45 protein-coding genes and 1 tRNA gene (2 of these 46 only partly in view) are annotated in these 47,772 nt (G+C 41.4%); 23 read left to right on the top strand and 23 right to left on the bottom strand.

Annotated features, from left to right (window positions below; translation table 11 throughout):
- The 11 genes from F5613_RS03370 to metH form a co-directional block, all read left to right on the top strand.
- Positions 1-1,047, top strand: the 3' portion of a protein-coding gene (locus tag F5613_RS03370; protein WP_179398679.1) for a glycoside hydrolase family 10 protein. 435 nt of this gene lie to the left of the window's left edge; the window shows 1,047 of its 1,482 coding nt (coding positions 436-1,482); the start codon falls outside the window, past its left edge; it ends in the stop codon at positions 1,045-1,047.
- Between the two features lie 87 nt (positions 1,048-1,134).
- Positions 1,135-1,575, top strand: a complete 441-nt coding sequence (locus F5613_RS03365; protein ID WP_179398678.1) for a hypothetical protein — start codon at positions 1,135-1,137, stop codon at positions 1,573-1,575.
- Between the two features lie 140 nt (positions 1,576-1,715).
- A complete protein-coding gene (locus F5613_RS03360; protein ID WP_179398677.1) occupies positions 1,716-3,929 on the top strand; it encodes a TonB-dependent receptor in 2,214 nt (737 codons plus the stop codon).
- A 28-nt stretch (positions 3,930-3,957) separates the two neighbouring features.
- Positions 3,958-4,305 carry a cation transporter gene (locus tag F5613_RS03355; protein WP_079684612.1) on the top strand — a complete coding sequence of 116 codons (348 nt, stop codon included), beginning with the start codon at positions 3,958-3,960 and terminating at the stop codon, positions 4,303-4,305.
- A gap of 165 nt (positions 4,306-4,470) precedes the next feature.
- On the top strand, positions 4,471-5,013 hold the full coding sequence (locus F5613_RS03350) for an RNA polymerase sigma factor (RefSeq protein ID WP_068180681.1): 543 nt from the start codon (positions 4,471-4,473) through the stop codon (positions 5,011-5,013).
- Entirely contained in the window at positions 5,003-6,280 is a 1,278-nt protein-coding gene (locus F5613_RS03345; RefSeq protein ID WP_179398676.1) for a porin family protein, read from the top strand. Before F5613_RS03350 ends, F5613_RS03345 begins: the two co-directional genes overlap by 11 nt.
- A 35-nt stretch (positions 6,281-6,315) precedes the next feature.
- Entirely contained in the window at positions 6,316-7,083 is a 768-nt protein-coding gene (locus F5613_RS03340; RefSeq protein WP_179398675.1) for a BFO_2992 family lipoprotein, read from the top strand.
- Between the two features lie 165 nt (positions 7,084-7,248).
- Entirely contained in the window at positions 7,249-7,818 is a 570-nt protein-coding gene (locus tag F5613_RS03335; protein ID WP_079684615.1) for a YIP1 family protein, read from the top strand.
- A 9-nt stretch (positions 7,819-7,827) separates the two neighbouring features.
- Positions 7,828-8,289, top strand: coding sequence for an SsrA-binding protein SmpB (gene smpB, locus F5613_RS03330; RefSeq protein ID WP_079684616.1), 462 nt, complete (start codon positions 7,828-7,830; stop codon positions 8,287-8,289).
- Between the two features lie 2 nt (positions 8,290-8,291).
- The gene (locus tag F5613_RS03325) at positions 8,292-9,248 is read left to right on the top strand and encodes a nucleoside recognition domain-containing protein (protein WP_179398674.1); all 957 of its coding nucleotides are present in this window, start codon (positions 8,292-8,294) and stop codon (positions 9,246-9,248) included.
- Between the two features lie 60 nt (positions 9,249-9,308).
- A complete protein-coding gene (gene metH, locus F5613_RS03320) occupies positions 9,309-13,007 on the top strand; it encodes a methionine synthase (protein WP_179398673.1) in 3,699 nt (1,232 codons plus the stop codon).
- Between the two features lie 509 nt (positions 13,008-13,516).
- Here the strand turns inward: metH and F5613_RS03315 are convergent.
- A tRNA-Met gene (locus F5613_RS03315) sits at positions 13,517-13,588 on the bottom strand.
- 146 nt (positions 13,589-13,734) lie between these two features.
- Between F5613_RS03315 and F5613_RS03310 the strand changes: the two genes are divergently transcribed.
- Genes F5613_RS03310 through F5613_RS03295 form a run of 4 tightly spaced genes read left to right on the top strand, consistent with a single transcriptional unit; the run spans position 13,735 to position 16,729 of the window.
- Complete coding sequence (locus F5613_RS03310) at positions 13,735-14,334, top strand: TetR/AcrR family transcriptional regulator (RefSeq protein ID WP_179398672.1); 600 nt, start codon at positions 13,735-13,737, stop codon at positions 14,332-14,334.
- A 5-nt stretch (positions 14,335-14,339) separates the two neighbouring features.
- Positions 14,340-15,284 carry a 3-oxoacyl-ACP synthase III family protein gene (locus F5613_RS03305; RefSeq protein ID WP_179398671.1) on the top strand — a complete coding sequence of 315 codons (945 nt, stop codon included), beginning with the start codon at positions 14,340-14,342 and terminating at the stop codon, positions 15,282-15,284.
- A 19-nt stretch (positions 15,285-15,303) separates the two neighbouring features.
- On the top strand, positions 15,304-16,050 hold the full coding sequence (gene fabG / locus F5613_RS03300; RefSeq protein WP_179398670.1) for a 3-oxoacyl-[acyl-carrier-protein] reductase: 747 nt from the start codon (positions 15,304-15,306) through the stop codon (positions 16,048-16,050).
- 1 nt (position 16,051) lies between these two features.
- The gene (locus tag F5613_RS03295; protein WP_179398669.1) at positions 16,052-16,729 is read left to right on the top strand and encodes an RluA family pseudouridine synthase; all 678 of its coding nucleotides are present in this window, start codon (positions 16,052-16,054) and stop codon (positions 16,727-16,729) included.
- A gap of 67 nt (positions 16,730-16,796) precedes the next feature.
- Here F5613_RS03295 and F5613_RS03290 read toward each other — a convergent pair whose 3' ends face one another.
- From F5613_RS03290 to nrfH, 5 genes are read right to left on the bottom strand one after another with little or no spacing between them, the layout of a single operon-like run.
- Entirely contained in the window at positions 16,797-18,083 is a 1,287-nt protein-coding gene (locus tag F5613_RS03290) for an alginate export family protein (RefSeq protein WP_179398668.1), read from the bottom strand.
- 21 nt (positions 18,084-18,104) lie between these two features.
- Entirely contained in the window at positions 18,105-18,890 is a 786-nt protein-coding gene (locus tag F5613_RS03285) for a cytochrome c biogenesis protein (RefSeq protein WP_068180712.1), read from the bottom strand.
- Positions 18,887-20,119, bottom strand: a complete 1,233-nt coding sequence (locus F5613_RS03280) for a cytochrome c biogenesis protein ResB (RefSeq protein ID WP_079683477.1) — start codon at positions 20,117-20,119, stop codon at positions 18,887-18,889. Before F5613_RS03280 ends, F5613_RS03285 begins: the two co-directional genes overlap by 4 nt.
- A 3-nt stretch (positions 20,120-20,122) precedes the next feature.
- Positions 20,123-21,607 carry an ammonia-forming cytochrome c nitrite reductase gene (gene nrfA / locus F5613_RS03275; RefSeq protein WP_179398667.1) on the bottom strand — a complete coding sequence of 495 codons (1,485 nt, stop codon included), beginning with the start codon at positions 21,605-21,607 and terminating at the stop codon, positions 20,123-20,125.
- 23 nt (positions 21,608-21,630) lie between these two features.
- The gene (gene nrfH, locus F5613_RS03270) at positions 21,631-22,227 is read right to left on the bottom strand and encodes a cytochrome c nitrite reductase small subunit (RefSeq protein ID WP_068180721.1); all 597 of its coding nucleotides are present in this window, start codon (positions 22,225-22,227) and stop codon (positions 21,631-21,633) included.
- 177 nt (positions 22,228-22,404) lie between these two features.
- Here nrfH and F5613_RS03265 point away from each other — a divergent pair, with 177 nt between their 5' ends.
- The 5 genes from F5613_RS03265 to F5613_RS03245 all read left to right on the top strand — a co-directional run bounded on the left by F5613_RS03265 (position 22,405) and on the right by F5613_RS03245 (position 27,416).
- The gene (locus F5613_RS03265) at positions 22,405-23,073 is read left to right on the top strand and encodes a Crp/Fnr family transcriptional regulator (RefSeq protein ID WP_079683479.1); all 669 of its coding nucleotides are present in this window, start codon (positions 22,405-22,407) and stop codon (positions 23,071-23,073) included.
- 266 nt (positions 23,074-23,339) lie between these two features.
- The gene (locus tag F5613_RS03260) at positions 23,340-24,476 is read left to right on the top strand and encodes a hypothetical protein (RefSeq protein ID WP_179398666.1); all 1,137 of its coding nucleotides are present in this window, start codon (positions 23,340-23,342) and stop codon (positions 24,474-24,476) included.
- A gap of 11 nt (positions 24,477-24,487) precedes the next feature.
- Positions 24,488-25,717, top strand: coding sequence for a quaternary amine ABC transporter ATP-binding protein (locus F5613_RS03255; protein ID WP_179398665.1), 1,230 nt, complete (start codon positions 24,488-24,490; stop codon positions 25,715-25,717).
- Complete coding sequence (locus tag F5613_RS03250) at positions 25,714-26,529, top strand: ABC transporter permease (RefSeq protein ID WP_079683482.1); 816 nt, start codon at positions 25,714-25,716, stop codon at positions 26,527-26,529. The genes F5613_RS03255 and F5613_RS03250 overlap by 4 nt, the downstream gene beginning before the upstream one ends.
- Positions 26,530-26,555: 26 nt before the next feature.
- Positions 26,556-27,416, top strand: coding sequence for a glycine betaine ABC transporter substrate-binding protein (locus F5613_RS03245; RefSeq protein WP_079683554.1), 861 nt, complete (start codon positions 26,556-26,558; stop codon positions 27,414-27,416).
- Positions 27,417-27,420: 4 nt separating this feature from the next.
- Here the strand turns inward: F5613_RS03245 and F5613_RS03240 are convergent, their stop codons facing one another.
- From F5613_RS03240 to F5613_RS03195, 10 genes are all read right to left on the bottom strand, one after another.
- Positions 27,421-27,807, bottom strand: coding sequence for a hypothetical protein (locus tag F5613_RS03240; RefSeq protein WP_179398664.1), 387 nt, complete (start codon positions 27,805-27,807; stop codon positions 27,421-27,423).
- A gap of 27 nt (positions 27,808-27,834) precedes the next feature.
- Positions 27,835-28,746 (bottom strand): tRNA (adenosine(37)-N6)-dimethylallyltransferase MiaA, encoded by a 912-nt coding sequence (gene miaA, locus F5613_RS03235; protein WP_179398663.1) that lies wholly within the window; start codon positions 28,744-28,746, stop codon positions 27,835-27,837.
- On the bottom strand, positions 28,746-29,306 hold the full coding sequence (locus tag F5613_RS03230; RefSeq protein WP_079683485.1) for an IS1096 element passenger TnpR family protein: 561 nt from the start codon (positions 29,304-29,306) through the stop codon (positions 28,746-28,748). The genes miaA and F5613_RS03230 overlap by 1 nt, the downstream gene beginning before the upstream one ends.
- A gap of 121 nt (positions 29,307-29,427) precedes the next feature.
- Positions 29,428-30,210, bottom strand: coding sequence for an acyl-ACP--UDP-N-acetylglucosamine O-acyltransferase (lpxA, locus tag F5613_RS03225; RefSeq protein ID WP_179398662.1), 783 nt, complete (start codon positions 30,208-30,210; stop codon positions 29,428-29,430).
- 12 nt (positions 30,211-30,222) lie between these two features.
- Positions 30,223-31,608 carry a bifunctional UDP-3-O-[3-hydroxymyristoyl] N-acetylglucosamine deacetylase/3-hydroxyacyl-ACP dehydratase gene (locus tag F5613_RS03220; RefSeq protein ID WP_179398661.1) on the bottom strand — a complete coding sequence of 462 codons (1,386 nt, stop codon included), beginning with the start codon at positions 31,606-31,608 and terminating at the stop codon, positions 30,223-30,225.
- Positions 31,609-31,616: 8 nt separating this feature from the next.
- Positions 31,617-32,663: a UDP-3-O-(3-hydroxymyristoyl)glucosamine N-acyltransferase gene (gene lpxD, locus F5613_RS03215; RefSeq protein WP_179398660.1), complete on the bottom strand. Its 1,047-nt coding sequence runs from the start codon at positions 32,661-32,663 to the stop codon at positions 31,617-31,619.
- A gap of 107 nt (positions 32,664-32,770) precedes the next feature.
- On the bottom strand, positions 32,771-33,607 hold the full coding sequence (gene pyrF / locus F5613_RS03210; RefSeq protein WP_079683488.1) for an orotidine-5'-phosphate decarboxylase: 837 nt from the start codon (positions 33,605-33,607) through the stop codon (positions 32,771-32,773).
- Between the two features lie 21 nt (positions 33,608-33,628).
- Positions 33,629-34,714, bottom strand: coding sequence for a peptide chain release factor 1 (gene prfA, locus F5613_RS03205; RefSeq protein ID WP_079683489.1), 1,086 nt, complete (start codon positions 34,712-34,714; stop codon positions 33,629-33,631).
- Positions 34,715-34,723: 9 nt separating this feature from the next.
- A complete protein-coding gene (locus F5613_RS03200; protein WP_079683490.1) occupies positions 34,724-35,890 on the bottom strand; it encodes an AIR synthase related protein in 1,167 nt (388 codons plus the stop codon).
- A 41-nt stretch (positions 35,891-35,931) separates the two neighbouring features.
- Positions 35,932-36,843 carry a glucosaminidase domain-containing protein gene (locus tag F5613_RS03195; protein WP_179398659.1) on the bottom strand — a complete coding sequence of 304 codons (912 nt, stop codon included), beginning with the start codon at positions 36,841-36,843 and terminating at the stop codon, positions 35,932-35,934.
- Positions 36,844-36,925: 82 nt separating this feature from the next.
- Between F5613_RS03195 and cdd the strand changes: the two genes are divergently transcribed.
- Entirely contained in the window at positions 36,926-37,405 is a 480-nt protein-coding gene (cdd, locus tag F5613_RS03190) for a cytidine deaminase (RefSeq protein ID WP_079683492.1), read from the top strand.
- 20 nt (positions 37,406-37,425) lie between these two features.
- Here cdd and F5613_RS03185 read toward each other — a convergent pair whose 3' ends face one another.
- Positions 37,426-37,752 (bottom strand): GNAT family N-acetyltransferase, encoded by a 327-nt coding sequence (locus F5613_RS03185; RefSeq protein WP_179398658.1) that lies wholly within the window; start codon positions 37,750-37,752, stop codon positions 37,426-37,428.
- A gap of 165 nt (positions 37,753-37,917) precedes the next feature.
- Here F5613_RS03185 and F5613_RS03180 point away from each other — a divergent pair, with 165 nt between their 5' ends.
- The gene (locus F5613_RS03180) at positions 37,918-39,000 is read left to right on the top strand and encodes an Sb-PDE family phosphodiesterase (RefSeq protein WP_218858858.1); all 1,083 of its coding nucleotides are present in this window, start codon (positions 37,918-37,920) and stop codon (positions 38,998-39,000) included.
- 113 nt (positions 39,001-39,113) lie between these two features.
- Here F5613_RS03180 and F5613_RS03175 read toward each other — a convergent pair whose 3' ends face one another.
- The 6 genes from F5613_RS03175 to F5613_RS03150 form a co-directional block, all read right to left on the bottom strand.
- Positions 39,114-39,752, bottom strand: coding sequence for a hypothetical protein (locus F5613_RS03175; RefSeq protein ID WP_179398657.1), 639 nt, complete (start codon positions 39,750-39,752; stop codon positions 39,114-39,116).
- 152 nt (positions 39,753-39,904) lie between these two features.
- Complete coding sequence (locus tag F5613_RS03170; RefSeq protein WP_179398656.1) at positions 39,905-41,653, bottom strand: phospho-sugar mutase; 1,749 nt, start codon at positions 41,651-41,653, stop codon at positions 39,905-39,907.
- A 99-nt stretch (positions 41,654-41,752) separates the two neighbouring features.
- Positions 41,753-43,447 (bottom strand): M23 family metallopeptidase, encoded by a 1,695-nt coding sequence (locus F5613_RS03165; RefSeq protein WP_179398655.1) that lies wholly within the window; start codon positions 43,445-43,447, stop codon positions 41,753-41,755.
- Positions 43,448-43,465: 18 nt separating this feature from the next.
- Positions 43,466-44,515, bottom strand: coding sequence for an endonuclease/exonuclease/phosphatase family protein (locus tag F5613_RS03160; protein ID WP_394353429.1), 1,050 nt, complete (start codon positions 44,513-44,515; stop codon positions 43,466-43,468).
- Positions 44,508-45,968, bottom strand: coding sequence for a hypothetical protein (locus F5613_RS03155; RefSeq protein WP_179398654.1), 1,461 nt, complete (start codon positions 45,966-45,968; stop codon positions 44,508-44,510). The genes F5613_RS03160 and F5613_RS03155 overlap by 8 nt, the downstream gene beginning before the upstream one ends.
- Before the next feature lie 109 nt (positions 45,969-46,077).
- A complete protein-coding gene (locus F5613_RS03150) occupies positions 46,078-47,538 on the bottom strand; it encodes an aminoacyl-histidine dipeptidase (protein WP_079683497.1) in 1,461 nt (486 codons plus the stop codon).
- 147 nt (positions 47,539-47,685) lie between these two features.
- On the opposite strand from F5613_RS03150, the gene F5613_RS03145 reads away from it, so the two are divergent.
- On the top strand, positions 47,686-47,772 hold the beginning of the coding sequence (locus F5613_RS03145; RefSeq protein ID WP_179398653.1) for a hypothetical protein. The gene runs 132 nt beyond the window's last position; only the first 87 of its 219 coding nucleotides appear in the window; it begins with the start codon at positions 47,686-47,688; its stop codon lies beyond the right edge, outside the window.

Raw genomic sequence — 47,772 nt, 5'->3', positions numbered from 1 at the left:
TCGGTGGTTAAACGGATGCCCTCACTCTGCAAGCGATTTAACGGCGAGTGGTACCTCGATCCGGGTGTACCTGGAACAGATCAATATATTCTTTCTCTAGTAAAGGAAATAGTGAATGGATACGATGTGGATGGGATTCATTTTGATTATATACGCTATCCAGAAGAGGCTAAGAAGTTTCCCGACAGGGCAGCTTATAATAAATCAGGTAAGGGAATGCCTTTAGACGAGTGGCGCCGTTCCAATATTACCCGGATGGTATCCATGATTTATGATTGGATAAAGGGAGTGAAGCCCTGGATTCAGGTTAGCAGTTCTCCTTTAGGCAAATACAGCCGTATTCCGAAAGTACCCAATGCGGGTTGGACTGCTTACGAAAGTGTTTATCAAGATCCCGGAAAATGGTTGCAACAGGGAAAGCACGATATGGTGGTGCCAATGATGTATTATAAGTTTGATAATTTTTTCCCGTTTGTAGATAATTGGGTAGAGATTAGCAACGGGCGGATTGTTGTGCCCGGGTTAGGAGCTTACCGGATGGACAAAAAGGAAGCCGACTGGGAAAAAAATGATATTACCGATCAGATTGACTATAGCAGATATTACGGTGGAGCCGGGTGTTCGTTTTTCCGTTGTGCAAACGTGTTGGACAATACCAAGGGTATTTACGACGAACTTAAGAATGTATACTATAAGTTTCCCGCCCAGCTTCCTCCGCTCAAATGGTTGGATGATGCTGTTCCGGAGGCTCCTGCAGAGATCAAAGTTCGCAAAGAAAATAACGAGCTGGAGCTTACCTGGGATGTGCCCGAAGGTAAGAGTGATTCTTTATCTTACACTGTTTATTATGCGATTAATGATTCTGTGGACACCCAAACATCATCTCATATGCTGGCTACCGGAGTAAGAGGAAATTCCTTCCGGTTACCGCTTACAGATGAAATAGAGAGAATGTATTCATTCTGTGTTACCTCTTCTACCCGTTATCGGATAGAGAGCAAACCTTCGAAAGAAACTATTTATTATTTGCTTCCGTACGAAAAATAATAGTTAAAAATAGAATGGACTCGGTTGGAGTTTTGATTATTTTATATCTTTGTAGCAGTTATATATTCTTATTATAGCTTTAAACAGATGAAAAAGACAGTAACGGTTGTTTTAATTCTCTTTCTTGCCTGTATCGTAGGATATGGGGGAGCAGGGGTTAATTATATAAACTATTGCTGTCACGAGTGTGCTGTACAAGGAGTGGATGCTGTGGTTAACGATCTGTGTTGCGAAACACACGGACACGATTATGTTAATTTCATGAACGAGAAAGGAGAAGTTTTCCGTCATGACGGCGACTGCCTTAACTGCGGATTGAAGCGTGTTAAGTTTGAATGGACAGACGATACGGATGATATACCTGTGATACAGGTTCCTTCATTTGATCTGAGTTACTTAAATTTTGATATTGTTCAATCGTTGATTCCTGCTGTACCTGTTTACAGCCATTGTTTTGTTCCACTGGATGGGCCGCCTATACTATGCCCACGTGTTTATTTATCGCTTCTCACTACACTTCTGATTTAATTTTTAAACGATTTTGTTCCGGTTGCCTGTAGGTTGCCGGATGAAGGATTGTAGTCTTATCCCGAACAGGATATGGAATGTTTCCGTATCTAAAAATGGATAGGAAAGGCATCAGTGTATTAACGTTTAAGAATTTGAATATGTTGAAACAAGTATATTTTTTACTTTGTATGATGCTTATTCCGACAGGATTACTGGCGGATGGTGTCGTAAAAGGTCATGTTTATGATGAAAACAAACAACCTGTAATAGGAGCAAATGTTTATTGGGAAGGCACACAGGAAGGTACAACAACCGACTTACAAGGGTTCTTTACCTTAAAGAGTAAAGGACCTGAAGCCAATCTGGTAACAAGTTATATTGGTTACCAAACCGTAGCTGTTGCGGTAAAAGACAGTAAAGAACCTTTGGTTATTGTGTTAAAAGGAGAGGTCTCCTTAGACGAGGTAGTGGTAAGTGAACGCAAGGTGGCTACAATTTCAAGTAGAACAAGTGTGCTTCAAACCCAGAAAATAACTTATGATGAGTTGTGTAGAGCTGCCTGTTGTAATCTGGCCGAAAGTTTTGAAACTAATCCATCGGTAGATGTCTCTTATAGCGATGCTTCCACGGGAGCGCGTCAGATCAAATTATTAGGTTTATCCGGCACTTATGTACAGATGCTTACCGAAAATTATCCAAATTTCAGAGGAGCCTCTTCTCTTTATGGATTGGATTATGTCCCGGGCGCCTGGATGGAGAGTATCCAGGTATCTAAAGGAACCTCATCTGTAAAGAATGGTTACGAGGCATTGGCAGGGCAGATTAACGTGGAATTTAAGAAGCCGCAGACGGCCGATATTTTCTCTGCTAATCTTTTTGCCAGTGATGCCGGAAGATATGAAGCAAATACTGATGCATCCTGGCATATAAACGATAAGCTGTCCACAGGTTTGTTGGTGCATTACTCCAACGATAAAATGTCGCATGATGATAATGGGGATGGTTTTCTGGATACACCCTTAAAAGAGCAGGTAAATCTGATGAACCGGTGGAGCTATAATTCGGGCTCGTATGTGGCTCAATATGGCGGACGTTTCTTGCACGAAAGCAGAATAGGTGGTCAGGATACGCATCACGGCGGCATGGTTAATCCCTATGTAATTGATCTGAACACCAACCGGGCCGAGCTGTTTACCAAACAGGCCTATATTTTAGATAAAGAGAAGGTTGAGAGTGTAGCACTGATTCTTTCGGGCTCATATCACGAACAAAAGTCCATCTATGACATTACTCCCTATAATATTTATCAGAATAATGTGTATGCCAGCCTGATGTATGAAAAGGAATTCTCGCATGCACACAGTCTGAGCACCGGATTGAGTTTGAATTACGATGGATTTAATGAAAACCTGGTACTAAATAACAGATGGACACCCTACAACAGAAGCGAAGTGGTGTCTGGAGCATATGCACAATATACCTATAATCTGAACGATAAATTCATTCTGCTGGCAGGTATCCGCGCCGATTACAGTGAAAAATACGATTTCTTTGTAACACCCCGTGTACACATTAAGTACAATCCATTCGATTGGTTTCATGTACGCGCTTCGGTGGGAAAGGGATATCGAACGGCCAACGTGCTTGCCGAAAATAACTTTCTGTTGGCCAGCAGTCGCAAAATGCGTATTGCCGAAAACCTGGATCAGGAAGAGGCATGGAATACAGGTTTAAATCTTTCATTCTATATCCCGATTGCCGGGAAGGAACTTACATTGAATGGGGAATGGTATTACACGGATTTTAATAAACAAGTGGTAGTGGATGTGGATAGCAATCCCCACGAGGTAAGTTTTTATAATCTGGAAGGATCTTCCTATTCAAATAGTTTCCAGCTGGAAGCTACCTATCCGTTTTTCCGTGGTTTCACCCTTACGGCCGCCTATAGGTATACCGATGCCCAAACCGACTATCGCAACGAAGCTGGTTTGATTTACAGAATGAAGAAGCCTTTGGTGAGTGATTATAAGGGATTGTTAACAGCTTCGTATCAAACCCCGCTAAAAAAATGGCAGTTTGATGTTACTTCTCAATTTAACGGAGGAGGAAGAATGCCGTTACCGGATACCACCCATCCGTTGTGGGATAGTAAATTTAAGGATTACACGGTTGTAAATGCACAGGTTACCCGTTTCTTCCGCAGATGGTCCGTTTATGTGGGCAGCGAGAACCTGTTTGACTTTACACAGGATACTCCGATAATAGATGCTTCTAATCCACGAGGTGATAATTTTGATGGCTCAATGATTTACGGTCCGGTACACGGACGAAAGATCTATGCCGGAATCCGTTTTAATATTGCAAGAGATTGATTTGTGAAACAACCAATAATGTAAAAGTATGAAAAGAATTGTTTTTATTCTCGTATGTACCTTTTGTGTACTGAGTACTGTTTTTGCACAAGATGTAAAAAAGAAAAAAGAGTCGGCCACTTTCTTCATTGAAGCAATGGATTGCGATCATTGTGTAAAGAAAATAGAAAAGAACATTGCCTTCGAAAAGGGGGTGACAGATTTGAAATGCGATTTATCTACGCGTACAGTCGTTGTAACTTACAGAGCTGATAAAACATCGGCCACCCGTTTGGTATCGGCATTTAAAAAGATTGAGATGGATGCTGTTCCAGTAGATGATGGAGCCGGATGTGCTGTTCCTGTTAAAAAAGAAGACGGAAAGCATAAGCATTAACCATATCATTTTTATCTTTGCGTAGCCTCTTTTAAGCAATGGATTCTGTTCCGGTGCTAAAAGAGGCTACCTCTGTTTTTTTTATAAACAGAATGCAGCATTTATTTCAATGTTTTCATCTAATTTGTTGAACGACCTCTGCGGAGGAACTGAATATCTGACTAAATGAATGAACAACAACTGATAGAGGGTTGTAGGAAAGGAGAGAGGATGGCTCAGAAAGAGCTTTACGAAACATACTCCCGCAAAATGATGGGGGTCTGTCTACGCTACGCAAGCGATAGAGAGACAGCTCGTGATTTACTGCAGGATGGATTCGTAAAGGTTTTTACTGCCCTTGATTCTTATGCCGGTTCGGGTTCGTTCGAGGGGTGGATGAGAAAAATATTTGTAAACTCTGCGTTGGAGCATCTGCGTAAAACGGATATTCTGAGGGAAGCAGTAGATCTTGATAATACGGCGGAGCTGATGCATCCGGATAATTCGGTTATTTCTGAAATGTCTGCTGCAGATCTGCTCCAACTGGTACAGGAACTTCCTCCCGGCTTCAGGACAGTATTCAACCTGTTTGCCATAGAGGGCTATTCTCATAAAGAGATCAGTGAAATGCTGGAAATTACCGAAAGTACATCAAGGTCTCAGTTTACAAGAGCAAAACAGTTATTGCAACGGAAAGTAAAAGAATTGGATGAAAGATATGAACGATAAACAAAGAGATCAATTGGAGGATATATTCAGATCAAAGTTGCAGAACTTTGAATCGGATCCCGATCCGGCCGACCTGGATGCTATATTGCAGCGTCTGCCAGCCCGGAAGGTTGTTCCCTTAAGACGAAAATGGCAATATGTGGCTGCTGCCGCAGCTGTTGTCTTTTTGATTGCAACCGGTACGTTCTATTTCTATACGGAGGAAACATTGCAGTCTCCTTTGGTACAGCAGGCCAGACAGGAAACCGAAGTGCTGGATAACCAATTGAAACAGGAACAATTGAAAACCATTACAGAGCCTGTTCAACTGGCTGATGGCGAATCGGTACAAGAGAAGAAAGACAGAACGTATGCGAATAAAAAGGTGGACCGTATTATTAGATTGAATGCTGCAGTACAATCAGCATCCCAGAAAGTTTCTACGGTTGAAACGGAAACAGATTCGGTAGCGACCGAAGTTCCAAATAATACGGAAGGAGTACCTTCTCAACCAAGCATAGCCGCCAAACAGGATAGCGAACCTAAACCGGTTGCCGAAAAAGCTCCGGAAACACGCCGTCTTATTGCCGATGCAGGTCAACCGGATATAAAAAGGGGTGAAAAATCGGACAGAAAATGGAGTTTTGGCCTCGGAAGCGGTAGCTTTACTGCCGGATCGGGTAATACGGTTAATACGTATACTTTTAAGAATTCCATGCAGGCGGATAAAGGATTGATGTATATGAATGCACCATCCATCAACAGTGAGCTTCCGAAAACGGATATACATCATGATACCCCGATTACGTTTGGGTTGGCTGTAAGCAGACGATTGAACGATCGGTTTGCATTGCAGACGGGACTTAACTTTACCCTGCTGTCGTCTGATTGGAAAACGAACGGAACATTTCATACAAAGACGAAACAGAAACTTTATTTTCTGGGAGTACCGATGTCTGTAGTCTATAAAATTGCTGAATGGAATAATTTCCAGTTCTATACTTCAGCAGGAGCTATGGCCGAGATCAATGTAAATGGTATAGTTAAAAACACACTATTCTCCGAAGGAATTGATTTAGGTACGGAAAGTGAAAAGGTGCGGATGAAGGAGTGGTTATGGTCGGCCAACGCAAAGGCCGGAGTAAGCTATCCGGTTTATCGCTTTGTGAATGTTTTTGTTGAAGGCGGTGTGGCATACTACTTCGATAACGGAAGTTCAATTGAAACCATTCGCTCGGAAAAACCGTTTAATGCGGGATTTAATGTGGGATTAAGATTGGGATTTTAATAATAAATTAATATAATTACTAAAAAAGAATGAAGATGAAGAGACTTAGAATGACTACGCTGACGGTTTTGGCTTCGGCGATGGTACTGTTGACCTCATGTTTGGGAGAAGGCGGAAGTGAAACCAGCCTTTACGGCATAGCCGGTGTTGTGGAATCTCAACCGTTGACCTACAAAAAAGTGGTCCGGATTTCGGATGGTAGCCTTATTTATTCGCCGGGTCTGGACTCGGATGCTTCTATACAGCCGGGTGATTGTTGCCTGATTGACATGTATATAGATTATTCAGTTCAGAATGTAGAACAACTGGGTTACTATGCTGCTACGATATCAAACTATGTGGATGTGGATAAGTGGCCTACAAGCTCGTCAACCGACTCACTTAAAGTACGCCCCAACGAGCAGATGATTTACGATATTCCCTCGTTGAACTTTATCAGCAACAAGCTATTTGTTTATTCGCAGCATAAAGAACAAACAGAACAGAAAAATACGTACAGACTAACTTACAATCCGAACGAAGAGGTAAAGGAAGTAGACGGATACAGAATCTATAATTTTTACTATTCATGCCAGAAGGTGCAAGATGGTAAATCTCCCGAAATCACCCCCTATCATGTTAATGCATTTGATGTGGAGTATGTATTGAAACAGATTGCTCAAAAGGAGAAAACGTTGGGCAATGATAAATTAAGCTTTAAAATTAATTATATTAAAACAATTAATGCCGACAGCAGCTTTGTGAAAGGGGCTACTCAACGCATTACGTGGGATGTAAGCTCAATATTGGGTACATCCAATTAATTTTCAAATAAACGGTGGATTAAAGGGAATTGTCTGTGGACAGTTCCCTTTTTTTATTGTGTTCTTTTATTGGAGGTTTAATGTGATTTCAACTATAAAATACAGTAAGATAGTAGAAGTTATGTCTTATTTTTATACTTTTGTCTTTCAATTAGAAATGTGAAGATGTATAAGGAGATAATTAAATTAGTTATACTAATTATTTCTCAGCCTGCAAAGGCATGGGAGATGCTTTCCCTGAAAGAAGACAAAGAGGAAGACTTTCTATCTCGGTTTATTTATCCGTTGATTGGAATGGTAACGTTGGCTGCTTTTTTAGGAGTGTTGTTCACCCGGAAGGAATTTGACGTTGAGCTTGCATTGAAATCGTCCATTAAAACATTGGTTTCTTTTTTTGGTGGATTTTATCTGGCATCCTACCTGCTTAATGAACTTTGGGTGAGTATATTTAAACGAGTGAAAGATATGAAACGCTGGCAATGCTTTGTCGGCTATTCGTCGTCATTGGTGTATGCACTTACTATCGTACTCATGCTTTTACCCGAATTCTTTTTTCTTCGTATCTTTATTCTTTATACGGTTTACATTGTGTGGGAGGGTGCAGAATCTTACATGGGAGTAGAGGAAAATGTGAAGTTGAAATTTGTTGGTATTGTTTCGGCGGTGATATTACTTGCACCTATTATCATCGACTTTCTGCTTTCCATGTTAATGCCTGGTTTACGTTTCGAATAATTCAGAAAAATGAAAGAGAAAATTAGTAATAACATACAGATCAAAAACAAACGGGCCACATTCGATTACGAATTGCTCGACACCTTTACGGCAGGCATTGTGCTTACCGGTACGGAGATTAAATCCATCCGTTTAGGTAAAGCCAGTCTGGTGGATACCTTTTGTATCATGGAGAAAGGCGAGCTGTGGGTGAAGAATATGTATATTGCCGAGTATTTTTATGGTACCTATAACAACCATGTGGCCAGAAGAGACCGTAAAATGTTGTTGAGCCGTAAGGAATTGCGAAAAATTGAAGGAGCTTCCAAGAACAGCGGCTTTACGATTGTGCCGATTCGTTTGTTTATCAATGACAAGGGCCTGGCCAAGGTGGTTATCGCAGTTGCAAAGGGGAAGAAAGAATACGACAAGCGTCATTCCATCAAGGAAAAAGAAGACAAACGGGAGATGGACCGTTTATTCAAGAAATAGGAATGGGAACTCACTTGGAAAGGATCTGGTTGTGTATCAAGAATGCATTGCCTAAGTCTGCCAGAACTTGTATCTGGCTGTTGAAGATTATATTGCCCATCTCTTTATTGGTCAGATTGCTTGAGTATTCGGGCTGGTTGGCCGAAATATCCGGATTCCTTTCTCCGCTTTTCTCGCTTGTAGGATTACCCGGCGAGACAGCTATCATTTTTATAACAAGTACCTTTGGTCCGCTGTACGCACCCATCGCATTAATTACTTCGATGTCTTTGGGATTAAGAGAGGCGACCATCCTTGCAATAATGTGCCTGGTATCACACAACCTCATTGTGGAATCGTCCATACAGGCAAAAACAGGTTCTTCTTTCTGGGGAATGACCATCCTGCGTTTATCGATGAGCTTTCTGATTGCCTTTACCTTAAATCTGGTGCTTCCTGAATGGAGCGGACAAACAGTAGGGAAGGCATTAGCAGCAACGCAGGATACAAGTTTAAAAGAGGTGCTTATCCTTTGGATTACCGGATCCATGTCGGTAATAATCACTATTTTGCTGATTGTAACAGGCTTGATGATTCTGCATAATGTATTGGATGAATTCCGGCTTATGAAAAAACTGTCCGACCTATTTGCTCCTTTGATGAAGATTTTCGGTCTGCCCCGCGATGCCGCATTCTTGTGGCTGGTTGGGAATGTTGTAGGTCTTGCCTATGGCGGAGCGATTATGGTTGAGCAGATGCAATTAAAAAAGCTTACGCAAAAGGAGGGCCATCTGTTGAATCATCATTTAGCTGTCTCTCATTCATTACTAGAAGATACTGTTATATTTGTTGCTATTGGAATTCCCGCTCTTTGGATACTTGGAACCCGGTTGCTTTTTGCAATCGCGGTGGTCTGGGGCCGGAGGCTATACAACTTTATATACAGCCGTAATGTTATTAAAAGACCTTTGGAAGGTTGACAAGCTTTTTTGTTTCGGCTTGTAAATATTGAAACATCTCCCGATTAATTATAGCAACATATGAACAAGCAAACTTTTTTACGACTTCTCGAAGAGCGTATCCTCATTCTTGATGGAGGAATGGGTACGATGATTCAGGGATATCGTTTAGGCGAAAACGATTACCGCGGCACACGCTTTGCGGACATTCCCGGACAGGTGAAGGGAAATAACGATATGCTCTCTGTTACTCAACCGGAAATTATCAAGACAATTCATCGTCAGTATCTGGAAGCAGGTGCCGATATTTTTTCTACCAATACATTCAATGCGAACGGTATTTCCATGGCGGAATACGGTATGCAGTCGTACGTACGTGAAATTAATCTGGGTGCAGCAGGTATTGCCCGTGAGGTAGCCGATGCATTTATGAAGGAACATCCTGATAAAACTATATTTGTTGCCGGTTCTGTAGGTCCTACAAACAAAACAGCCTCAATGAGTCCGGATGTAAGTAATCCCGCCTACCGGGCCGTTTCCTACATGGATTTATATAACGTCTATAAAGAACAAGTAGAGGCGCTGGTGGATGGCGGTGTAGACATTATTTTGTTTGAAACAACATTCGATACCTTGAATGTGAAAGCCGGACTGGAAGCGGCCGAGGTTGTATTGAAAGAAAAGGGTAAAGATCTGCCTATAATGTTGTCGCTGACTTTGGCCGGACAAGGAGGACGCACGCTTTCCGGACAGACTTTAATGGCATTTCTGGCTTCTGTACAACATACCAATATTGTAAGTATCGGTCTGAACTGCTCTTTTGGAGCTGCCGATATGAAGCCATATCTGCAGGAACTTGCGAAATATGCCCCCTGTTATGTAAGTGCTTATCCTAATGCGGGTTTGCCAAATAGCTTGGGTGAATACGATGAAACTCCCGAAACGATGGCTGGACACATCAAACCCTTTGTGGATGAACAGCTAATAAATATAATTGGCGGATGCTGTGGTACTACTCCTGCGCATATCGCCCGTTATCCGGAACTGGTAAAGGGTGCCAAGCCCCGAAAACCAGCACCCAAACCGGATTGCCTGTGGTTATCCGGTTTGGAACTGTTGGAAGTAAAACCGGAGAATAATTTTGTGAATATCGGCGAACGCTGTAATGTTGCCGGCTCCCGTAAATTCTTACGTCTTATTAAAGAGGGAAACTACGAAGAGGCTCTTACTATTGCACGTAAGCAGGTAGAAGATGGCGCCCAGATAATTGACGTAAATATGGATGATGGAATGTTGGATGCCGTAAAGGAGATGACCACATTCCTGAATCTGATTGCCGCCGAACCGGATATTGCCAAAGTACCTGTAATGATAGACTCTTCTAAATGGGAGGTTTTGGAAAAAGGGTTGCAGTGTGTTCAGGGCAAGAGTATTGTTAATTCAATCAGTCTTAAGGAAGGAGAAGCCGAATTCCTTTCACATGCCCAGCGTGTTAAACAATTAGGTGCTGCCGCTGTGGTTATGGCTTTTGATGAGACCGGACAGGCAGATACTTTCGAGCGTAAAATTGAGGTATGTAACAGGGCTTACCGCCTGTTGGTGGATAAGCTTGACTTTAACCCTCATGATATAATATTTGATCCGAATGTGCTGGCTATCGCTACCGGTATGGAAGAGCACAACGGATATGGTCTTGCTTTTATTCAGGCAGTGGAGTGGATCAAGAAGAATCTGCCCGGAGCCAGAGTAAGTGGCGGTATAAGCAATTTGTCGTTTTCTTTCAGAGGAAATAATTATGTGCGAGAGGCAATGCATGCCATCTTCCTGTATCATGCCATTGGAAAAGGGATGGATATGGGTATTGTGAATGCGTCGGAGGCCGTAAGTTACGACGATATCGAACCTGGCTTCCGCACATTGGCTGAAGATGCTATTCTGAACCGCCGCCCCGAAGCCATGGAAGAGCTGATCAATTTTGTTCAGAATCTGAAGGTTGAGAAAGAGGGTGCGACGGAAGACAAACACGAAGCTTGGCGGGAGGGTACATTGGAAGACCGTCTGGTCCACGCGTTGGTTAAAGGAATTGGCGATCATCTGGAAGCCGATCTGGAAGAGGCGCTGACAGCTTATCCTAAAGCGGTCGATATCATTGACGGACCTCTTATGAAAGGGATGAATATCGTAGGAGATCTCTTTGGTGCCGGTAAAATGTTCTTGCCGCAAGTTGTGAAAACAGCCCGAACCATGAAGAAGGCTGTTGCAATCCTGCAGCCTGCCATCGAATCGGAGAAGGTGGCCGGCGGTGCTACCAAGGCCGGAAAAGTGGTGTTTGCCACGGTGAAGGGTGATGTGCATGATATTGGAAAAAATATTGTATCTATTGTACTTGCATGCAACAATTACGAAGTGATTGACCTGGGTGTGATGGTGCCTGCCGATGTTATTATAAAGAAAGCAATAGAAGAGCAGCCGGATTTTGTTTGTTTAAGCGGACTTATCACCCCTTCACTTGAAGAGATGGCTCATGTGGCTTCCGAAATGGAGAAAGCCGGTTTGTCGATCCCGATGATGGTGGGTGGTGCTACTACATCCAGACTTCACACAGCCTTGAAGATTGCGCCACATTACAGTCACCCGGTGATACATGTGTTGGATGCATCACAAAATCCCATTATTGCCTCTAAATTTACCAATAAGGATTCGAGGGACGAGTTTGTAACTCAATTATATAGTGATTACGAAGCGTTACGACAGTCTTTTGCTGCCAAAAAGGAGGTGCTTGTTCCGCTGAGAGAAGCAAGGGAAAAGCATATTCCAATTGATTGGAAATCGTATGAACCTTTTGTGCCGAATCAAAAAGGAGTACACGTATTACCCTATATTCCGGTGGAGGAGATTGTTCCATATATCCACTGGACCTTTTTCTTCAGTGCATGGAGATTGAACGGACGTTTTTCTGAAATTACGAAATTACATGGTTGTGATGCCTGCCGGGCTTCCTGGTTGGCAGATTTCCCTGAAGCCGACAGAGCCAAAGCGGCCGAAGCCATGCAGTTATATAAAGATGCTGTCCGGATGCTTGATAAGCTTGTAGAGATGAAAGCCGAGTTTGTTAAAGCGGTTTATGGATTTTTCCCGGCAAACAGCGAAGGAGATTCTGTGCTGATTGATGGTGTAAAGTTCCCGATGCTCCGTCAGCAGGTTAAACGTGAAGATGAAATATATAAATCATTGGCCGATTATATTATGCCTGCTGCCGAAGGAAGAACAGATTATATCGGAGCATTTGTAGTTACCGCCGGTGCCGGTGCCGATTATTTGCAAAATAAGTATGAAGAAGAGGGTGATACCTACAAAGCCATGCTTTTGCAGACGCTGACCGATCGTATGGCAGAAGCGGCCACCGAATACCTGCATGAAAAGGTACGCAAGGAATATTGGGGCTATGCAGCCGACGAATCATTCACAATGGCCGATTTATACAGAGTGAAGTATCAGGGCATCCGACCGGCTATCGGTTATCCGTCGTTACCGGATCAGCTGCAGAATTTCACGTTGGATGAACTTCTTAACATGTCGCAAATAGGAGTGAAGCTCACAGAAAATGGAGCCATGGCCCCTACCGCTACGGTTAGTGGATTGTTTTTTGCTCACCCGGAATCTAATTATTTCCAGATTGGAAGTATAGACAAAGAACAAGTGGACGATTACGCTGCACGAAGAGGATTAAACGAAATGGAAATTCGTAAAATGTTGGGACGTAATTTTAATCAGATGTAATAGGGTTGTAAAGACATATAACAGTAAGATTGAAAAGAATATAAGCACTGCTACCGATTTGAATAGGAAGCAGTGCTTTTTTCATTTAATACTTTTATTTTTTTCAATACGAAGAACTATTCGTTTGTCAGCTGTGTCCTTTGCGTTTGTCATATGTTGAATGCAAAGTAGACAGCTGGATACCTTGCATTCAACATATGACAAACGAATAGTGTATAACGATGAAAAAAATAGATTGTAGTTATGAAAAGAAAAGTTCACCGTAGTCTTGTAAATAGTTGGTGCTATATAACTTTTGCTGAGATCGATAATTGTTTACGCCGGATGAATGCAATAATAAATAAAAAGTGAAGGATAATTCAAAAAGTGAAATAAAAAGTGAAGGATGTGAAGGATATTTTTGTAAAATAATTAAACTGGTTGTGTTGATTATGGGCGGGGGTGAGCATAGATTTGCTATCAGATACAAAAAAAGGTTCTTCAAATTTATGAAGGACCTTTTTCTATTGTTGCGGAGGCAAGACTCGAACTTACGACCTTTGGGTTATGAGCCCAACGAGCTACCACTGCTCCACTCCGCGATATATGTTTGTTATTTGATAACGAGTGCAAAGGTAGGGAATAATCTTTATAAAACAAATTAATTGCAACTTTTTTTTAATATACTTGGTAGATACAATCTTTTTTGAGTACTTTGCGCACAGTTTCAATCAAAATGTGCAATACGATGCCTATTACAGTTTCAAAAACACGTGACATGTTAGTGGATGTGGCCAGACAATTGTTTGCTCGCTCTGGGGTGGATAATACAACCATGAATGATATTGCACAGGCTTCCCGCAAGGGAAGGCGTACGCTATACACCTATTTTAAGAGCAAAAATGAGATTTATATGGCTGTGGTTGAGTCCGAGTTGGATTCATTGTATAAAACGCTGCTTAGCGTAGCCAGTAAAGATATGCCGGCGGATGAAAAGATTATCACCTTTATTTATACACGCCTGGATGCTATTAAGGCTTTGGTATTCCGTAATGGAACGCTAAAGGCCACATTCTTTCGTGACATCTGGAGAGTGGAGAAGGTCCGGAAGAATTTTGACATCCGTGAAACAGAAATAATTGAAGGAATTCTTAACGAAGGTGTAGCTCAGGGAATTTTTGAGATGCCGGATACACATATTACTGCAGTTGTACTGCATCATGCTTTTAAAGGTCTGGAAGTACCCTATATCAGAGGATTGATGGGCGACAATGTATCACAACGTCTGCAAAGAAAAGACAATGTGATGAATTTGATATTCAACGGAATCAAGATAAAGAAAAATTAGAAAACATGTTTATTAATGCAACAGGGTTTTATGTGCCCGAAGAGAGGGTGGATAATTCATATTTTTATAAGGTTAACGGATTGACAAGTGAGTGGATATTTCAACGTACGGGTATACTAACTAGATCGAAGGCAAAACCTGAAGAGAATGTTACGACCATGGGCCTAGAAGCAATTGAAAATGCTTTGCCAAAATTACCCTATGATATCACGGAAGTCGATCTCATTATATCAGCATCCTATTCTCCCTACGATACAGTGGCAACAGCAGCTCATGTGGCACAGCAGAAATACAACATACAAAATGCGAAAGCATTGTATCTTTCGTCTGCCTGTTCTTCTTTTGTTAATGCCTTGGAAGTGGTGGAAGGATATTTCGCAATGGGAAAAGCAACGAAAGCATTGATTATATCGGGCGATAAAAATTCGGCTTACAGCAATGAGCATGATCCCAAAGCGGGACATCTGTGGGGTGATGCCGCTGCCGCTTTTTTTATTTCTAAAGAGCCTGTTACCGGTAAGGAACCAAAAATTTTGGAAATATATACCGAAGGATTGGGACATATCAGTAACGGACCCGAAGGGGTGATGCTCCGTCCCTACGATGGTGGAATCTCGATGCCCCACGGAAAGGATGTGTTCATTCAAGCCTGTACCTATATGCCTAAAAATGCGCTCTATCTTTTAGATCGGAATGGCTATACGGTGAACGATCTTACCTATTTTATAGGACATCAGGCCAATATGCGTATCATGTCTAATATAGCGCGTCAGCTGGAGATTCCGGAAGAGAAAATCCTTTCAAATATCGAAGAGTTGGGAAATACCGGTTCGGTAAGCTCTGCATTGGTGTTTGCTCAAAATGATTCAATTTATAAAGAAGGAGATCTGATTGTGCTTACTGTTTTTGGTGGAGGTTATTCTGCCGGTTCTTGTTTGATAAAGTGTTAAACATATAAATATAAATGTTATGAAATTATTGGAAGGAAAAGTAGCTATCGTAACTGGGGCTGCCCGTGGTATCGGTAAGGCGATTGCATTAAAGTTTGCAGCAGAAGGAGCTTCCGTTGCTTTTACAGATTTGGCTATTGACGACAATGCTCTGGCAACAGAAAAAGAGATAGCAGCTATGGGCGTTAAAGTGAAGGCTTATGCTTCTAACGCTGCCAATTATGAAGATACGCACAATGTGGTTGACCAGATTGTTAAAGATTTCGGACGTGTAGATGTGTTGGTTAACAATGCCGGTATTACTCGTGATGGTTTGATGATGCGTATGACAGAGCAACAATGGGATATGGTTATTAACGTAAACCTGAAGTCGGCTTTCAACTTTGTACATGCCATCACTCCTGTAATGATGAAACAAAAAAGTGGCAGCATTATTAATATGAGCTCTGTCGTGGGTGTTTCCGGAAATGCCGGACAGTGTAATTATTCGGCCTCTAAAGCCGGTATGATCGGTTTGGCCAAGAGTATTGCCAAAGAGGTAGGTTCTCGTGGAATCCGTGCCAATTGTATCGCTCCGGGATTTATCATTACAGAGATGACCGCTGTACTTACCGAAGAGGTAAAGGCCGAATGGGCAAAGAATATTCCGCTTCGTCGTGGCGGTACTCCGGAAGATGTGGCTAAAGTTGCTACCTTCCTGGCATCCGACTTATCTTCTTACGTAAGTGGTCAGGTGATCCATGTTTGTGGTGGAATGAATATGTAATATGGAAGTTATCTACGAAGATAATCATCTGATTGCTGTAAATAAGACCTGCAGGGAAATTGTTCAAGGCGATAAAACCGGTGATACTCCACTCTCGGAGATATTAAAGGCTTGGTTGAAGGAGAAGTATGCCAAACCGGGAAATGTCTTTGTTGGTGTGGCACATCGTCTGGATCGTCCGGTTTCGGGATTGGTATTGTTTGCCAAGACCAGTAAGGCGCTTGCCCGTTTAAACGAGATGTTTCGTACCGGGGATATTAAAAAGACCTATTGGGCCATTGTGAAAAATAGTCCCCCTACAGAAGAGAGTACGTTGGAACACTGGTTGGTAAGGAACGAAAAGCAAAACAAAAGCTATGCTTATACGGAAGAAAAGCCCAATTCCAAAAAGGCTATCTTACATTATAAGCTGCTCGCACGATCGGATAATTACTACTTGCTGGAAGTCGACCTTAAAACAGGCAGACATCATCAGATACGGTGTCAGCTGGCTAAAATGGGTTGTCCTATTAAAGGCGATTTAAAGTACGGATCTGAACGTTCCAATAAGGATGGCGGGATTAGTCTTCATGCACGCAAAGCCCAATTTATTCATCCGGTCTCCAAAGAGCCGGTAGAAATAGTGGCATCGGTTCCGGATGACTCTCTGTGGAAAGGAATAACAGCTTCGTTGATTTAATAAATAACGGGTATCTATAAATAGTAGATACCCGTTTTTGTTTGCTATTATGTGTTTGTTACTGTTTTTACCATTTGGATATGAATACCCTGGGGTTTACATTCAGAGATACCCATCCCCAGTCCTGCCATGAATCCTGACTGCCTCCTTTATACATCTCCATGGTAGCTGTTCCGAAATAAACCGAGTATCCTCCCGATAATTTTACATCTTTACGTATTTGCCAATCGATGGCTAAATCAAGTTCGCTGCCCAGACTTTTGCCCAGATCGCTGGTAAGCCACCTGTCTTTAGGGTCTGTTGTTGACGAAAATAGGTGATAGTTTGCCTGAAGCACCACATCTTTAGAGGCTTTGAATGAAACTCCCAGCTGGTTGTCCCATAGTCCCGGAGCCATACCGGAAAGAAATCCGGATGCATAGTAATAATCCATTGCCCCGTAAAATTTGTGATGAGTTCCGTAAAGCGGATTGAATGCTTTGTAAGTCCCCTCCGCTGGGTGGTTGTCGCCGCTAAGCCAATCGCTGCCCACGGTAAGTTTCCATGTATCGTTGAGTTTGTAGTCGGCTTTTAAAGCCCACATCCAGGCTTCAACCTTTTGTTTTTGTGCATTTTTCCCGGTCTGAAAATAAAATGTACCGTAAAGGTTCCAGTCGGATGTTACAAAATTAAGATTGGTACCCATCGTCTGCATATATTTAACATCTACAGGTGAAGAGCTTGCGCTACCCGGTACCAGCCCCAGATTAAGGAACAGGGCCGATATATTGAACTTTTTGCCAATTTGTTCCTTGTACCAAAGTCCCTGCATGGTTTTATAGGGTTGAGCATCGGTATAACTATAGTCCATTCCGGCGTATGGTTCTATTTTCTGATTATAGGCGAGAAGCAGGTGTGCAGAACGTATTTTGTTTTCGTATCCTACTTTAAGTGCATCGTGCCATCTGCCGGAAGTGTTCCAGTCCAATGTGCCTAAGATCCGGTCGTCGTCGTAAGAAAGCTGTTGCCTACCCGCTTTAACGAAAAATCCGTTGCCGAAAGGTAGCTGCAACCAAGCTTCGTTTAGCATGAACCGTCCCTCTTTTTCAATTTGCGGGTCTTGGCCCCATACGCCAACATGCTGGCCGGAAAGCTTCATGATTAGGTCGCTCCGCTTATATTCCATGGAAAGGCGAGCCCGGGTGTTGACAAAAAAAACGGCACCGTCTCCGGCATCACGGGGGAATAAGGTCCCGTTCCGGTATTCAGTCCGCGGGCGTATCTGTGTACTGATACTGAATTCTTCCTGTGCATGCAAAGCTGTGCCTGTAACTAACAGAGCACATACAACAAAGAGTTTGACCGGTGTTTTCATTTTGTGCGTCATTTAATTGTTTCACATGTTATATACATGAATGCTGTTTCCTTGCGCTGCAGGCAGGTAATTGATGCCAAACCAACACATTTGAAGCAGTAAAAAGGCAAAAATAAGTATTATCAGTGCCGGTGTATTTCGCGAGGCATGGTGACTTCGGTAATGTATGTAGATAAGGTATCCCAACCAGGTAGCGGCAGCCCATGTCTCTTTAGGATCCCAGCTCCAATAATGTCCCCATGCTTCCTTGGCCCAGATTGCTCCAAACAACATCCCGATGGTAAGAAAAGCTTCGCCAACGTACACCAGATTATCACACATTTCCATCGAAGTAGAGTCTACTGTTTTCTGTTTCCAAAGCAGATAAACAGCTACAACAAAGGCTGCTCCCAGTACAGCGTAGGCAAACATATAGACAATAACGTGTGGTGCAAACCAGGGGCTTTGTAGTGCCGGCATAAGAGTTTTGTTATGTATCTCCGGTTTAAGTAGATTTATAAAGCAAAAAACAATAGCCATCAGGGTACTAAAAGAAAGTATCCAGCGATACCTCCATCTCACAAAGGTGATTACCCCCACAACTGGCAGAAAGAAGGAATACCATAAACGGGTTTCTCCCATCGTACGTAATGGCGGACGCTCCAGGGAAATCCACATTCCCAAAATAAAAAGAAAGAAAAGGAGAATACCTCCGCAGGTAAGCAACACAGGCAACTTCCAACCTTTTTGCATCAATGCAGCAACAGCCCCGGCAATCCAGCACAGGGAGGAGGCAATCACAAACCAGACAAAATCATCCCAACTCATATATTCTTTTTCCCAATTTTAGCAAACGCAAACAGATATACCGCCCCGAGCAGCATCATTGTTATCCCTGTATAAACAACCGGCAACCACGGATCGCGCACCAGTTCGAAAGTACTTGTCCTGCTCCACTTACCCATAGTTTCGTCGTAGCTTAATTGATATATTTTCCATCCGTTCACCTTGATCGGTTTATTTACTTCGATCGTGGCCGGAATGCTTTTCCCATCTTCAGTGAAGATGGTGACTTCCGAAACATATCGTTTAGGTTCCAGGGGTGGCATTACCAGACTGTGTTGATTATCTAATTCAAGAGCCTGATGTGGAAACATAAAGCTTCCGTAGCTGATCCATCCTTCTTTTACAATACCTGTTTTTATCTGTTTTGCCTTTACGTAGACCGCAGTTGTAGCTCCTTCGTTCTGGAAGGGCACATACTTTCCCTGAACCCAGGCAGCCATAGGTAAATATTGTGTCCCTGAAAGTTGCCAGTCCATCAACCTTCCCTGAAGTGAATCATTCTCCATGGCGAGCATGGATGGATTGCCGCTTGGAAGTGTCATGCCTGTCGTATTATCTATAACCATCACTTTGGGAGGATATTCTTCGATGGAGAATTTCTCCAGCTGAATAGCCAGCGGAAGTTCGGTAATATTGCCTTTGCTATCGGTAGCCCGCCACTCCGGAGTACCCGTTTGAGTAACCATATGTAATCTTTGCAGATCGCCGCTACCCAGGATCGCACCCCATAAGGCTATGGATAAACCGGCATGGTTTAACAAAAAACCGATATTTCCTGTCTTGTATTTTAGCGTTTTACGCAGGGTAGTAAGCAACAACACCGTGAGCATATAAAGAAATATGAGTACAAACGACCAAGAGTTTGTTAGCTGTCTGAATCCTAAATTCGTGAGAAAATCCTTTTCTTCAACTGTAGCTCCTTGTGGAGTCTGGGCGGTAACTCCCATAATGAGCACCATGACCAGGAACGCTACAATAGATGTAATGCTGGCTTCCATACCCGAAAGCCATCGGATAGCGGCGCTTTTCTTTTTGTTCAAATGCAATACGATCATACAAACCATATAAAATATTCCAAACAATAGATTGATTGGATATTGAAACAGGTTTGCATTAACGGGACCGGTAGTAAACTGAAGGGCTGTACCGGTTATGAACAGTCCGGAACAAATTACAGCACCTTCAGCGTATCCCCAAGGTTGTTTCCACATAGATTAATTTTTTACAATAAGTCGGTTATTTGCTTTGGCTTTCTTAAGCCATTCGGGTACGATGGTTTTCATGAATTCATCTTTTTGTTTTCTCTCAGTAGCCATATCCAATCCAATGTAAGCTTGTGCTTTCTCTTTCGTGGATATGTCTGGCATGGGTACATCACCGCTAAATCCTAACGAGGCCAGGACTTTTGCTGTGGATAGACGGGCTTGCATTGCGTTATCTAAACCGTGACCAAGAATGCGTTGGAATTCCTGCGGAGCATGGAAAGACCCTCCGTGAGAGGCTACAGCAAAGTCCCAACGCCATTGTGCGGCACGCAGGGCCTTCATGACGGGTTTCATTTGCGTTTCACTCGCTCCCTTTTCCCATGCAAATTTGGCTTCTATGTGAGCGGTAGCTAATTCAGTCTCCAGTCGGTTTCGTATCTCGTTTGCTTTGCGCTGACGATCGTATACGTTGTTACGCAATGTTTCTTCAGATTCCCGGTGACAAACCTGACAGGTGCGGTCGATCATCGCCAACGGACTTTGAATATGATGATCGCTGAATTTAACGCCTCCTTCACTCATATACGGCATATGACAGTCGGCACACGCCACCCCACGCTGAGCATGGATGCCCATTTGTGATAATTCATAATCAGGATGCTGCGCTTTAAGCATCGGAGCTTTACTAAGCGCGTGTGTGTAATCGGCATAATCGCTTTCATCGTAGTATGCTTCCATCGTTTCTACAGTCATCCCTTTATCCCATGGGAAAGTAAGGTATTTGCCGTCGCCTTTGAAAAAATATTCAACGTGGCATTGTGCACATACCAACGAACGCATCTCCTGTAACGAAGCCTTTTTGATATCCTTGCCTTGTCTTTCGAATGCTTCAATTAGTCCGGGTCTGCTTATCTGCAGATTCATATTCTCAGGCTCATGGCAATCGGCACATCCGATCGGATTTACGATTTCACTACCCAGGGCACCCCATTTGGTTTTATAAAAATTCTCCACGCCCAGAGATTGCATCATCCGGGGAACATCAGGACTCTTGCAAGTCCAGCAGGTTGCAGGTTGCGGACCGTCAGTATCAGATACCGGTGCTCCGGTACGAAGGGTATGTATAATATCTTCTACTGCATGCATATGGCCACGAGGAGTGGAGTAGTCCTTTGCAAAGGCATAGCCAGCCCATAGAATTACCATGTCGGGACGCTGGGCAAGCACATCTACCATCTGATTTCCGTTAAACTCACTTTGAAAGCTTGTATCGGCTGTTTGTAGCCAGGTGTTGTACTCCCTGGGATAGTTGTCGGCAAACAGTTCATTTCTCGATTCAATACCTTTTATTTCGGTTTTCTTGTTATTGAAAATAGTTACTATCTCGGCTCGTCGTTCATTGATGGATGCAGCCAGCATACCCAATACAAATACTACGATCATGCTTCCTGCAAACAGGAGCCAGCCTTGCCATGCTTTAATTTTCTTTTCCATAATTGTGAAAGTATTATCAGGTTTTATTTTTTATCATTAAGTATTTTCTTCAGCCAGTCCGGGGTATCCGATTTAGGATAGGGTACAAGAGCATTGGGTGTGGATGATAAGCTGTTGGTTCCTCCGTGAGGAATATCCCTGTGACAATCCCAGCAGGCTTTACCTTCGCCGGCTTTGGCCATTTCATAATTCATTCGCCCGGTTTTTACCAATTCGGTGTTAAGTTGAGTATGACAACGAATGCAGTTTTCCATAATAACATTGGCACTTTCATCTATTGCCTGAATTACCTGAGCCTCTCCTCTGATGGCAAAAATGGAAGCATGACGCATTCCGTCCTTGCCTTTAAAGTAGTATTTGCGGAATACATTGTCCTGGGGAACATGACAATCGTTGCATGTGGCATTTCTTCCATGCGAGCTGTGGTTCCATGTGGCATAAAAAGGTGCCATGATGTGGCAGTTAACACAGGTGGCCGGTTCGTCAGACAGATAGCTGGCTGCCCTTGAAGCATACACTGTGTAGAATCCTAATCCGAAAAGAACACCCAACATTATTATGGCGGTTAATTTCCATCGTCTGTTTGGGAGAATCTGATTGATGAGAGTGGCTATCTTCATACGTCATTCTCTTTAGTTGAGGTTACACTTGGTGTAAAGGTGCAACTTGTTAATCAATTAATTTGTAATAAATATTACAAAAGTCAAAGAATCTGTTGTTTGAGTGAAAAAAATAATCTATATTTGACCGAGTAGACAGTACTTACAGAGTGATTTGTTACCTTATTTTCTGATCTTATGGATATAAACGAACTTTTTACAATCCCCCTTTTTGACTCCATACCTCCAGAAAAGCGTGAAGTTTTTCTGTCCGGACTGGATTATACGGTTTCTTTTCTTGAAAAAGGAGAGCTGGTAGCGCGTTCGGGCGATTTGTGTAAGCATTTATATCTTTTGATGAAAGGAAAAGTTAAAACAGAAATGGTTGATGGTTCCGGTGCCGTGCTTCGGATTGAGACGATATATGCTCATCGCCCTTTGGCTCCTGCTTTTCTTTTTGCTGAGAACAATCGTTTTCCTGTAACAGTTACGGTGTTGGAAGATGCAGAAATAGTATTAATTAGCCGTGATTCGGTATTAACTGCTCTGCTGCAATACGAATCCTTTCTTAAAAAGTTTCTGTTATTGAATGCCGAATGCATGAAATGTCTGACAGATAAATTACATTTGCTAGCGTGTAAAACGATTCGAAGCCGACTTATCTTTTACCTGCTTGATCAGGCTAAAAACGGTACTTCATCTTTTGTTATGAAAGAGACTCAACAGGAGTTGGCCGACTATTTCGGGGTTACCCGTCCGGCTCTTGCCAAAGTGCTTTACGAACTGATGGAAGAGGGGTTGATCCGACAAGAAAAGAGACAGATTTTTATTACAGATAAACAGACATTACGCCGTGAAATAATGTAAGTGTCTGAATAAATATTAGTTAGGTTTTTGGTTGTCTCGACTTTTTTCCTTATATTTGCATTATCATAATAAAAAGCAGGTTTTTTTGTTAGTAAGAATTGCATTTTTGGTTTGTTCCGAATCTAATTTCTTGATACTTCATAAGCCTTTTTTTCGCTTTATCTCAGTACCTGCTTTTATCACATTTTATTAATCTGCCGGAAGCTGAACTTTGATTGTTCAGTATGGAATTCGTATGGCTTCGTCCGGCCTAAAACAACTACTTTATGAGATATAAAGAGCTAGTATTATTATTTCTTTTAGCAACTTCAATTGCTGTAAATGCACAATCAGAACAAGAGATTCCCAAAGTAACTGTGGGAGGAGCTTTGCGATTTAACTACAACTATTCCGATTGGAAGGAGGGGAGTAAGGACAGAGGCGGTGATTTTGGGTTTGATGTTTTCAGAATTGATGTGGATGCAGCTTATAAAAAGATTATACTTGATGCAGAATACCGCTTTTATTCGAAGAGTTCGGGAGGTGGTATGCTGAAATCCGGATGGTTAGGATATGCATTTACACCACAAGACGAGATTCAAATTGGATTAACCCGCGTTCCTTTTGGTATAACTCCCTATAATTCGAATAGTTATTTTTTTCAGATTAATTACTATGTCGGATTGGAAGATGACTCGGATATGGGGATCAAATATACTCATAAAGATACTAAATGGGAGTACTCGCTTGCCTTCTTTAAGAATGCGGAGGAGTTGGATTTTGGATCTGCATCTCCTGTGTCGGACAGCCGGTATGCATATGATGTAGCAGGCAGTAACAAGGAAAATAATCAGTTGAACGGTCAGCTTTACTTTTCCTTTGGAGATCAATATCTCAAGCATCGATTGGGGGTGTCTGCAATGGTAGGTGGTTTATATAATATTGAGACCGGCCGTAACGGAAATCACAATGCTTTCGCAATTCACTATGAATTAAATATAAAACGTTGGGATCTGAAACTACAGTTGGCTTCGTACGATAAGAATCCGGAAAACAAGGAAGGTGATTCAAGAGATGTGGTGACGATGACCGCTTACGGGGCTCCCTATTCAGTTGCTGCAAAAGCAAATTTATATACAGCCGGCCTCGCCTATACGCTTCCTGTCGATCTGGGACCTATTTCGAGCTTAAAGTTCTACAACGATTTTGGTTGGATGGACAAGAGAGTAAAACAATTTAAGGACAGTTTTCAAAATGTAGCAGGATGCATGATTACTGCAGGTGGTGTATATGCCTATGTTGATTATGCTTTGGGAAAAAATCATGCTTGGCTAGGACCGGAATGGACGAATGCGTTTGCCTATGGAGGCGATAGCAACTCGTGGCACGGAAGAGCAAATATAAACCTGGGGTATTACTTTTAATAAAGATTACAATGAATAATAAAATAGAAATAAAAAATCTTTCCATCATTTTTGGTCACGATAAATCAAAAGCTCGTAAGCTGATAATGGAAGGAAAGAATAAATCGGAGATTTTAAAGTCAACCGGATGTACGGTAGCCGTACGTAATGCAAACCTGGAGATTAGAGAAGGAGAAGTATTTGTTGTTATGGGATTATCCGGTAGTGGAAAATCTACATTGCTACGATGTATCAATCGGTTGAATGAACCCACTCTGGGAGAGGTTTACATAAATGGCGAAAATATTACCAGAAAATCCGATAAGGAGTTACAACAACTGCGTCGTTCGGAGTTGGCGATGGTTTTTCAGCATTTTGGTTTGTTGCCGCATCGTACAGTATTAAGTAATATAGCTTTTGGGCTGGAGTTGCAAGGTGTACCTAAAGTAGAACGTGAGAAAAAAGCATTACGTACTGTTGGACTGGTAGGACTGAAGGGTTACGAGAATCAACGGGTAAACGAATTGTCCGGAGGAATGCAACAGCGCGTTGGTTTGGCCAGGGCTTTAGCAAACGATGCATCAGTGTTATTGATGGATGAGGCTTTTTCGGCACTGGATCCTCTTATTAGGGAACAGATGCAGGATGAATTACTTCAACTACAAGCATCCATGCAAAAGACCATTGTATTTATCACCCATGATTTGCATGAGGCAATCAAATTGGGTGACCGAATTGCAATTATGAAAGATGGGGAAGTGGTTCAGGTGGGCACTCCTGAAGAAATTCTTACAGAACCGGCAAACGATTATGTAGAACGTTTTGTAGAGAATGTAGGCAGGGGACGTATCATTACCGCATCTTCCATTATGAAAACGAAACCTGTGGTGGCCCGCCTTAAAAAAGAGGGGCCGGAGGCTATTATCCGTAAAATGCGAGAAAAGAATTTATTTGTTTTACCGGTTGTGGGTACTGATGGTCAGTTTCTGGGTGAGGTGTCTTTAAAAGATGTAGTGAATTTGAGAAAACAGGGAATTAAAGAGATTGATTCGGTGGTGACGAGTGAAGTGCCTTCGGTGCTGGAGTCAACAACGGTTGAGGATATGCTGACCTTATTGCCAAAGATTAAACAAGTCATTCCTGTGGTAAGTGATTCCAACAAATTGTTGGGTGTGGTATCGCCTTCGTCTATTATTATTGAAATGACAGGGAAAGATCAAAAAGAGATTAATCAGATTATTCAAAATGCAATTGATTTATGATTCAGATAGGAAAATATATAGAGATAGCCATCCAATGGCTTACGGAAAATTTTGCTCCGTTCTTTGATGCTGTAAATTCGGGGATTGGTGGAGGTATTGATGTTTTTAACCAGGCTTTACTTTGGATACCTTTTTATCTTTTTATTATTCTTTTTACCGTATTGGCCTGGTTTAAAGCTGGAAAAGGAACTGCAATTCTTACTTTTTTTGGACTGTTCCTGATTTATGGGATGGGATTCTGGACGGAAACAATGCAAACCTTGGCCTTGGTTTTGTCGTCTACCTCAATTGCTTTGATCTTAGGTGTGCCATTGGGTATTCTTACGGCTCGTAATCCTAAAATTTCAAAAGTGATGCGACCTGTTTTGGATTTAATGCAAACAATGCCTGCCTTTGTTTATCTGATTCCGGCAGTTCTCTTTTTTGGTCTCGGTCCGGTGCCGGGAGCTTTTGCAACTATTATTTTTGCTATGCCTCCCGTTGTGCGCCTCACAGATCTGGGAGTTCGTCAGGTCCCGAAAGATATTGTGGAGGCAGCCCGATCTTACGGAGCTTCTCCGTCGCAGTTGTTATTGAAGGTTCAATTGCCGCTGGCATTACCCACCATTATGACAGGTGTAAATCAGACAATTATGATGTCGCTCTCCATGGTTGTGATTGCTGCAATGATTTCTGCGGGAGGACTTGGCGAGATTGTTCTCAAAGGAATAACTCAGATGAAGATAGGATTAGGCTTTGAAGGAGGAATCGCCGTAGTGATTCTTGCTATTGTGCTGGATCGGATCACTCAAGGGTTGGCAAAGAATAAATGATAGAATTTAATTTAAAATATATGTGTATGAAACGTTTTTTGATTGTTGTAGCGCTAAGCGTTATTCTTGGTTTGTTAATGTTAGCTGCCGGTTGCTCTGGCGGAGGAAATAAGAATGGGAAAAAGATATCCATCGCCTATGCAAATTGGGCTGAGGGTATAGCAATGACTCATTTGGCTAAAGTTGCTTTGGAAGAGAAAGGATACGAAGTGTCTTTGAAGAATGCGGATGTAGCTCCCATTTTTGCTTCTGTAGCAACAGGAAAGGCTGATGTGTTTATGGATGCCTGGATGCCCGTTACTCACGCAGATTACATGAATCAGTATGGGGATAAGTTGGAAGTGTTAGGAGAGGCCTTCTCTAATGCCCGCATAGGGCTGGTGGTGCCTTCATATGTAACAGTTGATAGTTTGGATGAACTGAAGGATGTTAAAGAAAAATTTGATGGGAATATTGTGGGAATCGATGCCGGAGCCGGAATTATGTCGGCTACGGAAAAGGTAATTGATGCTTATCAGCTGGATATGAAACTTCAATCTTCAAGCGGACCTGCGATGACTGCCTTGCTTAAAAAATCGGTAGAAGATAAGACGTGGATTGTTGTAACAGGCTGGACGCCGCATTGGATGTTCTCACGTTTTGATCTGAAATTTTTAAAAGACCCTAAAGGAATATTTGGCGATGCCGAGCGTATTGATATTGTTGCTACCAAAGGCTTTGCAGAGAAAGATCCCTTAGCCGCCGGATTCTTCAGGAAATTTAAGCTTACTAACGAACAGATGAGCGATTTGATGGGATATCTTGCAAACGACACAGTATCTGAAGCTGAAGGAGCAAAGATGTGGAAAGATAAAAACCAAGAGTTGGTTGAAGGATGGTTTGAATGATGTTTTACCGTTTAAGCAGTCTTTCAATGCTATGAATGACTGCTAAAATGAGAAAAATACCTACTAACCAGTAGTGTACGGTCATGTTTGTAAAAGATACACCAAATAGAACCAGTACAAAATTATTAAGCATCACAACAAAAGATATAAAGGTCAGCGTCGTAATGACGTTGACTTTTTTTGTAGCAATCATCTCTTTGATGTTGGCTTTGTTTTGTGAAATGTGAATAAATATCATATGAAAAAAAAGTAAGAAGGAGAACTTTTGCACCCTACCTCCTTCATCCAACCATGTGGAAGTCAGATAAACAAGCAAAAATAAGACAATGGAAACAAGGATTATTTGTTTACGCAAAGTTTTCTTCTTGGGTTGATTCTGTCCGGTTGTCATTCTCACTTATTTTTATATTTATAATTGTTATAATTCAGGACGATTTAGTTGTTCGTCCAGGAAAGTTAATATGCCTTCTATGTTGTCCGGATGAAACCAGTTGATTTCTTTATCACGCTTAAACCAAGTCATCTGCTTTCTGGCATACACACGGCTATTACGTTTTATTTTCTCAATTGCAAAATCCAAAGGCCATTCACCGTCAAGGTAATTAAACATCTCCTTATATCCAACAGTATTAAGTGAATTGAGATGTTTGTAAGGATATACATGCCGGGCTTCTTCCAGTAGTCCATCGCGCATCATCTGATCAACCCGGGCATTGATACGGTCGCAGAGTTCTTCCCGATCGCGGGTCAGTCCGATTTTTATAATGCGAAAAGGACGTGTTTTTTTTGTATTTGTACGTAGTTCAGAATAGGGTCTTCCTGTCATTAAACATATTTCAAGGGCGTGGATCACTCGTTTGTAATTGTTGAGATCCACCTCGTTGTAATGTTGAGGATCCAGTCGCTTTAAGTCTTCCCGAATCGGATCCAATCCTTCAACTTCAAAACGCTTCATCAGGTTAGTCCGGATCTCCTGACTAACAGTTGGAAGTTCGTCGATACCATTGCAAACAGCATCAATGTACATCATGGAGCCTCCGGTCATTACAACATTGGATGTAGACTGGAAAAGATTCTCCAGGCATAACAGAACCTCTTCTTCAAACTGACTGGCATTGTAATAATCGGTGAGAGAAAGTGTGCCGACAAAATAATGTTTAATACGGGCGAGCTGTTCGGCTGTGGGAGCTGCCGTTCCTATTACAAGTTCTTTGTACAACTGACGGGAATCTGCCGAAATAATAGGACTGCCTACATGTGATGCCACACGTAGGCTAAGTTCCGTCTTACCAACTCCGGTCGGCCCCAGTAAAACAATAAGCGTATTCATCAAAAGCGCTCATCGTCAAACGGATTTTCCATCGGACCTTCTAGTCCGTCGAAGCCTTCTTTATCTAACTCGTCGATGTCGAATTCTGAATCTCCGTAGAAATCTTCTCCTAAATCCTGTGTTCCACCTGCTTTAGGTGTAAAATCATCAAAAGACATAATCTGTACCGGAGGATTACCAAGAGATATCGAGCATTCCGGTTTGTCCATATCTTTTCCCGGGATAATTTCCCTTAACTCCATGAAGAAGGCTCTTTCGGTCATATAATCGAATACGTAGAGGAGTTTCTGATGTTCGTCTTCGAGTAACTCTTCTAAGCGTGTATCTTCCATTATATAGTTGTCTTCTTCCGAAGCTGTATCCATTTCAACCAGCGTAATTTCTGTTTTTTTGCTCCAGTCGTCTTCACAAATAAAGAATGAACACATCTGATCTTTTGTGTATCCGACAGAATCCAGAATGGCATTGTGCAAATCAAGAAAAGTCGCTTCCGAATCTATCTTAATTTCACGTTTGAAGTCATCAACTTCGTCTGACAGGATAAGAAATCTGAATAACATAATTGTAGTTGTTTTTTGTTGGTTCAAAAGTAGTAAAAAATATTAAATCCCTCTATATATGACATAAAAAAAGCTGCCTCCCATAGGGAGACAGCTTTCGTTTTTTATATAACTGCTCCGGTTAATCCATTGAACCTCTAACAATTCCTCTACTCGAAGATTTTATGAATCCTAGAATTAAATCACGCTCAATGCTCGGTTCATATTCGCTTTCAATGCAATTGATAGCATCACTGTTGTTCAACCCACGGGTATATAATGTACGGTATATATCCTGAATCAGAAACACCTGATCGTTTGTGTATCCACGACGGCGAAGACCAACAATATTAATACCACAATAGGCGATAGGATCCCTGCCTATCAGTGTATAAGGAGGGATATCTTTTCCAACGCGAGATCCACCCTGAATCATAACATGTTTAGAAATACGGGTAAACTGGTGTACCAATGTACCTCCGCTCACAATAGCAAAATCGTCTATCTCTACCTCTCCGGCTATCTGGGTTGCATTACCGATAATAATATGATCTTTTAGAATACAGTCGTGCGCCACGTGCGCATATGCCATGATGAGGCAGTCGTTCCCAACAACAGTCTTACCTTTAGCTTTGGTTCCCCTGTTAATTGTTACGCATTCGCGTATAGTTGTATTGTTGCCAATCTCAGCCGTAGTAATTTCACCGGCAAATTTAAGGTCTTGGGGAATACCCGAAATGACTGCTCCTGGAAATATTTTGCAATTTGAACCGATGCGAGCTCCGTCCAAAATAACTGCATGTGAGAAGATATGACAGTTATCCCTGATTACAACATCTTTCTCAATCACTGCAAACGGATCTATTGTAACGTTCTCTCCAATCTTTGCTTCAGGATGAACACTAGCTAATGGGTGTTGATTCATTATCTTCGTAATTTATTTATTCTTAATGATTTGTGCCATAAATTCGGCTTCACAAACTACCTTTTCGTCTACAAATGCCAATCCTTTCATTAAAGCGCATCCGCGTCTGATCTCTGACATAAACTCGAGTCGGAAAATCAGAGTATCGCCAGGTACAACCTTTTGACGGAATTTTACGTTATCTATTTTAAGAAAATAAGTGGAGTAGCGATGAGGTTCCTCTACGGAATTAAGTACTAACAGACCACCGGTCTGCGCCATTGCTTCAATCTGTAATACGCCTGGCATAACTGGCTCTTCGGGGAAGTGACCTTGGAAGAATGGTTCGTTTACGGAAACATTTTTAACGCCGACAATATGATTGGAGCCAATCTCTATGATTTTGTCAACCATAAGGAATGGATAACGGTGTGGCAGCAGTTGCTTAATACGGTTGATATCCATAATGGGAGTGCAACCAGGCTTGTAGACAGGAGCTTGTACCTCGTTCAGCTTAATATCTTTGCGAATCATACGAGCCAATTGGTTGTTGATCTTATGACCCGGACGAGTGGCAATGATGTGACCTTTTATTGGCTTACCAATCAGCGCCAGGTCTCCCATGATGTCAAGTATTTTGTGACGGGCAGGCTCATTATCAAATACCAATGGTTTGTTATTTACATAACCAAGTTCATCGATGTGCTTGTGTGGAATTCCAACAGCATCAGCCAGTTTGTCTAATGAATCCTGTGTCGTTTTTTGATCATATATAACAATTGCATTGTCCAGATCGCCGCCTTTAATCAGGTTGTTTTGAAGTAATGCTTCAACTTCGCGAACAAATACAAACGTACGAGCTGCAGCAAGTTCGGTCGGAAACTCACGTATGTCGTTCATCGTTGCAAACTGATTCGGCAATACAGGTGAATCGAATGAAATAAGGGCGTTGATGCTGAACTTATCATCCGGAAGAATAATCAGAGACGAACCTGTAGCTTCGTCCTTCACCTCAATCTTGTGTTTTACAATGTAATAATCCTTAGGAGCGTTTTGTTCACAAACACCCACTCGCATAATTTCTTCCGTATAGAAGCGAGAGCTTCCGTCAAGGATAGGGAATTCTGGAGCATCCACTTCAATAAGGCAGTTGTCAATTTCGAAAGCATATAAAGCAGCCATAGCATGCTCAATAGTGCTAACCTGAACGCCATTTTTAGATATAACAGTACCTCTCTGTGTTCCGGCTACGTTTTCTGCCAAAGCATCTAGAGTAGGCTGAGCTTCCAGATCAACACGTTTAATTTTATAGCCGTGATTTTCCGGAGCAGGATTAAAAGTAATGTTGATATCCAATCCGGTATGCAAACCTTTACCTTGCAAAGAAAAACTTTGCTGAAGCGTTTTTTGTTTCTGCATAAGAATATTTATTTATTTGTAATTTCTTTTTTTAATTGTTCAATTTCACGCTGCATTTGGCCAATTGTGCGGTATAATTCCGGTAGTTTTGGAAAAATAACAGACGAACGCATGAAATCTTTGACAGGGAAGGCTGGAGAACCTAAATAGGTTTCACCTTCTTTGATTCCGGTGCCCAGCGTACCCGCCTGAGCTCCAAAGTTAACTTTATCAGGAATAGTGATATGACCAGCAATGCCAACCTGACCGCCAAACATACAATGTTTTCCTACCTTAGCCGATCCTGCAATACCAACCTGAGCAGCCATGACAGTATTTTCGCCAATTTCAACATTGTGCGCAATCTGAACGAGATTATCCAGCTTCACACCACGACGGATAATGGTTGAATCCATCACTGCACGGTCAATGGTAGTATTTGCTCCGATCTCAACATCGTCTTCTAATATAACATTTCCCAATTGAGGAATTTTATTGTATTTTTCTCCTTCGGGAGCGAACCCAAAACCATCGGCTCCGATTACTGATCCTGCATGTAGAATACATCGGCTTCCTACTATACATCCTTCATAAATGGTTACATGTGGATAAACGATTGTATTATCTCCAATTTTTACACCATCGCCAACATAAGCATAAGGATAAATTTTGCTATTGTTTCCGATAACAACATTTTCACCAATATAAGCAAAGTTTCCAATATAGCAGTCAGATCCAACTATTGCCGTAGCTGAAATACATGCAGAAGAGTCTACGCCAATTTTCTTTGGTTTGGCCTGTTCTACCATGTTTAATAACATCGCTAGTGCTGCATAGGCATTTGAAACTTTTATCAACGTTGCTCTTACAGGTTCCGATGGAGTGAAATCATTGTTTACCAAAACAATGCTTGCTTCAGTCGAATAGATATGATGTTCGTATTTAGGATTTGCTAAAAACGTCAATGTGCCCGGTTTTCCGGCTTCAATTTTAGAAAAATTATTAACCTTAACCTCCGGGTCTCCCGATACGGTTCCATTAAGAAAGCTCGCGATTTGTTGGGCTGTAAACTCCATTTTATATATGTTTGCGATTTTAAACCGTTGCAGATTCACCTCTGTCTCCAGAGGTAAAGCCGACAAAATTATAAAAATATTTTAAAGTACCTATTTTTTAGTTGCTATTAAGCCTTTATAATGCCTTTTTCGAGAAGGTAGATAGCCATTTCTTCCTGCACTTCACGTGCAGCAACTGCCGCGACTTCTGCAAATGCCGGAGTATTGTCAGCGTAAATGATTGCGCGTGATGAATTTACTAACAATCCGCATTGGTCGTTCATGCCGTATTGGGCAACTTCTTTAAGACTTCCACCCTGAGCGCCAACCCCGGGAACCAGTAAAAAATGGTTCGGTGCATGCTTTCTGATTTCCAAAAACATTTTACCTTGCGTGGCTCCTACTACATACATCATTTGTTCGTCTGAAGCCCACTCCTGCGACTTTTTAAGCACTTTTTCAAACAAGCGCACACCATTTACATCTTCAGTAAACTGAAAATCTTGTGAACCTTTATTGGAAGTAAGTGCAAGCAGAATAACCCAACTTTCCGGGTAGATTAAAAAAGGCTTCACACTGTCTTCACCCATGTAAGGAGCTACTGTTACAGCATCCACCTTCATATAGTCGAAAAACGAACGAGCATACATTTCCGATGTATTTCCAATATCTCCTCGTTTTGCATCTGCAATAATAAATTGGTCAGGGTAATTCGCTTTCAGGTAAGCAACTGTTTTCTCGAAAGCCATTAATCCCGGAACACCCAGACTTTCATAAAAAGCCAGGTTCGGTTTATAAGCAACACAATACGGAGCTGTTGAGTCAATTATCGCTTTATTGAACGCGAAAATGGGATCCTCTTCTGTCAGCAAATGCTGCGGGATTTTCTTTATATCCGTATCTAAACCCACGCAAAGGAAAGACTTCTTTTTCTGAATATTTTCAAATAGCTGTTGTTTGTTCATCCTTTTTAATTCTATTATCTTTTATAACTGGGCTTCTTTCAGTCGTTCGGCATTCTCTGCCACAATCAGCTGATCGATGATGGTTTGAATCTCACCGTCCATGATGGACGAAAGATTGTACAATGTAAGATTAATACGATGATCGGTAACTCGCCCTTGCGGGTAATTATAAGTCCTGATCTTCGCAGAGCGGTCGCCCGAAGAAACCATTGTTTTTCGTTTCGAAGCAATCTCATCAATATATTTCTGATATTCCATATTATAGATACGGCTTCTTAATTCGATTAATGCTTTCGCCTTATTCTTAAGCTGCGATTTTTGGTCCTGGCATTGAACGGTAATTCCCGTAGGAATGTGTACCAATCGAATGGCCGAATAGGTTGTATTTACCGATTGACCGCCGGCACCTGAAGAGCAAAACGTATCAACGCGGATATCCGATTCCTTTACCTCTACATCGAACTCATCGGCTTCAGGAAGTACAGCTACTGTTGCAGCCGAAGTATGTACGCGACCCTGGGTTTCAGTTTGCGGTACACGTTGAACACGGTGCACTCCCGATTCGTATTTCAGAATCCCATAAACCCCTTCACCTGTTACATTAAACACAATCTCTTTGTATCCTCCGTTGGTACCTTCACTGTAATCACTTACAGAAACTTTCCATCCTTTCCCTTCGCAGTATTTAACATACATACGATACAGATCTCCTGCAAAAATAGCCGCTTCATCACCACCTGTACCTCCACGTATTTCAACAATGGCATTCTTGTCGTCCTGCGGATCGGCAGGAACAAGAAGAAGTTTAATCTCCTCTTCCAAAACCGGAATACGGGTTGTACAGATTTCCAGTTCTTCTTTAGCGATTTCCTTCATTTCAGGATCCTGTTCATTTTCAAGTATCTCTTTGGCTTCTTCAATCCCATCCTTCATCTTTATATATTCAGAACGGGCAGCCACAATCTTTTCAAGATCGTGATACTCTTTATTTAATTTTACAAACCGTTTCATATCGGCAATCACTGCCGGGTCGGTTATCAACGTACCAACCTCTTCGAAACGACTGACAAGTCCATCTAACCTTTCTAATAAGTTACTTTCGGCCATCGGTTCTATTTAGTATACAAAGCGACCTTTCTCGCTTTCGATAATCAATTCATTTTTGGAAGCTTCTTCAACGAAACCTACTACACGGGCTTCAATTCCGAAAGAATTAGCCACAGCAATAACCTCATCAGCATGTTCTGGAGCTATATAAACCTCCATACGGTGCCCCATATTAAATACTTTATACATTTCGCTCCAGTCCGTTTTACTCTGTTCCTGAATAATCCGGAACAATGGAGGAACAGGAAATAAGTTATTTTTTGTAATGCGTTTATTTTCTACAAAGTGCATAACTTTAGTTTGCGCACCTCCGGAACAATGAACCATGCCGTGGATAGCCGGGCGTAATTTGTCAAGCAATACTTTTATAACAGGAGCATATGTACGGGTAGGAGAGAGCACTAGCTTGCCTGCATCAATACCCAATTCTTCTATCATGTCTGTAAGTTTCAATCCACCTGAATATACAAGCTCTTCAGGTACCGCAGCATCGTAACTTTCGGGATATTTAGCTGCAAGATATTTTGCAAATACATCGTGACGAGCTGAAGTCAGTCCGTTACTTCCGGTTCCTCCGTTGTACTCTTTTTCGTAAGTTGCTTGTCCGAATGAGGCCATCCCTACAATAACATCACCACCCTGGATGTGGCTATTGTCTATAACTTCATCACGTTTCATTCGACAGGTTACTGTACTGTCCACAATGATGGTGCGTACCAGATCGCCTACATCGGCAGTCTCGCCACCTGTGGCATAGCAACCTACACCCATTTCACGTAATTCCGCCAGCAATTCATCCGTGCCGTTTATAATGGCAGAGATCACTTCTCCCGGTATAAGTAATTTGTTCCGACCAATAGTTGATGAAATCAGTATATTGTCAACAGCACCCACACAAAGCAGGTCGTCGATATTCATAATCAACGCATCTTGTGCTATTCCTTTCCATACGGACAGATCGCCTGTTTCTTTCCAGTACATGTATGCTAACGAAGATTTGGTACCCGCACCATCAGCATGCATGATGTTGCAATAGGCCGGATCGCCACCTAGAATATCTGGAATTATTTTGCAAAATGCTTTCGGGAATATACCCTTGTCAATGTTCTTTATTGCATTATGAACATCTTCTTTAGAGGCAGATACACCTCTTAGGTTATAACGTTGATCACTCATTGTAGATAAATTTGGCTGCAAAGATACAATTATTTATACACTTACCGAAGTTTTAGCACATCTCCTTCTTCAGGTACGTACTCCATTTCCTTCTTGTTTAATTTGTACAAACTTTTCAGACGGATACCATATTGCTGAGAAATACTATGCATTGACTCGCCAACCTGTACTACATGATCGTAATATGGTTTGTCGGCTTTTTTCTTCTTTTTTTCAAGATATACAAGATCACCGGCTTGTAAAGGAAATCCTTCCGGAACCTCGTTGTATTTTCTAAGTTCTTTTTCTTTAAATCCAAGATTTTGAGCAATTGATTCGAATGAATCTCCTGCACGTGCAATCACATAAATCAGACCATGTGTTTTGTAAATTGTCATTTTTTCCACAGGGAATTGTTCCTTTGAAGTGACCTTGGATGTACGACTGCCTTTATGAGTATCGTATCGATAAAGTTCGTAATCCTCGATTACCTTGATTAATTTATTGGCATATGCCTTATCTGTAGCGTAGCCACATTGTTGTAATCCTTTGGCCCATCCTTTATAGTCGGTGATATCCAGATCGAAAAGCACGGCATAACGTGGCCTGAAAGCCAGAAATTTGGAATGATCGGTGTAGGAATCTTCCACCTGGTCGTATTTACGAAAGCACTCTCCACGTAAATCGTCGTCGTGATATACTCTGCCTCCACGCCAGTCCGAATGACATTTGATTCCAAAGTGGTTGTTGGACTGACGGGCAAGAGAGCTTTGACCTGCTCCCGACTCCAGCAATCCTTGGGAGAGGGTGATGCTAGCTGGTATTTTATATTTTTTCTGATGCTCAATAGCTAGATTACTGTATTTGCTGATATATGCCTCGTATGACGAATTTTTACGCTGAGCATAACTCTGTACAGAGCCAATACCAATAAAAATAAGTAGAAGGGGAAGGATACGTACGAATAATCTCATAATATGCCAATCTATATTTCCGGACAAAGATATAATTTTATAAAAACAATTTAGTACATTTGCTTGAGTAAATGTACAAGTTATGAGAAAAGACCGGATAGAAACAACAATAACCATCTGTTCGCTTCACGAATTGTCTCCAAGGGAACGTCTCCTTTGCGAGGCTGCTTACGAGGTCGCAAAAAATGCATATGCTCCTTATTCTCAGTTTAATGTAGGAGCTGCTGTTTTACTTGCAAACGGACAGATTATAACAGGCAGCAATCAGGAAAATGCCGCTTATCCATCAGGATTATGTGCCGAACGTGTGGCACTTTTTTATGCATCATCACACTATCCGGGCATTCCAGTTGAAGTGTTGGCTGTAACAGCAGTAACAGCAGGTAAGCAAGTGGAGCGTATTTCACCCTGTGGCGGATGCCGGCAGGTAATGAAAGAGGTGGAGAATCGGTATAAACAGCCTGTGAGGCTTTTATTATGCGGAAGAGAAGAGATTCTTTGCCTTGAATCGGCAGAAGATTTACTGCCTCTTTCCTTCGGTGAAAGTGATTTGTTACTTTAAAAGGGAGCAACCTTCGTGAACTATAAAATGATTTCCCAGTAAGCTACGTCGATCCATTGATTAAACTTACGACCAGTTTGTTTGAAATGAGCCACCTTTTCAAAACCAAAACGTTCATGCAATCGAGCACTAGCTTCGTTTGGTTGAGCAACTCCGGCTATGATGGCGTGCAGCGAACCTTTATCTAATTTTTTAAACAAAGCTTCGTATATCCGCTTTTCCATTTCATCTGTTGCTACGGCTGATGTTTCAAATGTTACGGTCGTATTTAGTACATAGTGGTTGTAAATCTGGCAAATTGAATTGGCATCGCTGACTACAGCATTTCGGATAGTATATTTGTCCATAATCTTTTCTTTAAGTTTTATATTAGAATTATATTCTCGCAAAAATATAAACTTTAGCAACATAGCTTCTGATAATTAATTATTTTCTTTTATATTATTTGTACCGATTTGTAAATTATTCCCTATTTTTGTTGCATTGATAACCTTATTTAATACCTGATTAAGATGAAAAAATTACTTTCCTTTCTTTTTTTACTTGGATTAACCTTCAATTTATCTGCTCAGATAAGAACAGATCTTCGTCTGCCGGAACTAAACGGATACAAAGTTTTGAAATGTGATTTTCATATTCACACAGTTTTTTCTGATGGATTGGTTTGGCCTACGGTACGTGTCGATGAAGCTTACCGGGAAGGGCTCGATGTGATTGCTATCTCAGACCACATAGAATATCGTCCGCATAAAGATGATATCAAGGCCTCATTTAACCGCTCTTATGATATCGCTGAAAAATATGCAAAAGGTAAAGGTGTTACAGTTATTAAGGGAAGTGAAATAACTCGTTCCATGCCTCCGGGTCACTCTAATGCATTATTCCTTTCCAACTGTGATTCTCTCGATACTCCAAACTATATGGATGCGTTTAGGGCTGCCAAGAAACAAAAAGCCTTTATATTTTGGAATCATCCGGGATGGGATGCACAGCAGCCGGATACAACATTATGGTGGAAAGAACACTCTGAATTATTTGATGGAGGTTACATGCATGGTATAGAGGTGGTGAATGGAAATGACTATTCTCCGGAAGCGCATCAATGGTGTTTGGATAAGAAGCTTACGATGCTTGGAAATACAGATATTCATGCTCCGATTCAGGCAGATTATGATTTTGCGAAAGGAGAGCACCGACCAATGACGTTGGTATTTGTGCGGGATAATTCAGTTCAAGGAATCAGAGAAGCATTGGAAAACAGACGAACTGTTGTTTATTTCCAAGACAAGATCGTAGGTGAAGAGGACTATGTTAAAGAGTTATTTGAAAACTCTATTGAGATATTGAGTGTAGACAAGAGCGAAAAGAATGTACGTATTGTCTTAAGAAATAAAACCGACCTGCCATTTAAATTAAAGAAAACAGCTCATGATATAAATCTTGTTTATTTTCGTGAATATGAAATTAAACCTCATGGAACACATGCAATAAATATAAAATTAAATAACGGGGTTAAAAGTGGTAATATAAATTTTGAAGTAACCAATTTACTTGTAAAACCAAACATCGGAATGCAATATAGCTATCCGTTGTAAACCGAAAGCTCTCCGGCTTTTCTCGTTTTTGTTATTTTTTTCGAGGCCATAAATTGTTGTCAGCAACTTTATGGCCTCTTTTGCGTATAAACTCCAATTATCGGACTACTTTGCTATTCTATGATTATCTCGTCGGGAATGGAGAGAAGGGTTGAATCGGGTTGGCTTTCATCAATCTTTGTAACCTCGAATGTGTAGTTAAGTACAGGCGACGTAGTTACACGTTTTAGTACTACATTGTTCCATACGGTTACTTTGCTAACACTTCCTGCTCTTTGTTTTTCGGTAACTGTAAACAGTCTGCATGGTTTGTCTAAAAAAGTACCTGCACCTGTAAGTGTAAATGAATACAGCGATTTGTCAGAATCATCCGGATTGTCATAATTGGTAATTTTATCAATGCGATCATTTATTACCTCTTCTGTTCCTTTTTTTGCATCAAGGTCGATACTGTATTTGTAGTTGTCAAGATAAAGCGTTTGCAGATTTCTGCTTACTTTAAAATCTGCCACATCTTGGGTTTCAGTGTATAAGTTGGACCGTTTGTTGCCATATTCGTCAAAACAAACTTTTCCTGTTACATGGGTTGTGAGAGGAGGCTGACCGGGGAAATTCATTACACTTGACGATTTGTAATGAATCGTACCGTACTTTACTCCATATTGATTGGATGTAAGATGCTTTGTTTGTTGCGATACGGCTGGTAGGAAAGTAAGTGTTCCTAACAAACAAGTAAATAGAAATTTATTCATGGCAGCCTTGAATTTGGGATTTAATCATAACATAAACGTATTATACGTATCCATATTGCAATACGTCCTCATTTTTTCCAATGTAAAAACGGGAGTATGCAGTTGTCTGCACACTCCCGTTTATTTCAGAAAAATATAAATTATTCCAGAAATCAGATACCCAGAGATATCTTGATCTGGTTGATCTTTTCCTGAGCTGCTAATTCTGCGGCGGGCAGTTCTTCCAGATTTTTTACTTTGGAATGTACTTCGCAGTAGAATTTAATTTTTGGCTCCGTTCCGGAAGGTCTGATAGATACTTTGGTATTATCTTCTGTAAAATACTGGATTACATTCGATGTTGTAGGCATATCAAGGGTAATCTTTTCGTTTTCGGCCACGCTTAATCCTTTAAGTGTAGCATAGTCGTACACGTAAGTAACATTGGAGCCTGCAATTTGCGTAAGTGGATTTTCGCGGAAGTGCTTCATCATAGCTTCAATTTCTTCGGCACCAGATTTACCTTTCTTCACAACAGAAATGCCTGCTTCTTTAGAAAAACCATATTCTACATAGATGTTTTGAAGCAATTGATAGAGAGTCAGACCCTTGTCTTTAGCCCAGGCTGCAGTCTCTGCAAGCATCGTACAGGCAGAAACAGCATCTTTGTCGCGGACAAAATCTTCACAAAGGAATCCGTAACTTTCTTCGCCACCACCTATAAAGGTCTTCTTGCCTTCATTATCTTTCATAATGGCAGCTATCCATTTGAACCCGGTGTACACGTCATAAAGTTCAACGCCGTTACGTTCAGCAATGGTACGGATCAGTTCGGTTGAAACAATCGTTTTTACAATATATTCGTTTCCTTTAATTTTACCCAGCTCTTTCCAACGGGTAATCAGATAATACACAAACATGAGTGCAGTTTGATTTCCGTTAAGCAACACCCATTCTCCTTCGTTGTTCTTTACGGCTGCTCCCACTCGGTCTGCATCCGGGTCGGTAGCCAATACTAGTTCTGCATCTGTGTCTTTTGCCCGCTGTACAGCCATAGCTAATGCAGCCGGCTCTTCCGGGTTTGGAGAGATTACTGTTGGAAAATCACCACTAATTATATCTTGTTCGGGGACATGGATAATATTTGTAAAACCGAAGGCTTTCAACGCAGCAGGAACAATTTCGACACCTGTACCGTGAATAGGAGTATATACAATCTTCATATCCTTGTGGCGTGCGATTGATTCAGGAGAAAGAGATATGGTTGTGAGGTCGTTAATATACCGCTGATCCATCTCTTTTCCGATTACTTCTATAAGCGACTTATTACCTTTGAACTTAATCTCTCCGGCATTTCTTATCTGGTTGACTTCTGCAATGGTATTGCGGTCGTGAGGAGCGATCATCTGTGCTCCATCATCCCAATATGCTTTATATCCATTGTATTCTTTTGGATTGTGTGAAGCTGTAAGAATGATTCCGCTCTGACATCCAAGTTTTCGGATAGCATAAGACATCTCGGGAGTAGGACGAAGATCTTCAAATATATAAGCCTTGATTCCATTTGCTGAGAAGATGTCAGCCGAAATTTCAGCGAACTTACGGCTGTTGTTGCGGCAATCATGGCCGATTACCACTTTAATCTGCGGTAATTTTGAAAATTCTTTTTTAAGGTAATTGGATAAACCCTGAGTGGCCGCACCCACCGTATAAATGTTCATGCGGTTGGAACCAACGCCCATAATTCCACGAAGACCGCCTGTACCGAATTCAAGATCCTTATAAAAAGCTTCAATCAGTTCGCTTGGATCTTCGTTGTCAAGCATCCGTTTTACTTCGGCACGTGTTTCTGCGTCATAGCTTTCAGAAAGCCAACCTTGAGCTTTCGATCTTACCATTGCTAACAAATCGCTGTTTTCCATTTTTTTACTATGTTTATTTACTACTCTTTCTGAATTCAAAGATACAAAATAATTGGTTTACTCAAATTATCTACCCTATAATTTGGGATCAAAACCATTTTACCAGGTAAAGCTTGTTGAATATTTGCTGGTATTACCACATGCATCAGTCACAACAAAAGTAAGTGAATGTTTGCCTCTGGATAATCTGGATGGATCAAATTTATAGGTAATCAGGCCTTTACTTCCATCATATTCGAATAATGCAAATTCGCCATCAATCTCTCCACGATAAATCTCCATACCACTCAGGTTGTCAGAAACCCTGAAAGCAATCGCTCGCTTTGAAACCCACTGAGCCGGAGCAACAGGGATTATCTTGGGAGGAACGGTATCTTGCATCACTGTATAGGTTCCCAAATCACGAATTTTTGTATCTATCCAACCATTACGGTAGGTGCCCCCCTTCCAGGTGCGGTGCCCTTTGTTTAGGTACACCATCCCGTATTGATTTTTGTTTTCAAGAGAATCTTTTTGTATTTTGATTGATAATTCTGCCTCCTTGTGTAATGGTACCAACGGATTATGTAAAGTATGTGTGGCACTAAGTGCATTTTCGTCTTCTTTTACACTGTATTCAAAAAAGAAGTCGGTGTATAGATTTCCTTTAGGAATATGTAAACGTACTCCTTTGGCTCCAAAACGATTGTCTCCCGACCATGAAAAGTGTTCTGTTCCCTCAGGCTTTTTTACTTTGGGAATATCTTGTTTTTTTCCATTTACTTCAAACGAGAAGTGTGTGGAATTACCATAGGCATCCTTTAGAAGATAGCTAATCATATAGGTTCGTTCTTCTTTTATCGTCAGTACTCCCCGGTTTTTACTTTCAATGAAACGTAGTTTATTGCCTGGTTCAACAAAAGATTTTGAGAAAAAAGCCCTGTGTTGTTTCCATTCTTCATAATCAATCAGGCTATTTATGTAACGGGTTTCAGGGAAAGCATAACGATCCAGATTGCTTCGAAACACCTCTTGATCATCTACCGTAAGAATCACTTCCTTTATCCCATAAATATTTCCTGTTTCGTTCATGTAATCATAGGCTTTGATAGCAAAGCCTACCTCTCCCCACGCTTCAATTTTTCCAACAATCCTTTGTTTTCCTGATTTATCGGTCGCGAGTCTGACGGCCTGCTTCTCCACTTTACCGTTTATACTCCCTTTTTGAGCTACAGGATAAACCATTAATCCTTGCAAGCGGGGGGGGCGATTATCTTTGAGCCGACTTTTATAGAACGGGATGGGGTCCATAGTCTCCTCTGTCTCTGTATCACGTATTTCAAAATGCAGGTGAGGACCGGCCGAAGTTCCCTCATTGCCGCTATAGGCAATCAAGTCACCTTTTTTTACTGGAAAAAGGTCTTCAGGTAATTGTAGGTCAACACTGAATGATTCACGCTTATACTGTTGTTTGCGGATATAGTCCTCGACCTCCTTTGTAAAGCCTTTGATGTGGCCATATACCGTAGTCATACCATTTGGATGTGTCATGTAGAGTGCTTTCCCAAATCCCCAGGGACTTACCAGCACGCGGGAAATATAGCCATCATATACAGCATAAACAGGTTTTCCAACCACTCCTTGTGTTTTAAAGTCGATTCCCGAATGAAAATGATTGCTTCTGAATTCTCCAAAATTACCGCTCAAATACAGGGGGATATCCATGGGAGCCCTTAAAGGAGTATCTTGAGCGTTGACGTGAACTCCGGCTGCTCCCGTCAGCAGGCAGAAGCATAGAGGTATATATCGTAACATGTATCTTTTTTTTAATAATTAAGGAGCCAAAGGTAAGGAAAAATCTACAAGTAAAGGCAAATGATCACTATAACCTCCCTCATATTTATATCCATAATAGGTGCGGAAAGGTCTTGTTCCATGATAGGTTTTGTCGGTTTTAAAGAGAAATTGAGGAGTAAATAACCGGTTGCTTCCCGGTATAAGATGCATAGGATTCCGCGAATCAAGCAGTGTGCCGGTAACAATAATCTGATCCAGCTGAGCCCATTCTCCCTGGTATTTATGGGATCCGGGTTTTGCTAATTGCTCTGAATTTGAAAATAAATTATAAAGAGAGTGGGCAGAGGTGGTATCAGAAGGATAAGACATGGTTTTGATTCCATGGATAATGCTTTTGTCAGACGGAGTGTCGTTGAAATCACCCATAATTATAAACTGAGGATTCTTACGGTTTAATAATAACGAATCACAGGTATTACGAAGCATTCTTGCCGCATCCATTCTGTCTGCTTCAGTGGCCTTTTCGCCTCCAGAACGGCTTGGGAAGTGGCAAACAAGTACATCAAGTGTGTCACCGGAAAGAATTTTACCGCTTACGCGAAGGATGTCTCTCGAACGTTTGTCTGGGTGTTTCCGAAATTTAATCCGGATAGATTGGTGTTCAATATATGCAAATTGATCGCGTTGATAGAGTAGAGCAACGTCGATTCCACGATTATCCGGACTGTTGGTCATACAATACCGGTAGTCTTGTTGACGTAAAGGAGTTTTATTTAGCAGGTGTATGATGGTGGAATCGTTTTCCACCTCGCATAGACCAACCAATGCTGGTGTTTGCCATTCGCCGGCCGCAGTAATTACTTTAGCTATCTGTTGAAGTTTTTGATAATATCGTCCTTTGGTCCATCTAAGTATTCCATCGGGTAAAAATGACTGATCATCTTTTATGGGATCGTCTTCGCAATCAAACAAATTTTCCACATTGTAACTCATCACCCTAAAAGTTCGCTGTCCATATAACCGAGTTAGTGGTACGAGAGAAAGTATAAACAGGCAAGTTAAGGTTATACAGGCTCGTTTATTCATTAGCTTCGCGGATATATTCGTAAGCACCGATATCTGGTCCGTCGCTATCATTGAGTCTGTTTACGCCAAAACGATCCAATGGATATTTTACAGAAAATGAGCGTGCAGCTTTACCCCGTACAATGGATGTTGAATCGGGTCTGAAGTCGTAGCGGTAATCACCTGCCTCACCAGATAGACGGTAACCGGGACTTGTACCCCAAAGAATATCAGTAAAGTGAACATTAGCCTCCTCCTTGCTTTTTATGAGACAATTGGTGAATTGATAGTTGAATGCATCCTGACTTGTTCCTTGCTGATAATACAATGCTAATTCGCCGGAGGAAAGGTTTCCATCGATAATGCAATTTTGAAAGTCGGCTTTCTGAAGTGGATAAAGGACAACCTTGTTTTCGGCATTGGTAAGATTGTTCGACAAAATGAGAGTAGGTACCGTACGTGCACCAAAAGCAAAATTATTAGCAAGTGTACAATGAGTAAAACTATATCGGCCTCCTACAAGCATAACTACTGCCTCTCCTGAATTACTGAATTCGGTATTATAAGCCTCAATATTACAATTGACTGCAGAAAAAAGATATCCGTCGGAATTGGTAATTTGAGAGTTCCCGATAATCAACTTGCTTTTTTCGGGATCTGCCTGCATCATTGTAATGCCGCTGCTTCCGTTACGCACAACTACATGATCAAGGATACTTCCATAACTAGTAGACGCAAAATAGATTCCTCCCCATTGGTCAGGAATCAGATCGTATGGCAGATTGTCTAATAATTTATCAAGGCGGTCGCCCCTTATAATGATGGGAGCCGTCCGGGTACCTTTGGCAATCAAGGTTCCACGTACAATCAGATCAGCTTTATCGTGCATAAAAATACGGGTTCCCTGTTCGAGTGTCACAGTAGCGTCTTTGGCTATAACCAGACTGTCATATACGAGATAGGGTTGTTTGGATGTTAAAAGAGTGTCTTTTGCGAGAATTGTTCCTCCTTTGCAAAGCACTACATCTTGTCCGAAGGCTTGTAGTTTTACAGCTTGTCTGACTCCGTTGGTAGTGAAGATTACAGAATCCTCTATCAGTAAGGGTTGATTTGTTCCGTTGGGATTTACAGTCACTTCAATAAAAACATATAAACTATCATTTGGCCTTACCTCCACATCCTGAAAATTAGTCCCTTTTAAACCATCCACATTAATCCTGAATCCTTTTTTTTCTCCCTGAGCCAGTTCTATAGATTGAATATTAAGCGGTTTATCAAAAATATTATACACCATGAATTGTTTGGTAGTTGAACCAATGGTACTGAAGATCGTGTCGAAGGAAACCGTATCAGTTGAGAACCGTAAGTTATAGTTCGAGCCAGTAGCATAATTTTCGTCCATACCATCGCAACCGGTTACCAGTTGACTTAGTACGGCAAGTAAAACAGAAACGAAAATCAGCCCTTTTTTCATGATCATAATCTTTTGAAACTTCTTTAAGAATCTATTATGTTTATATGCAACAAGGCCGGGCTCCGGAAAGAAACCCAGCCTTGTTTATTTTAACGTAGCATAACCTTAATTATTTTGCAGGAACGCTTTTTAATACTTCAAGTAAATGATCCCACCACAATTGAACAGTTGCAATTTCGATGCGTTCGTTGGGTGAGTGAACATCTCGCAGGGTTGGACCGAAAGAGATCATATCCAACTGTGGATATTTTTCGAGGAAAAGTCCGCATTCCAGACCTGCATGTATCGCTTTTATTTTGGCTTCTTTGTTAAAAAGACGTTTGTATGCATCTTGAGCCACCTGCAGAATCGCCGAATTTGGGTTAGGAGCCCATCCCGGATATCCATCGCCGTGCGCAACAGAAGCTCCGGCAAGCAGGAAGGTAGATGCCACCATATTGGCAGCATAAACTTTGCATGAATCGATGGAGCTACGCTGACTGGTTCCAACTACAATTGTATTTCCTTCCTTCATTTTAACAGAAGCCAGATTTGTAGAGGTTTCAACAAGGTCTTCGATATCCTGGCTCATGCCTAAAACGCCGTGCGGACAAGCATGCATTGAGTAGATAAGATTTGTAGCCGTTGTTTCGTCAATACAGAAAGCAGGCTTTTCAGCCGATTCAAGCAATAACTTAACGTTGGTGTCTACATGTTTTAATTCATTTTCAATGTCTGTCGTAAAATGATTTAGTAAAACCCTTACACTTTCTTTTGCATTGTAAGGAACTCCCACAACAGCATGTGCTTCGCGGGCAATTGCGTTACGCAGATTTCCTCCGTCGATGCTGCAAAGGACTAAAGAACCTATTTCCTTTTTTAGCAGGAACAGATAACGAACAAGAATTTTGTTTGCATTACCTAATTGTTTATGTATTTCTCCACCCGAATGTCCGCCGTTTAATCCTTTTACATCTATACGGAAATAAAACATTCCTTCTGGTGCAGCCTGCGGAGTATATGTGAACGTTGCAGCCGTATCCTTACCTCCTGCGCAACCCATAAAGATTTCTCCTTCGTCTTCGCTATCAAGATTTAATAAAATATTACCTGTAAGGAATCCCTTCTCCAACATCTTGGCACCTGTAAGTCCGGTTTCTTCGTCTACAGTAAACAAACATTCAATAGGACCATGTTCAATATCGTTTGATGCAAGCAATGCCAGTTCTGCAGCAACTCCAATACCGTTATCCGCTCCAAGAGTAGTGCCGTTTGCGCGAAGCCATCCGTTTTCAACAATCGTCTCAATAGGATCGTTGTCAAAATCGTGTTCCGTTCCATTGTTCTTTTCACAAACCATGTCCACATGTGATTGTAAGATCACCGTAGGTACGTTCTCTTTTCCTTGTGTAGCTGGTTTCGACATGAGGATATTACCGCTTGCATCCTTTTTGATCGCAATTTTATGTTCTGCTGCAAAGGTTTCCAGATACTTAATTATTTTTTCTTCTTTTTTTGAAGGACGGGGTACCTGTGTTACCTCGTGGAAGTATTTCCATACTAAAGCAGGTGATAAATCTGTAATCTTCATAATGTTATAATGTATTTTTGATGATGCCTCATCATTAAATATTTATTAAGCAAATGAGTCTTTCTCGAAAAAATATTGAATAAAATACCAAAAAGGCACTTTGTAATCAGTTAAACTCTTATATTTGCGTCCACAAATATATAGAAAATGCTAATAACGTTATTACTTACAGTCTTAATTCTTGTTATTTGTGCCATGTTACTTGGCATAAAAATAATATTTGTAAAAGGAGGT

It is taken from the genome of Macellibacteroides fermentans (assembly GCF_013409575.1).
Classification (GTDB): Bacteria; Bacteroidota; Bacteroidia; order Bacteroidales; family Tannerellaceae; genus Macellibacteroides; species Macellibacteroides fermentans.
The sequence above is the reverse complement of the archived record's forward strand: the minus strand, read 5'-3'. Positions and strand labels throughout refer to the sequence as shown.

Bases quoted from the DNA above. Each gene is read 5' to 3' on its own strand.
- F5613_RS03365 (WP_179398678.1), top strand. From the start codon at position 1,135: ATGAAAAAGACAGTAACGGTTGTTTTAATTCTCTTTCTTGCCTGTATC.
- F5613_RS03360 (WP_179398677.1), top strand. From the start codon at position 1,716: ATGTTGAAACAAGTATATTTTTTACTTTGTATGATGCTTATTCCGACA.
- F5613_RS03355 (WP_079684612.1), top strand. From the start codon at position 3,958: ATGAAAAGAATTGTTTTTATTCTCGTATGTACCTTTTGTGTACTGAGT.
- F5613_RS03350 (WP_068180681.1), top strand. From the start codon at position 4,471: ATGAATGAACAACAACTGATAGAGGGTTGTAGGAAAGGAGAGAGGATG.
- F5613_RS03345 (WP_179398676.1), top strand. From the start codon at position 5,003: ATGAACGATAAACAAAGAGATCAATTGGAGGATATATTCAGATCAAAG.
- F5613_RS03340 (WP_179398675.1), top strand. From the start codon at position 6,316: ATGAAGAGACTTAGAATGACTACGCTGACGGTTTTGGCTTCGGCGATG.
- F5613_RS03335 (WP_079684615.1), top strand. From the start codon at position 7,249: ATGTATAAGGAGATAATTAAATTAGTTATACTAATTATTTCTCAGCCT.
- smpB (WP_079684616.1), top strand. From the start codon at position 7,828: ATGAAAGAGAAAATTAGTAATAACATACAGATCAAAAACAAACGGGCC.
- F5613_RS03325 (WP_179398674.1), top strand. From the start codon at position 8,292: ATGGGAACTCACTTGGAAAGGATCTGGTTGTGTATCAAGAATGCATTG.
- metH (WP_179398673.1), top strand. From the start codon at position 9,309: ATGAACAAGCAAACTTTTTTACGACTTCTCGAAGAGCGTATCCTCATT.
- F5613_RS03310 (WP_179398672.1), top strand. From the start codon at position 13,735: ATGCCTATTACAGTTTCAAAAACACGTGACATGTTAGTGGATGTGGCC.
- F5613_RS03305 (WP_179398671.1), top strand. From the start codon at position 14,340: ATGTTTATTAATGCAACAGGGTTTTATGTGCCCGAAGAGAGGGTGGAT.
- fabG (WP_179398670.1), top strand. From the start codon at position 15,304: ATGAAATTATTGGAAGGAAAAGTAGCTATCGTAACTGGGGCTGCCCGT.
- F5613_RS03295 (WP_179398669.1), top strand. From the start codon at position 16,052: ATGGAAGTTATCTACGAAGATAATCATCTGATTGCTGTAAATAAGACC.
- F5613_RS03290 (WP_179398668.1), bottom strand. From the start codon at position 18,083: ATGAAAACACCGGTCAAACTCTTTGTTGTATGTGCTCTGTTAGTTACA.
- F5613_RS03285 (WP_068180712.1), bottom strand. From the start codon at position 18,890: ATGAGTTGGGATGATTTTGTCTGGTTTGTGATTGCCTCCTCCCTGTGC.
- F5613_RS03280 (WP_079683477.1), bottom strand. From the start codon at position 20,119: ATGTGGAAACAACCTTGGGGATACGCTGAAGGTGCTGTAATTTGTTCC.
- nrfA (WP_179398667.1), bottom strand. From the start codon at position 21,607: ATGGAAAAGAAAATTAAAGCATGGCAAGGCTGGCTCCTGTTTGCAGGA.
- nrfH (WP_068180721.1), bottom strand. From the start codon at position 22,227: ATGAAGATAGCCACTCTCATCAATCAGATTCTCCCAAACAGACGATGG.
- F5613_RS03265 (WP_079683479.1), top strand. From the start codon at position 22,405: ATGGATATAAACGAACTTTTTACAATCCCCCTTTTTGACTCCATACCT.
- F5613_RS03260 (WP_179398666.1), top strand. From the start codon at position 23,340: ATGAGATATAAAGAGCTAGTATTATTATTTCTTTTAGCAACTTCAATT.
- F5613_RS03255 (WP_179398665.1), top strand. From the start codon at position 24,488: ATGAATAATAAAATAGAAATAAAAAATCTTTCCATCATTTTTGGTCAC.
- F5613_RS03250 (WP_079683482.1), top strand. From the start codon at position 25,714: ATGATTCAGATAGGAAAATATATAGAGATAGCCATCCAATGGCTTACG.
- F5613_RS03245 (WP_079683554.1), top strand. From the start codon at position 26,556: ATGAAACGTTTTTTGATTGTTGTAGCGCTAAGCGTTATTCTTGGTTTG.
- F5613_RS03240 (WP_179398664.1), bottom strand. From the start codon at position 27,807: ATGACAACCGGACAGAATCAACCCAAGAAGAAAACTTTGCGTAAACAA.
- miaA (WP_179398663.1), bottom strand. From the start codon at position 28,746: ATGAATACGCTTATTGTTTTACTGGGGCCGACCGGAGTTGGTAAGACG.
- F5613_RS03230 (WP_079683485.1), bottom strand. From the start codon at position 29,306: ATGTTATTCAGATTTCTTATCCTGTCAGACGAAGTTGATGACTTCAAA.
- lpxA (WP_179398662.1), bottom strand. From the start codon at position 30,210: ATGAATCAACACCCATTAGCTAGTGTTCATCCTGAAGCAAAGATTGGA.
- F5613_RS03220 (WP_179398661.1), bottom strand. From the start codon at position 31,608: ATGCAGAAACAAAAAACGCTTCAGCAAAGTTTTTCTTTGCAAGGTAAA.
- lpxD (WP_179398660.1), bottom strand. From the start codon at position 32,663: ATGGAGTTTACAGCCCAACAAATCGCGAGCTTTCTTAATGGAACCGTA.
- pyrF (WP_079683488.1), bottom strand. From the start codon at position 33,607: ATGAACAAACAACAGCTATTTGAAAATATTCAGAAAAAGAAGTCTTTC.
- prfA (WP_079683489.1), bottom strand. From the start codon at position 34,714: ATGGCCGAAAGTAACTTATTAGAAAGGTTAGATGGACTTGTCAGTCGT.
- F5613_RS03200 (WP_079683490.1), bottom strand. From the start codon at position 35,890: ATGAGTGATCAACGTTATAACCTAAGAGGTGTATCTGCCTCTAAAGAA.
- F5613_RS03195 (WP_179398659.1), bottom strand. From the start codon at position 36,843: ATGAGATTATTCGTACGTATCCTTCCCCTTCTACTTATTTTTATTGGT.
- cdd (WP_079683492.1), top strand. From the start codon at position 36,926: ATGAGAAAAGACCGGATAGAAACAACAATAACCATCTGTTCGCTTCAC.
- F5613_RS03185 (WP_179398658.1), bottom strand. From the start codon at position 37,752: ATGGACAAATATACTATCCGAAATGCTGTAGTCAGCGATGCCAATTCA.
- F5613_RS03180 (WP_218858858.1), top strand. From the start codon at position 37,918: ATGAAAAAATTACTTTCCTTTCTTTTTTTACTTGGATTAACCTTCAAT.
- F5613_RS03175 (WP_179398657.1), bottom strand. From the start codon at position 39,752: ATGAATAAATTTCTATTTACTTGTTTGTTAGGAACACTTACTTTCCTA.
- F5613_RS03170 (WP_179398656.1), bottom strand. From the start codon at position 41,653: ATGGAAAACAGCGATTTGTTAGCAATGGTAAGATCGAAAGCTCAAGGT.
- F5613_RS03165 (WP_179398655.1), bottom strand. From the start codon at position 43,447: ATGTTACGATATATACCTCTATGCTTCTGCCTGCTGACGGGAGCAGCC.
- F5613_RS03160 (WP_394353429.1), bottom strand. From the start codon at position 44,515: ATGAATAAACGAGCCTGTATAACCTTAACTTGCCTGTTTATACTTTCT.
- F5613_RS03155 (WP_179398654.1), bottom strand. From the start codon at position 45,968: ATGAAAAAAGGGCTGATTTTCGTTTCTGTTTTACTTGCCGTACTAAGT.
- F5613_RS03150 (WP_079683497.1), bottom strand. From the start codon at position 47,538: ATGAAGATTACAGATTTATCACCTGCTTTAGTATGGAAATACTTCCAC.